The organism is Neoluteolibacter marinus, from assembly GCF_014904755.1.
GTDB lineage: Bacteria > Verrucomicrobiota > Verrucomicrobiia > Verrucomicrobiales > Akkermansiaceae > Haloferula > Haloferula marina.
In genome coordinates, this window is the sequence record NZ_JACZFQ010000104.1 from 1 (window position 1) to 56,235 (window position 56,235).

Here is a 56,235-nt window from a genome sequence, read left to right on the forward strand (position 1 = left end):
AGCCGGCTTGGATGGATCGGGGCGAAAGGCGTGCGGAGCCCTTCCCGCCTACAGACGACGGAGTCTTCCAAGCCGGCTGAAGCCGGCGCTCCCATGATCAGGTTCTCCAACTCCGCGTCCTCCTCTGCGGCCTCTGCGCCTCCGCGGTTCGTGCCACCGGGAGCATTTTGCTGGCCTCCCCAGCCCCGCAGCGGGACTCTCCGGTCGTGAAGAAGGAACGCGTCGATGCCCTGCTGGTCGCCCGGGGACTCTGCGATTCGCGCGAGCAGGCGAAGCGGCTGGTGCTGGCGGGGGAGGTCCGCAGCGGCGACCGGGTGGTCGACAAGCCCAGCGCCAAGATCGCCGAGGACGCGCCGCTGGAAGTGAAGGAGAAGCCGAAATACGTCGGTCGCGGCGGTCTTAAAATGGAGGGGGCCCTGGCCCATTTCGGGGTCTCCCCGGAGGGCTGGACCTGCCTCGACATCGGTGCCTCGACCGGTGGCTTCACCGATTGCCTGCTGCAGCACGGCGCGGCCAAGGTCCACGCGATAGACGTCGGCACCAACCAGCTGGTCTGGAAGCTTCGCAATGACCCGCGGGTGATCTCGAAGGAGAAATTCAACGCCCGCGGCCTGACGGTCGAAACCCTGGGCGAGCAGGTCCACCTGATCGTCATGGACCTGTCCTTCATCTCCCTGACCAAGGTCCTGCCCGCCGCCTTCAGCGTGCTTGATGTAGGCGGCGCCATCGTTTGCCTGATCAAGCCGCAGTTCGAACTCGAGCGGGAGGACATCGGCAAGGGCGGCATCGTCCGCGACCCCGAACTCCACGAGCGCGCGGTGCAGAAGATCCGCACTTTCGTGACCGAGGAACTCGGCCGCGAATGGAAGGGCGTGATGGACTCGCCGATCACCGGCACCGACGGCAACAAGGAGTTCCTGGCGTGGCTCGGCTAACTCTGCCGGTCCCGCCAAGTTGACTTGGGAGGTTTCAGACACTAGGGTACCTTCATGTCTGCCAAGGAGCTTGTCGCCGAAGCCATGGCGCTCCCTTTGTCCGAGCGGGTGAGAATCGCCCAGGATCTTTGGGAGAGTATCGACGAAGGACTGACGGTTGGGAACGGCGAAGAGTCCGTTCGCGAGGCGATCCGTAGGGATCAAGAGCTGTCGTCCGGCGTTGTTGCTGGCCGCAGCCATGAGGAGGTCATGCAAGCCGCCCGCCGCGCCATCGAATGCGCCTGATTTATCATCCAGGAGCGGAAGTTGAACTCGTAGAAGCGGCGAAATACTACGAATTTCGTGTTCCATCATTGGGACACGAGTTCCTCGATGCGGTAGATCAGGCAATTTGCGGGATTCAGAATGATCCAGAGCGCTTTCGTGTGGTCGAAGCGGACATCCGTCGCCAGGTGCTAGGGCGCTTTCCCTACAGCATTTTCTATCGGGTCTTGCCTGGCGAGATCCGTATCCTCGCCTTCAAGCACGACGCCAGGCACCCGGATTACTGGCGCGACCGGCTCGGCGACTAGAACCCGCGGTCAGTCGCCCATCCAAAGCCTCAGTGCGGCCTTCATCCACTCCGGCTGGGCGTGGCTCGCGGCCATGTGGGTGCCGAAGTAGTAGCCGGTGATGTGGAAGAAGAGCGGGCCGGCGAAGAGCAGGGAGTCGAGCCGGTCGAGCACGCCGCCATGGCCCGGGATGCCGCGGCCCCAGTCCTTGGCGCCGAGCGAGCGCTTCACCGCCGACATGACCAGGCCGCCGAAGAAGCCGGCCATCACGAGCAGCGCCGACATCAGTGCCGCGACCGGCGGGGAAAAGGGCGTGGCCCACCATAGGCCGGTGCCGATCAGGGTCGCCGCCGCGCCGCCGAAAAGCAGGCCCTCGCGGGTCTTCGACGGGCTGACCTTGGGGGCGACCGGGTGCTTGCCGAACATCTTGCCGAAGACGTACTGCATGACGTCGCTGATCTGGGTGACCAGCACGACGAAGAACAGCAGCTTGGCATTCTGCCCCTCGTAGCCGCGGATCGGCAGGTAGAGCAGCATCGGCAGGTGGCTGAGGAAGTAGACGCAGGTGAGGACGCCCCACTGGATGCGCGAGGTGCGCTCGAGGAAGCGGTCGGTATCGCCGGCCAGCGCGCTGCGGATCGGGATGAAGACGAAGGCGTAGACCGGGATCCAGATCAGGAACATCCCGTACCAGGGAGCCCAGGCAAAGAGGTAGTGGACGGGCAGGATGAGGAAGAAGACCCAGGTCAGGGTGCGGTGGTCGCCGCGCGGGGTGGGAGCGAGGGTGATGAACTCGCGCAGGGCGAGGAAGGAGAGGATGGCGTAGAAGCCGAAGACCCCGCCGCGGCCGAGGGCGAGCGAGAGGGAGAAGACCAGCATCATCCACCACCAGGCGTTGACCCGCTGGCGCAGGTTCACCAGCACCGGGGTCTCGCCGCCTTTGTGGATCAGCAGGCGGGTGATGAGGGTGGCCAACAGCAACACGGCGACGACGCCGCCGACCAGATAGAGCAATTCAGGATCCTTCATGGAGTGCGGACGGGAGGTGGCCGTGGGAAAGCGTGATCAATTGCTCGCGGGCACGGGTGAGGAAATCGCTCCTGGATTCGTCCCCGGCCGGGCCGGGCAAGGGATCGCCGAAGACCGCCTGGCCCATCAGCGGCAGCGGCAGCAGCTCGCCCTTCGGCAGGATGCGGCTGAGGTTCTCGAGGAAGACCGGAACCAGCTCGGCGTCCGGCCGCTTGGTGGCGAGGTGGTGGAGGCCCGGCTTGAAGGCGGCGAGTTCACCGCTCTCGCTGCGGGTGCCTTCCGGGAAGACGATCAGGTCCGCGCCCTCGTCGAGGGCGGCGAGCATCTTGCCAAGCGGATCCTCGGCCCGCATCCGCGCCAGCTCGCGGGGAATCAGCACGGCGCGGAAAACCCGTCCTGCCAGCCAGCGGCGCAGCGGACCTTTCTCCCAATACTCCGCGGCTGCCACCGGCCGGGTCCGGGTCCGCCTTCGCGCCGGCAGGGCCGCCCAGATGACCATGAAGTCGAGGTGCGAGGAATGGTTGGCGTAGTAGACGCGGCGCTTGCCGTCCTCGGGCACCTCGGGAAGCAGCCGCACCCCGGTGGCCAGCCGGACCAGGAAGGCGAGCGCGGTGCCGGTCATGGCGCGGCCTCCTTCAGCTTGGCGGCCAGGCGCAGGATGCGGCGGACGATGGTGACAAGGGTGCCTGCGGCGATGAGGAGGATGGCGAATCGCATCACCTCGCCGTGGCCGTTCCAGAGCGGCTCGGCCGCGCTGAGCAAGGCGGCGACGGTGAGCGCGGCCATCCGTTGCTGCTTGGCGAAGGGGCCACAGAAATCGTGCTCTCCGGTTAGCGCCGCGCCGGACACCCGCAGGTAGGCGGTCATCACCGCGGCCCAGCCGGCGATCGCGCCGACCCAGGGCAAGCCGACCGCCCAGCCGGCACAGAACAACAGGACGGTGTCGGCGAGCCGGTCGGGGATCTCGTTCCACAGGTCGCCGGTGGCGCTCTTCCTGCCGCCTTCGATCGCGACCATGCCGTCCATCAGGTTGCAGATCAGGCGAAGTTGGATGCAGCCGGCGGCGGCGAGCCAGCCACCTTCCCCTGGGATCGCTCCGCTTCCGGCAGCGACGAAGCCCAGTCCTCCGAGCCCGGCGGCGACCACGCTGAAGGCCGAGATCGTGTTCGGGGTGACGCCCGCGGTGGTCAGGACCTTGGCCAGGGTGACCGCCCATTCGGCCGATCGGGTCTTCAGCGGACGACGGGAGGGGTTTTCCACGTCCGCCATCCTGACAAGCCCGGGGACTCCGGGCAAGTTAAGGAATTGCTCGGATCCCTTGCCGTGGGCCGCTCCAACCGTTAGAAGCGGGGGACATGAAAGTCGGCATCATCGCCAACAGCCAGAAGTCCGGAGCCAGGAGCGCGCTCGACCGCTTGACCGGAGTCCTGAAGGTTCGCGGGATCTCGACGGCGCTGGAAACCGAGGCGGCCGGGCTCTGCGGCCTCCCGGGGGGCATGGATGGTCCGTCCCTGGCGGCGACCTGCGACGTGATCGCGGTGCTTGGTGGCGACGGCACGATGCTCAACGCGGTGGCGAAGATCGGGCCGACGGACAAACCGGTGGCCGGGATCAACATCGGCAACCTCGGCTTCCTGACCAGTTGCACCGACGGCGAGGTGGAGCAATTCGGCGACGCCCTGCTGTCCGGAGAGTACTCCACCAGCCGCCGCACCCTGCTGTGCGCGACGGTCCGGGGTGCCGACAATTCGGAGAGGAAGTTTCTCGCCCTCAACGAGGTGGTGCTGGCCCGCGGCCAGACCGGGCGCCTGGTCTCGCTCTCCGCCTCGGTCGATGGCGACCTGCTCAACCACTACCGGGCGGACGGGCTGATCGTCGCCACCCCGACCGGGTCGACCGCCTACTCCCTGTCAGCCGGAGGTCCGCTGATCAGCCCCACCGCCGAGGTTTTCGTCATCACGCCGATCTGCCCGCACACCCTCAGCCAGCGCTCGCTGATGATCGACGACGAGGTGCAGGTGGAATTGTCGCCCGAAAATGCCGACGAGGCGCCGATGTTGTTCACGGTCGATGGCCGCGATTGCGTGACCATCCACGCCGGGGACCGGATCGAGGTGCGCAAGGCCGGTCACGCGCTGAACCTGCTGCGCCTGCCGGGGCACTCGTTCTACGAGGCCTTGCGCCAGAAGCTGAACTGGCGCGGGGGCTGAGGCCGCCGGCGGACCTTGCAGAATCCCGGCCGCGAGAAATTCCCCTTTCCCCGGGAGAAAGTGCGTCCTAGCGTGCGCGCGAAATGAGCGGCTGCCACGGACCCAAAATGAACATGGATCCCGGTCTCCACCAGGATAAGAAACCTTCCTGGATCAAGGTCCGGCTCCCCAACAATCCCGTTTTCTGGTCCACCAAGTCCCTGATCACGGACCTCAAGCTGGTCACGGTGTGCGAGGAAGCCCAGTGCCCGAACCGCTGGGAATGCTGGGGCCAGGGCACCGCGACCTTCATGATCGCCGGCGAGAAGTGCACCCGCGCCTGTGGCTTCTGCGCGGTGAAAACCGCCAAGCCCGACGCCCTGGAGGCCGACGAACCGGTGCGGGTGGCCGAGGCGACCCGGCGCATGAAACTCCGCCATGTGGTCATCACCGCGGTCGCCCGCGACGACCTTCGCGACGGCGGGGCGAAGCATTTCCAGGAGACCATCGAGGCGGTCCGGGCGGTCAACCCGGGGATCGTGATCGAGGTACTGGTGCCCGATTTCAACGACCGCGACTGGGCTCTTGAAATGGTGATGCAGGCGCGTCCCCACATCTTCAACCACAACCTCGAGACCGTCGAGCGGCTGACCCCGCTGGTGCGTTCGCGCGCCAAGTATGCGCGCAGCCTGGCGGTGCTCAAGAAGGCCAAGGCGATGGTCGCCGGCAAGGTCGCGACCAAGAGCGGCATCATGCTCGGCCTGGGCGAGCAGCGAGATGAGATCCTGCGCGCGATGGACGACCTGCTCGCGGCCGACGTCACGGTGCTGACCATGGGCCAGTACCTGCGGCCGACCCCGCGGCACCTGCCGGTGGTCGAGTACATCGAGCCTGCGGTCTTCGACGAGCTCAAGCAGATCGCCCTCGACAAGGGCTTCCGTCACGTCGCCAGCGGCCCGCTGGTGCGCAGCTCCTACCACGCCGCGGACTTCCGCCCCGAGCTCGACATCATGGACGAGATCGAGAAGAACGCGCCGCGGGCCGGGCTCGACCTGCAGCCGGAGGACCTGCCGATTCCGGCCGCCTCTCCGGCCCTGGTGCGGGCTTCGGTGGCTTGATGTGGCCGGGTAGATCGTCAAGAGGACCAAAAGGTCCCGGGAATCCATGTGTTGACCTGCCCGGATTTTTCGGGTAGCGGAGGGACCGTTCTCCCTTCCATCCCCCCGACCATGAGAATCTCCCCCCTTCTCGCGGTGTTGTTCACTTTCTGCGGCGATGCCCTTCAGGCCCAGATGATCAACATCGACTTCAGCGCCCCGGACGATCCGTATGTTTTCACCGGGCTCGCCGCGGTGCCCGACCCTGCGGGGGAAGCGGCGCTCTGGAACCAGCTGCCGGCTTCGACGGGTGGACTGGTGTCGTTTTTCGGGCTGGTCGATTCGTATGGCAACCCGACCCCGGTGAGCATCCAGCTGGCGATCAACGGTTACTACTCGGATCCCGCCGGGCAGCAGGAAATGGGCGGGCCGGGGGCTCCCCTGGAGGGAATGATGGCGGACTACGTCTACCTCTCGGCACCGACCAACACGCAGGTGGTTTCCAAAACGGGAACGATCGGCGGACTGGTCTCCGGGAATGCCTATGACATCTACTTCTACAGTCAGGGCAATACCTTCAGCGGTCCGTACTCCGCGGGGCAGAACGGCCTGTTCAACGTGGGGGGCGAGATCAAGCAGAGTTCCTGGGACGGGACGGCGGGCGGTGACGGCCTGTTGGTCGACGGCGTCGAATACGTGAAGTTTTCCGCGGTGGCGGATGACCGCGGCGCGGTGGAGTTTTCGTGGGCCAATGTCGTGGCCGGCCCCGATGGCAACGTGGCGGTGGACCTCGACGGCCAGAGCTCGCGCTTCGCCGTGATCAACGGGATCCAGATTGTCGATGCGACCGCCGCGGTGCCGGAATTGTCCGCCGGCTTGTTGGGGCTGTTGGGTGGCATGATGCTTTTTTCGCGGCGTCGGTCCGCCGGGAAGACCCGGGATGCCGGTCCTGGCGCATGACGCTCACCCCGTCGCGGTCCCCGGCGCTGCGAGCGAATCTCCTTCTTCGAAGTCGGCCGAGGTCGGCCGCGGAGAGCTGGGCGGGGACTTGCCGTCGATCCAGCGCAGGATCTGGTTGGCGAGCGACTGAACGGGGAAGCGGAAACAGGCGAGCTTTGGGAAAAACCAATCGGCCTCCATCTGTTCGTTGAGGAGGACGATGGAAATGTCGTCCGGAATCCTGAGCCCGCGCTGGTGCAGCAGGCAGGCGATCGTGACCAGCTCTTTCCAGTCGAGCACGAGGATGGCGGTGGGAGGGGTGCGGGCGATGGCCGCATCCACCATTCTCCAGATCACATCCGGCCGCTGGTAGTCGCTCTGCGGGGTGTGATAGGTCGAGACGTAAGGCACTCCGACACGTTCCAAGCCCAGTTTCACTGACTCCATCAGGCTGGCTGCAAAACTCGGCGGCCGGTCGCAGAGCGGCAACACGATCTGGCGGTGCCCGAGGTCGGTCAGGCGGCGCATCGCCTCATCGACGAGCAGGGAGGACTTCACCCCGACCACCGGGATCGGCAGCTCGCCGGTGATGCCGCCGAGGAACAGCATCCGGAGCTTGTGGCGCACCGCCCACTCGCCGATCGACGGCCGGCCGAAGACCGCGATCATGGGCACGGCGGGATCGAGCGGCAGCAGATGATCCCACGACTGGTGCGCCCGTTTGGCGTGGAGGAAGTCGAAGGTGACGATTTCGACCGACCAATTCCGGCGGAGCAGCTGGGACCGGACCACTTCGATCACCCGCCGCGTGGAATGCGGAAGGTCCCCGATGTCGGCATGGGTGACGAAGATCACCCGGCGATTCTTTACCTCCACCACGGCAGGACCGGCATCGCCGCGGCGGACGACCCGAAAGGCCTTGCGGTTGCCGCCACCCTCCAGCCAGCCCTCTTGCTCCAGCAGGCGCAGCGCCGCGAGCATCACCGGCGGGCTGACACCGGTTTCGAGGGCCAGGACGCGGGTTCCGGGCAGCTTTTCCTGCCAGCGGCCCTTGCGCAATTCGTCTTTCAGGGCTGCGGCCGCAAGTTCCGAGGCGGTGTTCCGGTTGATCCTGCTCACGCCGCAGTATGGGTCGATCTGCGAAAACTTGTAGTACAGATTTTAGGCGGTTGGAATGCTTTCGTGGCACTTAAGTGGCAATAAAGTGCTCGGAGGTGTCAGAAAAACCACTCAGATGAAATACCCAATCACAATCCCCGCGAATGTCCGATGGATGGTTCATGGTACCGTCGCCTGCATGGCGGTGTCACTTGCCCACGCCGAAGAAGAGCCCGTCACCTGGACCGGTGGTGGCGCCAACCTGATCTGGTCCACCGCCGAAAACTGGAGTGACAGTTCCACGCCGGGGACGGGTTTCGACTACCTCGTGGACGCTGCGACCGTGAGGTCGCCCGACGTCACCAGCACGACCTTTGGCGGCAACAGCCTGACCGTGCAGAATGGGTCGGTGCTTCATTTGATGCGCACCAATGGCGGGGGATACTATGTGGTCAACCATGCCATCCCGGCGCTGACGCTTTCCTCGTCGGAGATCCGGACGCAGTCGTCGCTCGGGTCCTTGGGGAATGCGATCAACGGTCCGGTGCAATTCCTTGGCGACTCCACGGTCAACATGAAGGAAAAGAGCGACTACACCATGCGGTTGTTCTTCAACGGCACGATCTCCGGATCGGGGTCGTTGACCCTGAGCCGGGACGACACGGGATCGACCCGCAGCGTTGAGTTCGCCGGCGATGCAACGGGCTACGCGGGGGATGTCCTCCTTTCAGGCTACGCCTCCAACAAGACGATGGAGTTCGACGTCAACAACGCCGGCGGCTGGGGTTCCGGGTCGGTCACCGTGGGGGCTTTCGGGAAGGTTACTTTCAAACAGGCCGTGACCACGGGTGCCGGCCAATTGGTCCTCGACGGCGCCACGGCCTCGGTCGTGCTTCCGGCCACCCCGGTGTCGCTCGGATCGATCGTCCAGAACGACGGCACCATCAATCTCGACATCACACGGCCGGACCCGCTGCTGGATCCCGTCGCCGATCGCGTCGACCTCAGCGGCGACTTCACGGCCAACGGCGGCGCCCTGTCGGTCGACCTGAAGGTGGCGCCGCTCACCGATGTCCCCTACACCCTGGTCAGCTACGCGGGGACGCTGGTGAACCAGCCGGTTGTCAATGTCATCGACACCGCGAACACCGCCTACCAGGTGGCCGTCGACTACGGGACAGGTAGTAATTCAGCGATCACGGTCACCTTCAGCGAATTCGCCGGCGAACCCGCCAACCTGGTCTGGAGCGGGTCGGTCGACGAGAGCTGGGACATCGGCGTGACGGCGAACTGGTTGTCGGGCGGCTTGCCGGCGACCTACACGGAGTTCGACCACGTGCTCTTCGACGACTCGGCCCCGGGGACGGAGCCACAGGTCTATCTCGACACCGACGCGACCCCGACCTCGGTGACGTTCAATCACGACACCGACACCTACTATTTCGGTGGTAGCGGGGGGATCGCAGGACCCGCCTTGCTGACCAAGTACGGCGCCGGCACGCTGGTCATCGGCAACAACAACAGCCACATCGGCGGAACCGACATCCTGGAAGGGACCCTCCAGGTCGGCGACGGCTTCACCACCGGCAGCATCGGCTCCGGGACGGTGGTCAACGAAGCGGAACTGGTCTTCAACCGCACGGACACCTTCGTGTTCGCGCCGGCGGTGTCGGGAACGGGCAACCTCGAGCAGGTTGGAGGGGGCAAGCTGGTGCTGGCCGCCAGCCACAACTACACGGGAACGACCACGGTCACCAACGGCACGCTCCAGGTCGGCGACGGCTCGACCAACACCCCGGACCAGATCTCCTACAGTTCTGAAGTCCTGGTGGGAGGTTCCGGCGTCCTCGAGTTGCCGCGGTTCCACACCGGTGGCAACCAGAACGTGGCGTGGACCTTGCCGCCGGTGTCGCTGGCCGACGGGGCGACCTTGCGCTTCACCGCCCAGGCCGGATCCAACACCCACACGCTGTCCTCGGACCTCGCGGTCGATGGCTACGTGTATCTCGAGAACCTGCTCGGAAGCTACAGCCAGAACATCAACCTCACCGGGGAATTGAGCGGTAGCGGCGAGATCAGCTACATCTCGACGGCCGGGACCTCGAACCGGCAGCTCGCGTTGACCTTGGCCGACTCCCCCTACAGCGGGGACTGGTTCGTGCGGCACGATTCCCAGCAGCACGGCGTGCTGCGCTCGAGCGCCGCGGGTTCACTCGGGACCGGTGCGGTGTGGCTTAGCCGCCGGGCAATCCTTGCCACCGGCGTGAGCGGCGGGTTGGACTCGCTGAGCGAAGTGATCCTCGACGATCCCGATGCCAGCCTGGTCACGACCGCCGACACGACCGTCGCCGGCATCGATGGTTCCGCCGGGAAGATCGAGGTTCAGGGCGGCATCCTCACGCTGGCCGGTTCCGGAATCCCCGACGCGGCGGATGTCGAAATCTCGTCCTCCGTGGGGGCGGTGCTGAACCTCGACTTCACCGGCACCGACGAGGTCCGCGATCTCAAACTGGACGGGGTGGTGCAGGCAACCGGCACCTGGGGCTCGCTCAGCTCCGCCGCCGAGAACAAGACCGCCGCGATCACCGGCACCGGCGTGCTGGTGGTCCTCGGGTCCGACCCGTTCCCGGCCTGGGTTGATGCCTACTTCCCGGGCGAATCCGATCCCGCGGTCGTCGGCAAGGACGCCGATCCGGACCAGGACGGCTGGAGCAACGAACTGGAGTTCGCGCTCAACAGCGATCCCTCTTCGGGACGGGCTTCCGACAAGGTGGCCGGCGTCGTCGCCGATGTCGGCGGGCACCAGGTCCTGACCTACACGATCCCGGTTCGCGACGGCGCGGTGTTCGCCGGTGCAACCGAGAAAACGGCGGAAGTCGACGGCCTGCTCTACCGCATCCAGGGCAGCAGCGATCTCTCCGACTGGACGTCTTCGGTTATCACCGAGATCACACCGTCGCTGTCGGCGGGGCTGCCGGTGCCGGACGAAGGATGGAGCTACCGGACCTTCCGCATGGCGGGCGACACCTCGACGGGTGTCCCGGCATTCATCCGTGCCACGGTCGAAGGTCTCTGATCCCCAAGTTCCCGTGAAGTTCCTGAAATCCCTCGGCCCGGTCGCCGGAAGCATGATCCGTGGATTGCTTCCGTCCATGCTCGTCACGGCGGCCGCGGCCGGGGATTTTACCCCGGCCCTGCGCGAAGCATGGCTCGCCGAGGCCGGGGAGTCGCTGGCCGGCGTTGCTTCGCCGGGCCTGGTGACGTGGCTCGACCGGCACCCGGCGGTGCGGACGGGCCTGCTCACCGGCAGTGATCCGGTCGATCCGGAGCAAGTCGTCCGGCTCGACCGGCTGCGGCAGGCGATGGGACCGGAACGGGCGGATCGCTACGCGTCGCTGCTCCTGGCGGTCTCCTCGGGGCCGGATCCGCTGCCGACGGTTGCGGCCCCGCCCGATTCCCGGGTGGCGGCGGTGGCTGACCACTTGAAGCGCAGCGGGATGTCGCTTCTGGAAGCCCGTCAAGCCGGCGATCGCCTGTTCGACCAAGCCAAGGTCGCGGCCCCGGGCAAGAAGGAAGCCGCGGCGTTCTGGGAGCAACTCGCCCACGCGACCGGCACTTATCCGCGCCGGGAAAGCATGACCTTGGAGGAGTCGCTGGCGCTCCTGATCGGTCGCTACGAGACCGCGCTCGGTCCGTTTGAGAAGGGGCCGTCGTGGCCGCTGTATCCGCTCGATGCCGCGCCGTGGCCCTTGCTCGCCCCGCTGCGGCAGACGCTTCCGCGCAGTGAATCCGACTTCCTCTGGGACCGCTTCCGCGGCCAGCCGGCCTATCCCGACGGCACTCGCTGGAAAACCTATGCCCGCTATTCCTGGGACTACGACCGGGATCCGGCGGTGAGGTGGAAGACCAGTCCCTTTCATCCGTCGTCGATACCGCGGATCGCCGAGGACGGTGGCGTTTGCGGCCGGCTTTCGACGCTGGGCCAGTTCTCCTGCGTCTCCCTCGGCAAGCCGGCGGTCGGGATGTATCAGCCCGGTCACCGGGCGATGCTTTCATACAACGGCGGCAAAGACGGCTGGTTCGCCAAGCTTGAGCAGAGCATCACCGGACCGGAGCGCTCGACCGCCCAGTGGTTCCTGCCGGCACCTGCGGGATTGCGCGTCAGTGGCAACGCGGCGCAGGGCATCAAGACCGGCGTTGAATGGCATGTCGCGCTCAACCTGGCCATGAACGTGGGCCTGGATGCCTGGACCGACGCCCGGATCGCCATGTTCTCGGCGCGGCGCTTGCATGCCCGCGACCCCCGTGCCGCGATCCGGCTGGCGACGGAAGCCACCGCCATCAACCCCTACCTGCTCGACGCCTGGTATCAGCTCGCGGAGTGGTCGCGCGGCGACTTGCGGGCGACCAACGCCTTGCTCGCCCGGCTGGACCGGCTGATGATCGATCCCTCTGCGGGCGAGGTCGGCGCCGACGCGGAACTGTCGGCCAGCACCGATTTCAATCAGCTCAAACCGGCGAAGAAAGGCAGCCCGATGGCGCAGGGCTGGACCCTGGTGGCCCGGGTGGTCGCGCCGGTGATCGCCACCGCGGCCTACCAGCCGGCTTTGGCTGACAAGGCACGCCACCGCGAAGCCCATCAACTGCTGGTCGAAGAACTGGATCGGCGCGAGAAGCTCAAGATGCCCTACGGCGCGGGATTGAACGAGCTGGCCTTGCGCTTCGAGGTGGCGCTGGAAGGTCCGCGTCCGGCCCAGCAGCGGATGGAAGCCGAACTCAAGAAGCTGCTGGCGATGAGCCCCAAGGTCCGGGGCAAGGCGGCACCGGCCTGGTTGGGTCAAGTCGATGCGGTGGGCTCCGGCTTGCCGGGGCCGACCGAGCGCAGCTCGTGGTTTGCCCGGTTGCAGCGCGAGCTTCCCGGGGAGCTTGCGGTGAGCAAGGCGAAGGACGGCAAGGTGGCGGTCGACCCCCTTTACAAGGGCCTCCATGAGCTGCAGCGCCGGGAGCTCCGCGCGAAAGGGAAGACGGGAAAGAAGGAACTCCAAAAGCTGGAGCGGGACTGGCAGCGGGCGACCGCGGGCTGACAGCGGGACACGAAAAAGGCCCGTGGAGGATGCCACGGGCCTTGGACGGTTCGAGAACGATGCAAATGGCTCAGTTGGCCTTGGCGTAGATCAGGTTCACGAGTTCCTCGCAGGTCTTGCGTGCATCGGGATAGCCGTGGAGGGCGCTGTTGCGATACATCGCGCTGGCCACTTCCTTGCCGCTGCGGTTGTCGACGACCGAGACATCCAGGGTCCGGAGATACATCGCCATGTCCCAGTGCCAGCGGTCGACGAAGGTGACATAGAGATCGGCCGAAGCCGGCTTGGCGGAGAGGCTGCCGGTGCTGGCCTTCACGCCTTTGCTGGCGATGGAGTCGCGGAGGAAGACCTCGACGTCACGGCTGGAGTCGCCGGGTTTCACGACATAAGCCGAGCGGGCGGAACGGATCGCATCGGGCTGTTGGACGGTGGCATTGCGGGTCTCGGCGCAAGAAGCGGCAAGCAGGGCGGCACCGGCGCAAGCGAAGGCGCGGGTGAGGAGTTTCATGGTTTTCATCGGTGTGGATCAGTGGAGTTTCTGTTGGGCGACGATGCCCTCGGCGGAGTCCGGATAGCGCTTCGCGAGGACCTTGTAGTGGGCACGGGCCATGTCCTTGTCGCCCTTGGCCTCATAGGTTCTCGCCTTGAGGAGCATGGCTTCGGTGTTGTCCTCGTCGGCGATGGCAAGCTGTCTCAGGGCCTTGTCGTACTGGCCCTTGTCGTAGAACTTCTGGGCGCTGATGACGGCACCCTTGTTCATCATGCCCCCGCAGGAGAAAAGGCAGGGGATCAGGCAAAGCAAGGGGACGCGCCGAAGATAAGGAAATCTCATGTCCCCACCGGCTACCGGGCCGGAGTGCGGCATGCAATACTTAAACTTCGCTGACTATTCCCGCACCCGCTCGACGTTGGCCCCGAGGGACAGCAGCTTTTCGTCGATGTGTTCGTAGCCGCGGTCGATGTGGTAGAGGCGCAGGATTTCCGTGGTGCCTTTCGCGGTCAGGGCGGCCAGCACCAGGGCGGCCGAGGCACGGAGGTCGCTGGCCATGACGGGGGCCGCGCTGAGTTGCTTGACGCCGGTGATCACGGCCTTGCCGTCGCTGACCTGGATGTCGGCGCCCATGCGCTTGAGTTCGGCGCAGTGCATGAAGCGCTGCGGGAAGATGGTGTCGACGACGACGCTGGTGCCCGGCGTGGTGGCGAACAGCGCGGTCATCTGGGCCTGCATGTCGGTCGGGTAGCCGGGGTAGGGCTCGGTGACGATTTCCGCGGGCATCGGCGTGTCGCCGCGGAGGACGGTGCAGGCATCTCCGCTGTCGTTGAAGTGGACCTGATGGCCGGCCTTGCGCAGCACGGCGGTGATGGCCGCGAGGTGGCCCTCATGGACCCGGCGCAGGGTGACGCCCTCGCCGGCCAGGGCGGCGGCGGCCATGAAGGTGCCGGCTTCGATGCGGTCGGGGATGACGTTGTGGACGCAGCCCTTGAGCTTCGATACGCCCTCGATGGTGATCACCGGGGTGCCGGCTCCGGTGATCTTGGCGCCCATCGCATTCAGGAAGTCGGCCAGGTCGACGACCTCCGGTTCGCAGGCGGCGGAGGTGATGGTGGTGATGCCTTCGGCGAGGGTCGCGGCCATCATCACGTTGTCGGTGCCGAGCACGGTGGGGCCGTTGGTGCCGCAGAGGTCGATGGTCGCGCCGCGGAGGCCGTCGGGTGCTTCGAGGACGACATTGCCGCCGTCGATGGTGGCGGTGGCACCGAGTGCCTCGAGGCCGCGGATATGGAGGTCGACCGGGCGGTCGCCGATGACGCAGCCGCCGGGCAGGGCGACGACACAGCGGCGCTTGCGGGCGAGCAAAGGCCCCATCATGCAGACGGAGGCCCGCATGCGGCGGACGATGTCATACGGGGCGGTGTCGGAAATGTCGGCCGCAGTGACGCGGACGGTCCCGGAGAAGCGTTCCACGTCGGCGCCGAGGCCGGTGAGGATTTGCACCATGTAGTTGGTGTCGGAGACGTCTGGCACCCGGCGGATCACGCAGTCCTCATCGGTCAACAAGGTGGCGGCGAGGATCGGCAGCGAGGCATTCTTCGATCCGGAAATGGTGATGGCGCCGTGGATCGGGGTGCCGCCGTGAACGATGAGCTTGTCCATGAGGAATTGAGGATGGGAGATTGGAAATTGATTAATGGGCCAGGCCCGCCGGAGGGCTCTTCAATCCTCGATAATCAAGATGCAATCATCATTTGCGAGCGATCGGGAAGCGGGGGATGCCGGAAAGGTCCTTGAGAGTCAAGACGCCGGTCAGGGATGCCGCAACGAGCCGCTGCTCGACTTCCGCCGATTGGTCGATGCCGATTTCCAGGGCGAGCCAAGCCCCGGGGTTCAAATGGCTGGCGGCGGCTGGGACGAAGCGGCGGATGACATCGAGCCCGTCGGCGCCACCGAACAGGGCGAGGTCGGGGTCGTGGGTGACCTCCCGGGCCAGCGAGGGCCGGTCGCTTTCGGGGACGTAGGGGAGGTTGGCGACGATGAGGTCATACGACCCGCCGCCGAGAGCGGAAAAGAGATCGCTTTCAACGAAGTGGACGTTGGCAAGCTCCAGCGCCGCGGCGTTCTCGCGGGCGAGATCGAGGGCCGCGGGCGAGACGTCGGCGAGGGTGACCTGGGAGCCGGGAATTTCCGCGGCGAGGGTGAGGCCGAGCACACCGCTGCCGCAGCCCATGTCGAGGATGGCAGGATTGTCCGGCAGGCCGGCGTTTTTCAGCAACCACTCGGCGAGTTCCTCGGTCTCGGGGCGCGGGATGAGGGCGCGGCCGTCGGTCTTGAATTCGCGGCGGTGGAATTCGACGGTGCCGAGCAGATGTTGGAGCGGGATGCCTTCGCCGCGCTTCTTGAGCTGTTCGCGGAGCGGGGCGAGGTCGGACTCATCCAGCGGCTGGTCGAAGCGCAGGTAGAGATCCATCCGGGTGCATTGCAGCTGGTGGGCGACCAGCAGTTGCATGTTGCGGCGGGCGTCCTCGATGCCCTTTTTCGTGAGGTAAGCGGTGCCCTTGTCGAGGGTCTCGAGAACGGTGGTCATCCAGTGTGCGGAATTCGGGGATCTGACGGTGAGTTCAGATGAGGGAGGCGATGAAGTCGGTGAAGAAAGCGGCACCTTCTTCCAGGGCAGCGATCTCGATGAACTCGTCGCAGGTGTGGGCCTGTTCGATCGAGCCCGGACCGAGGCAAACGGAGGGCAGCCCGGCGGCGGAGAGATGGGCGGCGTCGGAAAACCACGGCGCGCCGACCGGCCGGGACGCAGGCCGGGCTTCCTGGATGCGGTGGATCCAGGGGTGGCTCGCGGGAATCTCCATCGGCGGGTTCTCATGGGGCTCGACGATTTCCACCGGCAGTCCGAGCCGTGCGATGGTGCTTTCGAGCAAGGCCAGCGCGCCGCCGGCATCGTGCAGGGCGGGGGTGAGGCGGATGTCGATCTCGGCGTCGGCCAGGTCGGGCACGATGTTGGGCCGCGAGCCGCTGCGGAAAACGCCGACGTTGATCGTCGAGCGGCCGAGCACGGGGTGGGTGAAGGTGGCGAGCTGGGCCGCCATTTCCCGCTCGAGGACATCGAGCGCGCGGGCGAGCTTCATCGCGGCGTTGTCGCCTTTTTCCGGCATCGAGGAATGGGCGGCCTTGCCGGTGGCACGCAGGGTGGCCCACAGCGAACCCTTGGTGGTGTGGACGATGTCGAGCGAGGTCGGCTCGCCGACGATGGCGAAGGCATAGTCGTGGGCGTGGTGCCGGGCGAAGTCCTTGGAGCCCCACTGGCAGGACTCCTCGCCCATGAAGGCGACGAAATCGACGGCCACGTCGAGCTTGGCGAGCATGGCGGCATTTTCCTTCAGCCCCCAGAGCATCGCGGCCATCGGGCCCTTGGTGTCGGAAGCGCCGCGGCCCCACAGCCGGCCGTCGCCGAGGATTGCGCCAAAGGGATCGATGGTCATGCTGCCGACGCCAACGGTGTCGAGGTGCGGGCCCAACAGGATCCGCGGGCGGCCGTCGCGCGGGGCGAAGCGGGCGATCAGGTTCGGCCGGCCGGGCTTGATCTCCTCGAGGGTGACATCGCCGTCGATGGCCTCGATCCAGCCCTGCAGGAAGGTCGCGATGGCGGCCTCGCCGGTGCGGTCGGTGCCCGGGGAGTTGTCCGGATTGACCGAAGGAATGCGGACGAGTTGTTGGAGAAGTTCGACGGGGCCGGTCACGGGGGGATTGGAGATCATCGGGACCCCGAGGTCCAACCCCGAACTCGGGAAGACGTCATTCCGCGACCCGCGGCACCTCGACCAGCAAGGGCGATGCGGCCAAATCCCCGGGCGCGACGACCGGCTCGTCGCGGGGCAGTTTGTCGACGGAGCCGTAGCGGCGCTTGATGACTTCCCGGACCTTCGGCGAGTCGAGTTGGTAGTCCTGGAAGTGGCGGGTCGGGCAGAGCTGGATGCCGGCCCGGTCGTAAACCTTCCAGACGAGTTCCGAGCAGTAGAGGGCGCCGTCCGCCCATTGGAACAGGTAGTCGTAATTGCGCCCGGACTGCTTGGCGGCCCAAGCCTTGGCCTCCGCGATGGCCTCCGGGCGCGGCGGATTCTTCAGCCGCCGGGCGTGGAAGGTCCCGGGCTGGCTGCGAGCGATGAAGGCTTCGACGGGGACGGCACGGACCGGTTGGACGGCCTCGAACACCATCAGCCGGCCGTCTTTCCGGAACACCACGCCGCAGTGGGTGTAGGGCGAGCCGGTGGCCTCGCGGATCGCATCGCTTTGACCGCCGGCATTGCCGTGGAAAACAATGTCGCCCTCCTGCAGGGCGTAAATGGCCTCGGGTTCGGGGTTTTCCCGGCCGGTCACGCTGGCGATGAAGATGCCGGCGGCAATGAGCGAAAGAAGCGCGGCCAAGGATTTCATGGTGCCACGCTAGAGAGGGTTCCGCGAATTGCCAATTCTTGTCTGCGCGGCATCGGACTTGGCGAAAAGGTAAAGCGGGTTTAATCATTGGCCGTGGCTGCCTCCAAACTCGACGAATATGGCCCCGGGGTCGCGCTGGTGCTGCGTTTGCAGCTCGGTGGATACTTCGTTTGGAGCGGCTGGATGAAGGTCTTCCACACCGGCCTCGACGAATTCACCCGGGCCGTCGGCAACTACAAACTGGTCGGCGAACCTTGGGATGCCGCGGTCGCCTACACGGTGCCCTGGGTGGAAATGGTGGTGGGGCTTTGCCTGGTGGCCGGCTTGTTCCGCCGTGGCGCGCTGCTGATCCTGGCGGGGCTGGTCGGGGTCTTCGCGGTCGCCGTGGGCCACGCGTGGAGGCAAAACCTGAACATCGCCTGCGGTTGCACCGGCAATCCCGACGGCACGCCGATGGACTACACGCTCAAGTTCGTCGAGTTCGGGGTCTATTGGCTGGTGATTGCCCTGATCTGGTTTCTCGGTCCGAAGGGCGACGGCCATGTCTTCGGCGGGACCCGCTTGAAACTGCCGGGCCGCTGAGACGGGTTGCAACGAAGGGGGGGCGCTGAGCGGCGGCTCCACTACAAAGGCATCGACCGCAGGCTCCCCGCCTGCCAAGCAAACGGATCGTGATTCACTCAAAACAATGTTTGACTGAATCATTCATTCAGTGGTGATTGGCGACATGCCGATTCTCAAAGCGGATTTGTCTGCCAAGCGTCTGAGGGAGCTCGCCGAGGCGGGGTTGGAGGTGTTTTGTCGCCAGGGCTTCCAACGGACCCAGGTGGCCGACGTGGCCAAGGCGATGGGGGTGGCGGTGGGGACCGTGTATCTCTATGTCGCCGGCAAGGAGGCGCTCTTCGATCTGGTCGTGCGCCATGCGTCGGCGGAGGACCCGGCGTGGCTCGAAGAACTGGAGATCCCGGTGGCGACGCCGCTGCCCGGTTCGACGGTGGACTTCCTGCGGGAGGTTTTCGACCGGACCGAGTGGCCGAAACTGGAGGCGGCGCTGGCCGCGGACCGCGCCGATGATCCCGCGGCGGAGCTTGGCGGGGTGCTCCGCGAGCAGTACGGGCTGATGCGCCGGCACCGCCGCGGGCTGCTGTTGTTGATGCGCTCCGCGCTGGAGTTTCCCGGATTGGCGGAGGTGTTCGTGATGGGGCTGCGGGCGAAGTTGCTCGATCATCTCTCCCGCTACGTCGCGTCGCGGGTGAAGGCCGGCCAGTTCCGCGAGCCGGAGGATCTTTTCGCCACCGTCGCCGTGGTCGCACAGACCATCGCCTGGGCCAACCTGCAACGTCCCCTTGACCCCGGACTCGCCACTATCAGCGAGGAAGCCGCCGAGACGGCGACGGTCGATGTCCTGGTCCGCGGACTTCTCGCCTGAAAACCGTCCGGTCATGAAAAGGCGTCTCCTTTTTCTCGCCCTGATCGCCACCGCCCGCGCGGATTTCGCGCTCCAGGACGGCGATACCGTGGCTTTCCTCGGCGACAGCATCACCGCGGCCCGCGGCTACACCAAGGTCGTCGAGCACTACACGCTGATGCGGTTTCCCGACCGCAAGGTCCGCTTCGTCAACGCCGGCGAAGGCGGGGACACGGCGTCGAAGTGCCTCGATCGCCTGCAGCGCGACGTCTTCGACCAAGGCGCGACCGTCGTGACCGTGGCCTTCGGTATCAATGACATCGGCTGGGGAACCAAGGCGGACGACGAGCACAAGCAGGCCTACCTCGATGGCATCCGCACGATCATCGGGCGCTGCCGGGAGAAGAAAGTGCGCCCTTTCATCTGCTCGCCGGCGGTCACGGAGGGCAATCCGGACAAAGCGGAGAAGGAATACCTGCAAACCATGGCCGACGAGGGCATGGCGCTGGCGAAGTCGCTGGGGGTGGAAACCATCGACCTCCAGCGCGGCATGCGGGAGATCCAGAGGAAGGTGATCGAGTCGAACAAGACCACCAAAGAGGAAGACCGGACTTACCTCCATGTGAAGGACGGCATCCACCTGACCGATTTCGGCCAGCTGGCGATGGGCTACGCGATGCTGAAGGGGCTCGGCGCACCGGAAAACGTCTCGGCGGTGACCCTTTCCGCCGGCGGGGTCGAGACGGACGGCTGCACCGTCAACGAGGTGGAGTGGTCGGCCGATGGCGTTGCTTTCACCCGTCTCGACGAGGGCCTGCCGCTGAACTTCGGGCCCTTCACGGCGCTGCAATACCGCTGGATCCCGGTGCCTGACGGGATCAATCGCTACCTGCTCACGGTGAGGGATTTGCCGGAGGGAGAATACGAGATCGTGGCCGGCGGCCGCTCGCTGGGGAAGGCTTCTGCCAGCGAACTCGCCCGCGGGATGAACATTTCCTCGCGCACCGGCAACGCCTGGTTTCCCGGCGGGCCATGGGACCTGCAGTCATGCGTGGTCAAGGAGCTGGTCGATGCCCGCGACAAGCTGTGGATGGGCGGCCAGCTGGCGAAGGACGACCCGGAGGTCGTCGCAGGCGTGAAGGAGCTCGACGACGAGATGGTCGATCTCCAGCGGCTCGCGGCGAAACCGCGGCCCTATCGTTTTGAAATCACCCGCGTGCCATGATCCGAGAAGCACCCTTGGTTACCGAGCCCTATCATTGGCTGATGGGCGGCGCAGCGTATTACGCCCAGCGCGCACCCTTGAAATGGATCCCCCGCTGGGCGGAAGACTACGGCGACGTCTACACCATCGGCTCGCGGCTCGGCAGCGCGACGGTGGTGGCGGATCCCGAACTCGCCCGCCAGGTGCTGGTGGAGAAATACAAACGCTATCTTGAGAAGGGCCGCTCGTATGCGGTGCTGAGGATCCTGATGGGCAACGGCCTGGTGACCAGTGCCGGCGAATTCTGGCGCGGCCAGCGCAAGCTGACCCAGCCGGCCTTCCACCGCCGCCGGCTCGACGCGATCTTCGCGATGATGGTCGAGCGCTCGCGGGCCTACGCCGCGCGCTTCGGCGGGGACGGGGCGGTCGACGTCGCGCCGATGTTTTCCCAGCTGACCTTGGAAATCATCTCGCGGGCGATGTTCAGCACCGACGTCGAGAGCGAGGCCGCGGAGGTCAGCCGTCACATCACGACCCTGAACGAGACGGCGCTGCGGATGCTGCGCCAGCCGTGGCGCTTCCTGCTGCCGCGGAAGTTCCCGACGCCGCTCACCGCCCGCGAGTTCCATGCCCGCCAGGACATGGACCGGATCGTCCACGGCATCATCGCCCGCCGCCGCAAGGGCGACGACAGCCATGACGACCTGCTGGGGATGTTCCTATCCGCCTGCGACGAGGAAACCGGCCGCGGCATGAGCGACGAGCAGTTGCGCGACGAGGTCATGACGATCTTCGTCGCCGGCCACGAGACCACCGCCAACGCGATGTGCTGGGTGCTGCACCTGGTGTCGACCCACCCGGAGGTGGCGGAAAAGCTTCACGCCGAGATCGACGCCGCCGGCGATGCGCTCGACCGCGGCGATCTCGGCGCCTTCCCCTACACCCGGCAGGTGATCGAGGAATCCCTGCGGATGTTCCCGACGATCTGGTCGGTCGGCCGGCGCTGCGTGGAAGATGACGAACTGGGCGGATTCCGCATCAAGGCGGGCACGACGCTGCTGATCCCGATCTTCCATTTCCACTCGAGCCCGCGCTGGTGGGACCGGCCGGAGAAGTTTGACCCCGACCGCTTCCTCCCGGACCGGCGGCCGGGGCCGGAGATTTACTTTCCCTTCGGAGCGGGCCCGCGGACCTGCATCGGCAACCACTTCGCCCTCCAGGAGCTGATCATCATGACCACCGCCTTTCTCAAGCGCTTGCGCGTGCTGCCCGATCCCGGGTTCAAGGTCGAACCGGACGCGCTGATCACGCTGAGGCCGAAGGACGGCATGATGCTTCGATTCGAGCCGCGTTGAGGTTGCCCGCCGTGCCCGGGATGCTAAAACCGGCGCATGCGATACCGTGAACGACTGCAGGCGAGGATTGAGAAGACCGGCTCCCGGCTGTGCGTGGGGCTGGATCCCCGGCCGGGCGACGGGGGTATCGAAGCGGTGCCGGATTTCCTCAAGCGGGTGGTCGACGAAACCTGGGAACACGCGGCCGCGTTCAAGCCGAACATCGCCTACTTCGAGGCCATGGGCCTGCGCGGGCTCGAAATCATGGAAAAGCTGCTCGGCGAGATGCCGGACGAAGTGCCGGTGATCCTGGACGCCAAGCGCAGCGACATCGGCGAGACCCAGAAATACTACGCTCACAGTTACTTCGCCCACTGGAAGGTCGATGCCGTCACGCTCAATCCCTTCCTCGGCTACGACTCGATCGAGCCCTTCCTCGGCTGGGAAGGGAAGGGGATCTACCTTTTGGCAGTGACGTCAAATCCCGGCTCGGCCGATTTCCAACGCCAGTCCCTGGCCGACGGCCGCTCCGTTTTCGAGCTGGTCACCGCGCTCGGCGAACGGGCGGCGGGACTGCCGACCGACGTCGGCTACGTCGTCGGCCTGACCAATGCCTCCGGCGTCCTCGCCAAGATCCCCGACGCGCCGCTGCTGGTGCCGGGTCTCGGGGCCCAGGGGGGCGACCTGGCCTCGCTCGCGGCAGCCGCCCGGTCCGCGCCGGACGTGATCAACGTGTCCCGCGGCGTGCTCTATGCCGACGACGGCGCGTCCTTCGGCGACCGCGCGAAGTCCTGGGCGTCGAGAATTTCACAGGCCTACGAAGAAGCGGTCGCGTGACCGCGAAGCCGCGCTAGCATTCCGGACCGATGCCGAACCCCGACTACCCCGCAACCGGAAAGGTGAAGACCCGATACTCGGGTTTGATGCCGCAGAAGGGCTGGCCGGGGCGGAACTACAAGTTCTTCCGGCACCGCATCGTCCCCGGCATGTTTTCAAAGCGGGGCGGGCTCGAGCAGGCTCCCGTGCTCACCGTGCCCGACGACGGCAAGGTCCGCGTCACCTGGGTCGGCCACGCGTCGTTCCTGCTGCAGTTCGCCGATCACTCGGTGATGGTCGATCCCAACTGGGCGCGATGGCACGGCTTCGTGAAGCGGCTGCGCGAGCCCGGCTTGCCGCTGAAGGCGATTCCGGAGCTCGACCTGGTGCTGGTCAGCCACGCCCACTTCGATCACCTCCACAAGCCCAGCCTCAAGGTCCTGCAAGCCCGCGAAGGCATCGTGGTGCCGCGCGGCAGCGGCTCGCTGGTGCGAAAGCTCGGGTTCCCCGCGGTCCACGAGGTGAAGGTCTGGGACGCCTTGTGCTTCGGTGAGATGAACGTCGTCCACACCCCCAGCCATCACTGGGGAGCACGTTATTTGCACGATACCCACCGCGACTACGGCGGCTACCTGATCGAGTCCGGTGGCAAGAGCGTCTTCCACTGCGGCGACAGCGCCTGGTTCGACGGCTTCGCCGAGATCGGCCGCCGCCACGACAACATCGACGTCGCGCTGATGCCGATCGGCGCCTACGACGCGCCGAGCGGCCGCGACGTCCACCTCAACCCCGAGGAAGCGGTGCGGGCCTTCGCCGAACTCGGCGCCAAGGTGATGATCCCGATGCACTACGGCACCTTCCCGCTGGGCAACGAACCGATCGGAGAACCGGTCGAGCGGCTTCTGATGGAAGCCGACCGGCTGGGCATCAGCGAGCGCATCCTGATCCCCGAAGAGGGGGTGGGGATCGAATGGTGAGCGCGCGGGCCTCATCTTTGCAGTCTTACTTTCTGATTAAAGTGCCGCAAATGAAGATTCAGGGCTTGTCCGCAACCTGATTGGGAGATTGCTTGTCGCTATCCATGAGAGCTGGTCCGAAAGTTCTGCCATTCTATCTGACCCTATCCCTGACCATTTCGGGGCTGGATGGTGCGGTGACGGACCCTGTTGGTTATATCGACAACTGGCTGGTCGCGGGGAAAAAGGGCTCGCTGCCGCTTCCCTTGGCTCACGCATATACCAAGCTCGACGATGTTGTTGCATCGGGGGTGTCCGCGCCGGGAGAAAGCTTCGTTGAATACTCCACGGATCTCCCGGGTGATCTCCTTGGTCCCTCCGGAAGCGCCTGTCTCGATATCAGGTCGGGAGCGGGCTCAGGCCAGTCGTTGCGCGTGACCGGATTTAGTGGGCGACGGGTTATGTTCGAGGGTAGCCCGATGTTTGAGATCGAACCGGGCACGAAGGTGGGGGTCCGCCCAAACTGGAGTCTGGGAGCCCTGTTCGGTTCGCCACCGACCGCGGATATTCTCCAGGGGGACTCGGTCGAGGAAGCGGATGTAATCGGACTGCAGGACCCTGCCACCCAGACGACGCGCGAGTTTTTCTTCAAAAGTGGCGAGGGCTGGCGCGAGGTCGGCCATGAAGAAGAGGGCGACCGATCGGCAACGGCGGTTCCCTACCGTTCGGCGGTGCAGTTCTTCCGCAGGACCGCGCCTGATCTCTCCTTCGTGCAGGTCGGAACAGTGCCGATGTACGACTCGCCGCAACATTGGGTGAAGGTCTGGCCGGGGCGCAATCTCCTGACCACGCCGTTTAGTCCCGCGAAGAAGATCGGTGAGTTGCTGGTGCCTGCTTCACTGGTGTCTGGCGGGTCGGCTCCACATTCCGACTCATTCCGCGTCGTCTCCGAGGATGCCGAGCTGTCACCCATCATCTACCATCATCAGTCGCGCGGCTGGACCAGTGTCGGTGGTGGTGCCACTCCGGCGGCGGAAACTCCGTTCGATTTGTATACCGTGCTGGACTTCCAGCGGGTCGGGGAGGTGGGCTTCCTGCGCTTCAACACCGATTTCTTGTCGAATCAGTCGGTGTCCGGGAGGCTGTCGGTGGCAGAGCAGGTGGTCCCCATCGACCCCGAACTTTCCGATTTTACTTCGCAGAGACTCGGATGGCGCAGCGAACCGGGTGCGACCTATCAAGTTCAAGTCCGGCCATTGGAAAGCAGCCTCTGGAATGATCTGGGGGCGCCGGTGGTGGCAGATGGTGAAGTCACCCTCGCCCGATGCGCCCCGGAAGGGCGTGGAATCTTTCGCATTGTCGTCCGATGAATCGCAGTCACCTGTTTCGCCCGTTTGCAGGGCTGCTCCTGGCCGCCGCGCAGCCTTTGTCTGCATCCGTCGCGGTGGTGTCGAACCTCGAGCAGCCTGGGGACACCTCGACAGCGTTGCGGAGTTCCGACGGAGCATTGTTGCCCTCGGGCTGCCCGGCGCAGCTGGTGACATTTCCCGGCATGACCGGGCAGGAGGTGGGGGATTTGGCGGCCGGTGGTTGGTCTGCGTTGATGGAGATCGCCGACCCGTTTGGCACGATTGCAACGATCAGCGAAGGCAGCGGGGAGTCGGGAACGATCGAGTTCCAATCCGAATCCCCGCTTTCGGAGTCCTTGTCAGGGCTTTATTTGATGGTTTCGACCGGCGATGCTTCCGAGGTTTTGGTTCTCAGTCTTCCGATAACGATCCCGGCCGATGATCTGGCGGGGCCCGCCCCGGTGATTTCCATTCATCTCGATCAGGCCACGGTGGTGTTCGGTCAGACGAGCGACCAAGGATTTTTCACAGTGGTGGCACCGGCGGTCCAGGTGCCGGGATATGAGACATGGATCCTTGAGCAACTCGGCGAAGCGTCGCTTGAAGCCGATCGCGCCCCCGAAGCGGATGCGGACCGGGACGGAATTGCGAACCTGATGGAGTATGCGACCGGTTCCCTCCCCGGCGTCGGCGAGTCGCGGACCGATCTGCGTCTGCTGCCGTCAGGTTCTGGAACGTACGTCCTGCAGTACCTCCGTCGGACCGATGATCCTTCGTTGGTCTACTCGGCGGAAGAGGCCGAAACGGGCTCGGTATTCACGTGGGTCCCACTCGCGGGTTCGCCCGTCACGCTCGATTCCTTGCCGGCCCCGGAGTTTTACGAATGGGTCGAACAGCCGCTGTCGCCCGGTACGACCGGTTTCGCCCGCCTGAAGGTCGAGCAGTTGTTGGAGGTCGATTGATTACCGGCGGTTCGCTCCGAGTGCTTATCGAACGCTGCGCCCTGTCATGGGTTCGGATTTCGGCCCGCCAGCCACTCGACTGCATCGAGTTCACCTGACTTGCGTGATACGCGGAAATACTCCCTGCAGAGTTCCGGTGATGACCGGTCAAGTAGCTCATAGGCTTCGCTGCCGGATTTGTTCATTTCAGCCTCCCTCTGGCTGAGTTGTTCCAAAAGGCGGCGGCTGGAGGTTTGCCCGTCGATTTGAAAATCTGCCGGCAAGTTTTGCAACACCACGGACTCCAGGGAAATCAACGAGCGCTCAATATTGAGAGATCGGGAAGAGGAATGCTTCAGCATGTCGATCAAGTTCAGGGCAACCGACGCCTTCCGTGCCAGTTGCTCGGGATCCCCGCCTTCGACGGCCCGCAAGGCCAAGCCTCCGACAATCCCGTGTAGCTTTTTGGTCCACGCGTCGCCAGTTAGAATCAGGCCGCGTTCGATCTCATCGCTGCCTTCGGCTTTCCACGCCTGGTCTTGGGCCTCCAAGATTTGATCCCGAAATCCATCGAGTTGGTCGAGACCCGCAGTTTGGGAAAGCAAGAGCTCACCTGCCTCGGAATCACCGGCGCGGAAGTTGGATTCTGCCGCGATGATGTAGCCCAATGCATCATTCGGAGCGAGCTTGATCAGGCGCATCGCATAATCCCGCTGGATCTCGCTTTGGCCCGACATCAGTGCCAAGGACGCTGCGGCAATGGGACTCTCTTCCGACATCTCGTCCAATCTTCCGGCGATTCTTTCATCCGGGTTCAGCGAATAGACGGCAGCGAGGGTGGGGGCATCGTCCCAGTTGTCTTCCACAAAGCCCGCGATTTTCGCGAGATCGAGGTGTTTGCCTCCTGCGCTGCTGGCCCGGAATCCGAATCCAATGCCGGAACGGGCGCTTCGATCGCGAGACCCGGTGTCATGGAATTGTCCGGTACTCACCGGTGCTGTTGCCTCTTTGTCCCTGTCAGGAGTCCTCGGCCGGCCGGTTCGCAGGAATGTGACGGAAGGATCGATGAGCGCGAGGATGCCAAGAAATACAAGCAACGAACACACAATGGCGCCCCAGGCCATTGAACGAGCCTTTGATTCCTTCATGGCGTTTTGAACGGCTCGAGGACATCCTGGAGGTGCTTTGAAACCATCGCCGGCTCCAGTTCGTTCCACATTGGATTCATGCGTGGGTCAGGGGGATCCGTCCAGGCATCCAGCTTTGGCTTCAACTCGGCGATGAGCGCCGGATCATTCGACGTCCGCGAAGTTGAGGCCATGAGTCGGACGAGTGTCACTTGACTCGTGTATTCCTTCGCTTCCGGGGTAATGAATTGCGCGAACCCTCTGCCGTTGTCGATTTTTTCCAACATTGCTTGAAGCGCCTCAATCCGCTCGCGTGGATCTTGTTCGACTTCAGGAGCCTTCCTGAGCGCGGCAAGCTGCGATTCATAATAGAACTTGCTGTCCAGCGCTGAGGTTACCAATCCAAGCTTCTCACGCTCTCCCAGGCTCGCCTGATGGTTCGCAAGGCACTTTGCTGCTCCTTCCCCGTAGCCGTGAAATTCGGCGGATGTCAGGGCGGCCTTCTTCAATTCTGCGGCTTCTTGGAACCGCCCTTGCTTCTCGAGGGCGTTCGCCAGGACCAGCTTGGCGTAGCCGTTGTCCGGCTGAAGCGCCGCCAGCTTCTGTGCCCAGCTGAGGGCTTCAAATGGCGTGGAAACACCGAGGGAGAGGATGTAGCATGCGTCCGGGTTGTCAGGGAACTTCTTCAGTTCTGCGAGGATCGCTGGCTGGGACGTGGTTCCAAGGTAAGTGACAATCCAAGCTTCCGGACTATAGCCGGCGGCCTCGAGGAAGTCCTCGAAGTCCTCAGCTGTGGCCGGATGCTTCCCGTCATAGATCTCGTTGAGTCTCGGGTCGATCGCGCGCCGGCTTCTCGCGCTTGTCTCCCTTCCGCCGGACAACTTGAGACGTGCCGATTCCAATAAGCCAGCTGCTCCCCCGGCCGAGTGGCCGCCAAGCCAAAAGAAGATGAGGATCAGAAGAATGACGATGATTGAAGATGCAATAATTGCCGCCTTTTTCACTCTGCATCAATTGGTTGTGTTTCTCCGTGGATGGTTGGCTTTAAATTAAAGCCAACGGCGTTCTCCTTGCATTTAATGATTCGGAGATACTCGTTGCCATCCATCTTTTAGGCATCCTCATGCCATGCGTCGTGATGAGATCAGGTCATGACCGGGCCTCGACCGCCGGTGGAACCCGGGTCGCTGGCATTGCCTCCCGGGTGAAACTGGCGGATGCTTTCCCGGATGCTTGAAAGTCCCTACTTCCTGCCCGGCGCACTCGGCCTGCTGGCTGCGCTCCAGATCATCCTGCTGATCGCCCTGCTCCGATTGTCGGCGAAGGTGTCCCGCTTGTTCCGGCTGATCGCCTCGCCGGTGCCGCCGGCGAGCCAGGAACTGGCGGACCGCAAGGAAGCGGGCCAGGAACAGAGCCGGCGCTTCGAGGAATTCCTCGCCGAGGACCCGGGCCGGCGGGACTTGCCGAAGAAGGAGCAGTTCGCGGCCTTCCGGCGCTGGCGGGACGAAAGGGGCCTGAATTGGAAAAATCCGGGAGACTCCGCGTGATCCTTTAAAGCGCAAGGGGGCCGGCGGAATTTTTGGGTCTCTAGCGGTTTTTCCGGTTGCCAGCCGGGGGCCGGTTTGCAAACTCGGCCGCCGCGCCGGAACACCTACCTGAAGGCGCTTCGAAAGAGCTTGTGAAAAATTTCACAAGCGCCCTAAATCGCCCCGCCGAGCACTCCGACGCCTCTCCGTCATGGCTAATTTTTTCCCGCGCTGGACCAATTTTCTCCCTCTGAAGATCGCCGTTTGTGCGGGTGCCGTGGCCGGTGGCGCGGTGCTGGCTTTCACGTATTACGCGACTCCGAAGACCCTCGACGCCGGGTATCAGCCGTCGCAGCCGATCCCGTTTTCGCACAAGATTCACGTCGATCAGCTGGGGCTCGATTGCCGTTACTGCCACTCTTTCGTGGATGTTTCGGGCCATTCGAACGTTCCCGGCAACAACACCTGCTGGAACTGCCACCAGCACGTCGCCAAGGACAGCCCGAAGCTGCAGCCGCTGCGCAACCGGATGGACCCGACGCTCGAGCATCCGGATTTCGGCAAGCCGATCGAATGGGTGCGCATCCACAAGCTGGCCGACTACGTGTATTTCAACCACTCGGCCCACGTGAACCGGGGGATTTCCTGCCAGAGCTGCCACGGCCAGATCAACCACATGGAAGTGGTCTACCAGGAAAACAGCCTGTCGATGGGCTGGTGCCTTGAGTGCCACCGCGCTCCGGAGAAGCACCTCCGCCCGCTTGAGGAGGTTTTCAACTTGAATTACAGCGACGCGGATGTCGCCAAGTACAGCAAGGACGCCGGGGTGAAGACCACCGAGGACCTTGGCCTGAAGCTGAAGGAGCACTGGCAGATTTCGCCGAAGACCTCCTGCGCGACCTGCCACCACTGATTTCCACCGTTTTTCTGACTTCCTGCCTGCCTATCCGCCCATGAGCAAACGCATCTGGCAACACCCCGAGGCTTCCGCCGACGACAACACCGTCTCCTGGCGTGGCGTCGGTCAGCTTGAGGATACCCCCGCTTTCCGCACCTGGCTGGACCGCGAATTCCCCCAAGGGGTTGCGGAAATGTCCGGTGAGGACGACCTGGAAACCTCGCGCCGTTCGTTCCTCAAGCTGATGGGTGCATCGACTGCGCTCGCCGGCTTCGGTATGGCCGCCTGCCGCCGTCCGGAAAGCTACATCGTGCCCTACAACAAGGCGCCCGAATGGGTCATCCCGGGCAAGGCGACCTATTACGCCTCGAGCATGCCGCGCGCTGCCGGCGCCACCCCGCTGGTGGTGACCACGTTCGAAGGCCGCCCCACCAAGCTCGCCGCCAACACGCTCCACCCGGACGCCTCCGGGACCGATGCGTTTGCGCAGGCTTCGGTTCTCGATCTCTACTCGCCGTCGCGTTCGCGGACCCTGCTGAAGCAGGGCAAGCCGGGATCGCGCGACGAACTGGCCGTGGTCTTCGCCGAACTGGCCGCCGACGCTTCGGCCAAGGTCGGATTTGTCTTCGGCCGCGACGTCTCGCCGACCCGCAGCCGCCTGGTGAAGGAGCTTGCCGCCAAGTTCAGCGCGGCGAAGTTCTACGCCTACGAAGCCTTCGAAGGCAGCGCCGACAAGGTGCTCGGCAACGGTGTCCGCCAGGTCGCCGACTTCTCCAAGGCCGACCGCATCCTTTCCCTCGATTGCGATTTCGCGTCGCTCGATCCCCAGGGGCCCACCGTACCGTTCTTCGTCCGTCGCCGGCCTGAGGGCAAGGGCTACGACAAAAAGGCGGACGCCGCGTCGATGAACCGCCTCTATGCGGTCGAGAGCGCCTTCTCGATGACCGGCGGCATGGCCGATCACCGTCTGCGCGTGGCGCCCAGCCAGTTGCTCGGTGTCGCGGCCCAGGTCGCCCGCAAGCTCGGCCTGAACGGACTGGTTTCGAACGTCGCCCCGATCACCGACGCCAAGCAGTTGGAGTGGATCAATGCCATGGCGGATGACCTCCAGGCCTCCGGCGGCAAGTCGCTGGTTTTGGCCGGCTCCCGCCTCCCGGAAGCGGTCCAGGCGCTCGCGCTGGCGATCAACGACAAGCTCGGCAACATCGGCGACGACAAGCCGCTGCGACTGGTCCGCACCGAAGCGCAAGACCTCGGCGATCTCGCCCAACTCCAGGCCGACCTCGACGGCGACGTGGTGGAGACCCTTTTCCTGCTGACTCCCGCCAACCCGGTGTTCGACGCCCCGGCCGACGCGGAGTTCGCCGCTTCGCTGGCCAAGGCCAAGACGGTCATCCACCTCGGACCCCGCACCGATGCGACCGCGCTTGCATCGACCTGGCACGTCCCGGCGGCCCACTACCTCGAAAGCTGGTCCGACGCCCGCACTTCCAGCGGGGTTTACACGGTCGTCCAGCCGATGATCCTTCCGCTCTACGACGCCTGCGCCAGCGAGTTGGAGCTTCTTTCCGCCCTGTTGTCCGATGACGGCAAGCTGCTCACCGGCGAAGGCGAGGAAGGCAAGGCTTCGCCCGCCTACGACGCCGTGAAGAAGACCTTCGAGGCGATCGGCGGCAAGGGCAGCGAACCGTGGAAGAAGCTGCTCCGCGACGGATTCCACGCCAGCTCCACCTATGAGACGGTGGCTGCCAACGTTCCGTCCGCTCCGGTGGCCGCGGTCCCGGAGGCGAAAGGCTACGATGTGGTCTTCTCGACCGATGCATCGGTCTTTGATGGTCGCTGGATCGACAATGCCTGGCTCCAGGAAGCCCCGGATCCGATTTCCAAGATGACCTGGGACAATGCCGCGCTGATCGCGCCGCAGACCGCCAAGGACATGGGCATCTACGACGAGATCGTCGCCCTCGAAACCTGGAACAGCTCGACTGGCCCCGACGGGGAAGGGGAGCACCGGACCGGCCCGATGATCAAGGTCTCGGTCGGCGGCAAGGAGCTTGAGATCGCGGTGATGATTTCCTTCGGCCAAGCCGAGAACACCATCGTGATCCCGCTCGGCTACGGCCAGGGCTTTGACAAGGAGGACGAGTTCGACCGCGGTGCCAAGGACACGGGAACCGTGGGCCTGGTCGGGGTGAACACCGGCTTCAACGCCTACCCGCTGCGCACGGCCGCGACTTCCTACTTTGCCACCGGCGCCACCGTCGCGAAAACTGGCCGCCGCTACCCGATCGCCTGCGTCCAGGAGCATCACGCGATGTATGGCCGCGCGCTGGCCCGCGAGATCTCCACCATCGACTCCGGCGATCACAAGGGCGACTTCGAGGAGCAGCTTCACAACGTGAAGAAGCAGGGCATGGACGCCCACGCGCCGAAGAACATTTCGCTCTACAAGACCGAGGGTAAGGACGGCAAGCCGCACCTCAGCGACCCGCTCCACCAGTGGGGGATGACGATCGACCTGTCGTCGTGCATGGGCTGCAACGCCTGTCTCGTCGCCTGCCAGTCGGAGAACAACATCCCGGTGGTCGGCAAGAGCCAGGTCGCCCGCGGCCGCGAAATGCACTGGATCCGCATGGACCGCTACTATGCGCTGCCGGGCGGCAACCAGGGCGAGAAGGAGAACGACAAGATCTTCGACCCCGGCAACCCGGCGCTCGTGCCCCAGCCGGTGGCCTGCGTGCAGTGCGAAAGCGCTCCCTGCGAAACCGTTTGCCCGGTCAACGCCACGGTGCACACCGAGGACGGCCTGAACGCGATGGCCTACAACCGTTGCATCGGCACCCGCTACTGCGCGAACAACTGCCCTTACAAGGCGCGCCGCTTCAACTTCTTCGACTACAACAAGCGCAACCCGCTGGTCGCCCACAACCTCTACCGGGGTCCCTTCGGCGAGAAGCAGGTCGGCGAGGCACCGCACCTCCAGCGCAATCCGAACGTCTCGGTCCGCATGCGCGGTGTCATGGAGAAGTGCACCTACTGCGTGCAGCGCCTCAAGGACGCCAAGATCCGCCAGAAGCGCGGCCAGAAGCAGGAGGCGCTCGCCGCCGGCAAGCCGTCGACCGAGATGACGGTCAATACCCACACCCTCCGCATCCCTGCGGACTCGGTGAGGGTCGCCTGCCAGGAGGCTTGCCCGGCCGACGCCATCGTCTTCGGCAACCTTCTCGATTCGGACTCGACGCTTCGCAAGATCCGCAGTGAGGACAATCAGCCGGTGCTCGAGCGGAACTACGACCTGCTCCAGTACATCGGCACCAAGCCGCGCACCAGCTACCTCGCCCGGGTGAAGAACCCGAACGAAAAGATGCCCGACGCCGCCTTCATCGGCAAAGCCACCATCCACATGCACTGATCCCGGTCAGTCCATCCCGTCACCTGCCCATTTCCTGATCATGGCCACCGCCACCGAACACGCTCCGAGCCCGAGCCGCCAGGGACCGAAACTTCCGGTCCTCGAGCGCGAGAAGCTCATCCTGAACGGCCGCTCCTACCACTGGATCACCGAGCGCATCTGCGGAGTGCTTGAGAACCGCCAGCCATTCCTCTGGTGGTTGCTCTTCATCCCGAGCGCCCTGATCGCCATGATCGGCGTCGGTTTGGGCCTGACCTACCTGGTCTCGACGGGGGTCGGTGTCTGGGGCATGTCCAACCGCTCGTTCTGGGGCTGGGACATCACCAACTTCGTGTTCTGGATCGGTATCGGCCACGCCGGAACCCTGATTTCCGCGGTCTTGTTCCTGACCCGCCAGAACTGGCGGACGTCGATCAACCGCGCCGCCGAAGCGATGACCATCTTCGCGGTGATGTGCGCCGGCATCTTCCCGGCCTTCCACGTCGGCCGTGTCTGGATGGCCTGGTTCCTGGCCCCGATCCCCAACGCCAATGCGATCTGGCAGAACTTCAAGTCGCCGTTGCTGTGGGACGTGTTCGCGGTCTCGACCTACTTCACCATCTCGCTGATCTTCTGGTACCTCGGCATGGTGCCGGACCTCGCGACCATCCGCGACCGCTGCAAGCCGGGCCTGCGCAAGATGCTTTACGGGATCTTCGCGATGGGCTGGCGCGGCGGCAACCGCCAGTGGAGCCACTACGAAATGGCCTACCTGCTGCTGGCCGCCCTTTCGACCCCGCTGGTGCTTTCCGTGCACTCGGTCGTGTCCTTCGACTTCGCCACCTCGATCGTCCCCGGCTGGCACACCACCATCTTCCCGCCCTACTTCGTCGCCGGCGCCATCTTCGGTGGCTTCGCGATGGTGCTCACCATCATGGTTCCGGCCCGCACGCTCTACGGCCTGCAGGACCTGATCACCATGAAGCACATCGACAACATGGCGAAGATCATCCTGCTGACCGGCACCATCGTCGGCTACGCCTACCTGATGGAGCTCTTCGTGGCCTACTACTCGGGTGCGAAGTATGAAATGGACGCCTTCAAGTTCCGCATCACCGGTCCCTACTGGTGGGCCTACCTGGCGATGATGTCCTGCAACGTGCTGTCGCCGCAGTTCTTCTGGTTCAAGGCCTGCCGCGAGAACCTCTGGGTCGTCATGGCCGTCGCCATGTGCGTGAACGCCGGCATGTGGTTCGAGCGCTTCGTGATCATCGTCGGCACCCTCGGCCGCATGTTCCTGCCGGGCGACTGGAAGACCTACAGCCCGAGCTGGGTCGAGATCGCGCTCTTCGTCGGCACCATCGGCATGTTCCTGGCGCTGTTCCTCCTCTTCCTCCGCTTCCTGCCCTGCATCAACATTGCCGAGGTGAAGTGGACCCTGCGCGAATCCGACCCGCATTTCGACGACCATCACGATCATCCCGACCACGGCGCCGCCGTCGAGCCGGCCTACCAGCACGAGCTTCATTCCAAAGACGCCGCGGAAGCCAAGGCCTGACCGGGTATTTGGCACTTCGAACTTCAATCCTTGGAACTTTCCCAACAGTGAGCACCACCCGCAAACGCGTCTACGGCTACCTTGCCGAATTCCCCAGCGCCTCCGCCCTCTACAAGGCGGCTGAAAAAGTGCGCGATGCCGGCTTCCGCAAGTGGGACTGCCATACCCCCTATCCGGTCCACGGCCTCGACGGCGCGATGGGCATGAAGCGGTCGATCCTGCCGTGGTTCGTCTTCTTCGGCGGCATGCTCGGCACCTGCACCGGCTTCGGGCTGGCCTACATCACCCAGGTGGACATCTACCCGACGGTCGTCCAGGCCAAGCCGGCGAACATCTTCACCGTCCCCGCGTTTTTTCCGATCATGTTCGAGCTGACGATCCTGTTCTCGGGTTTCACGACCCTGTTCGGATTGCTCGCGCTGATGAAGCTGCCGCGGCTCAACCACCCCTTGTTCGCAAGCCGCCAGTTCCACCGGGCCACCGACGATGCCTTCTTCGTCGCGATCGAGGCCCGCGACCCGAAATTCAGCCCCGACGGCACCCGCCAGTTCCTCGAGGACATCGGCGGCAAGAGCATCGAACTCGTCGAAGAAGAGGACTGATCCTCGCGCACCCCTTTCCGATTTCCCGCAGTGAAATACTTCTTCCTCGCCTACGCGATCATCGCAGCACTCTTCATCGGCCTGATGCCGACGAGGGGAGCGAAGTCCCCGAACGCCCCCATCCGGTTGTTCCCGGACATGGATGAGCAGGACAAGCTCAATGCCCAGAAGCCGGACGAGTTCTTCGCCGACGGCCAGGGCTCCCGTCAGCCGGTCGCCAACACCCAGCCGCTGGGTTTCAACGCGGAAGGCCTCGCCGAGATCGGCGGCATCCCCGAGCCTGAATTCGGCGGTGGCACCGGCTACTACGCGACCGGCGGCATCGACGGTTACTTTGCCAACGGCATGCCCGGGGAAATCGGCCTTGATGACGAGAACGTCGCCGCATTCCTCCACCGCGGACAGGAAGCTTTCGACATCAACTGCGCGATTTGCCACGGCAAGTCCGGCGACGGCCTGGGGATCACCGGCCAGTTCGGGGTGCCCGGCATCGCCAATCTGACCCAGGACACCTACGGCCAGGCCGCCTATCCGGATGGCCGCCTCTTCGACGTGATTTCCAACGGCAAGGGCAACATGGGCGGCTACAAGCACAATGTCGCCCTGCGTGACCGGTGGGCGATCGTCGCCTACGTCCGCGCTCTGCAAACCGCCCGCAAGGCTCCCTACGACGCCGTCAAGGAAGCCTTCGACAAAGGAATCGCCGCCCAGGCCCAGTAATCTCCCGCTTTCCCCACCGAAATGGCACACCACTTCGTCACCTCAGCCGACATCCCGGTCGACGGCGAGCGTCTCGTCAACACCAAGGTCGAGTCCGCCAAGCGCGTCGCCGGCGGCGCCGCCGCCCTGCTTGGCCTCGTCAGCGCCTACCTGCTGTTCCTGGCCCCGGACGCGATCACCGCCCAGTTCGCCTACTCCTGGCTGTTCGCCTTCTTCCTGTTCTTCACCCTGGCCCTCGGCGGCTGCTTCTGGACACTGCTTCACAATGTCTCCAACTCGGGGTGGGGGACCTCGGTCCGCCGCGTGATGGAGAACCTCGGCTCGGTGTTCCCGTTCATGGCGATCTTCGCGATCCCGCTGGCCTGCCCGATGGTGCAGAAGTGGCTTTATGAGTGGATGAACATCCACGGTGCCGCGGCGAAGGCCCACGACGCGGGCTATTTCGATGGCTTCCTCGCGGGCTTCTACGGCAGTGACTCGATGAAAGCGGCGCTCGAGGCCGACCATCAGGCGCTGTTGGTCAACAAGCTCTGGTACATGAACAAGTTCGCCTGGTACGTGCGGTTCGTGTTCTACTTCGTCGGTCTCGGCCTGGTGATCCGCGCGCTGCGCAAGTTCTCCGTCGCCCAGGACACCGATCCGAACCCGACCACCAAGAACCTTTTCAAGGCCCGCTACCACTCGACCTACACGCTGATCATCTTCGCGATCACCATCACCTTCGCCGGCATCGACCTGCTGCAGGGGATGAAGTACGACTGGTTCTCCACCATGTGGGGCGTCTACCTCTTCGCTGGTGCCGCTCTCAACTCGATGGCGGTGATCATCATCACCTGCACCCTCCTGCAGAAGGGTGGTTACCTCAAGCGGGTCACCGGGCCGGAGCACTACCACATCATGGGCAAGCTGCTCCTCGCCTTCACCATCTTCTGGGCCTACATCGCCTTCTCCCAGTTCTTCCTGATCTGGTACGCGAACATCACCGAGGAAACCTCGTGGTACCTGATCCGCAACACCGAGGGCTGGAACACCGCCAGCATCGCCCTCGTGTTCGGTCACTTCGTCATTCCTTTCGTGATCCTCCTGCAGGCCTGGCTGAAGAAGAACCCGAAGCTCCTCAGCATCATGTGCGTCTACACCCTGGTGATGCACGTGCTCGACTACTACATCATCGTGATCCCCGAGCGTTCCGTTTCGCTCTGGGCGATGGCCAACCAGCACGTTCCCGGTGCCGAGAGCTTCGCCAACGTCACGACCTCCGTCCCGGGTGCCTTCTGGTATGACATCCTTGCCTTCCTCGCGGTTGGCTCCGGATTCGTCTTCTTCTACCTCCGCGCGCTGACCCAGACCGCCGTCTACCCGCACCGCGACCCCCGCATCCTCGAATCCGCCAACGTCTCGAACTGACCGGCACTTCGAACCCCGACCTTTTCTCCTGATGTCCTCTACCAGCGACAATCCCTTGGTCCGTTTCGCCGCCTTCTGGTGGGGTCTCGGCGTCTTCTCGCTCTTCGGCGTGATCCTGCTCGCGATCAAGCTCTTCACCGGCAACGACGACTCGGTCAATCCGCTCGAGGAAGCCGTGGCTGCCAAGCGCTATGACGCCCGCGCCGCGGTCGATGCCGCGCAGGCCGCCAACCTCGGCTACAAGGAAGTCGAGAAGGGCAAGGTCGTGCAGGTCCCGCCGACGGACGTTTTCGGGCTGCTCGGCAAGGAACTGGTCGCCGCGAAGCCGGCTGCGGTTGAAAAGCCGGAACAGATCGTCCCGGGCTCCGACCGCCAGTTGGCGGCTGCTGACGCCCCGCCGTCGGACTTCGGTGCCGTCGATGAAATGACTCCTGCCGCCGACGCGGAGATCGATCCCGCCGTGATCGAAGCCGGCAAGGCCCAGTACATGGCCGCCACCTGCTTCGTCTGCCACGGCATGAACGGGGAAGGGGGCCCGCTTGCCCCGCCCCTCGCCGCTTCCGATTGGGTGACCGGTCCGGTTTCCAACCTGATCCGCATCCAGTTCCGCGGCCTGATGGGTCCGATCACGGTCAGCGGCAAGGAATACAACCTGCCCGCCCCGATGGCTCCGCTCTCCCAGCAGACCGATGAGCAGGTCGCCTCCGTGCTGACCTACATCCGCAACAGCTTCGGCAACAAGGCTTCGGCCGTGCTGCCGGAACAGGTGAAGATGCTCCGCTCCGAGGTCGGCAAGCCGATGCTCACGGCGGACGACCTGATCAAGCCCTGATCTCCCATCTCCAAACGGCCCACGCTTTTCCCATGTCCCAAGCTTCATCCCAGTCCCCGGAAGCCGACGCCCTGCTCCGCTCGGAGATCGACCGTTCGCTGCGCCATCCGGTGATGTTCTTCTTCACCAGCGGCGCCGCCTGGCTGGCCGTGGCACTCCTGCTCGGCATCATCTCGTCGGCCAAGGTGCATGCCCCCGGTTTCCTCGATTCCTGCTCATGGCTGACCTACGGCCGCGTCCAGCCGGCCCATCTCAACGCCCTGATCTATGGCTGGGGCTGCCAGGCTGCCTTCGGGACCCTGGTGTGGTTGATGGCGCGGCTTTCCCGCCAGACCTGCCGCGCAGCGGGCCTGATCCTGACTGCCGGTCACGTCTGGAATTTCTCGGTGACCCTCGGGGTGATCGGTATCCTCGCCGGCGGTAGCACCGGCGTGCCATGGATGGAAATGCCCGTGTTCGCCTGGGTGCCGATGCTGCTCTCGTTCGTCGTCATCTCGATCTGGTCGATGGTGCAGTTCAAGGTCCGCCCGGCCGGCCATGTGTTCATTTCCCAGTGGTACGTGCTCGCCGCTTTGATCTGGTTCCCGTGGGTGTTCGCCTCGGCGCACTTGATGGTCCACGGCTTTTCCGGAAGCCCGCTGATGGCCGCCGCGATCAACGCCTGGTATCGCTCCGCGCTGGTCTTCCTGTTCTTCACCCCGACCGCGATTGCCGCCGCCTATTACCTGATCTCGAAGGTCACCGGCCGGCCGATCTACAGCTACTCGCTGTCGCTGCTCGGGTTCTGGTCGCTGGCGATCATCGCGCCATGGGCCGGGATGCAGAAGCTCGCCGGTGCCCCGATCCCGAACTTCCTGCCCTACCTCGGGGCCGCCGCCACCATCTTGATCGCCATTCCGGCCATCGCGGTCGGCGTCAACCTCCTGAAGACCGCTGCCGGGGCTCCGGAAACCGTGGTCAACAGTCCGACGCTCCGCTTCACCGTCGCCGGGGTCATCGGCTTGCTGGTCACGGGTGCGGCCTGCGTGTTCCTGAACGTGCCGCCAATCCTGCGGATGAGCCAGTTCACCCTGTCGGGCTACGGCTTCGATGTTCTCGCGATCTATGGCTTCTTCAGCTTTGTCGCCTTCGGCATGATCTACTTCGTGGTGCCGCGCATCACCCGCCGCGAGTGGCTCTCCAGCCGCCTGATCAAGGTTCACTTCTTCCTTTCGGTCTACGGGGTCGTGACGGTCGCGCTGGTCGCCATCTTCGGTGGCGTGATGCAAGGTCTGGGCCAGGAGGCGTTCGCCCAGCCTTGGGAAGACGCGGCGATGCGTGCCTATCCGTACGCGGTGGCCACCACGATCGCCTGGATCTTCCTGTTGTTCTCGAACGTCTTCTTCTTCCTTCACCTCGCGCTGATGTGGCTTCGCCTCGGCCGCCGGAGCTCGCATCCGACCCTGCTCGGACATGGCCATCACGCCAACCTGCACGACTCCATCCACGGCCCGGAAGGCGACATCGACAATGCCGGTCCCGGCTCCGCTCCCGCTCACTGAGGCATCCCAATTCTCCCGACCATGAGTTTCCGCCAATTCGCTTTCGGTCTCACCGCCACCTTCGGCTTCGCCTGGCTGGCCGTGGTGATCGTGCCCTTTTTCATGATGCGCTCGGTCGAGCCGGTGGCCTTCACCGAAGCCGCCGACGGCAAGGAAGGCATTTATCATCCCAAGACCACCGGCCGCGTCACCAACGGTGCGGAGGTTTACGCCTCGAACGGATGCTACAATTGCCACACCCAGCTGATCCGTCCGACCTACGCGGGCAATGAACTCGGCCGCCCGGACTGGGCCGGCCTCAAGATGGACGAGGAGCGCGGTGACACCCGCCGTGAGTCCAACGTCTTCGACTATCAGGGCGAGAAGTTCGCCCAGATCGGCTTGAACCGCCTGGGTCCCGACCTTTCCAACGTCGGTCGCCGCGTGGAAGCCGAGTACGCCAAGGGCGGCGACGCCAAACTGTGGCTGATGATGCACCTCTACGATCCGCGTGCCAACCCGCAGCGCCCGACCTCGACCTGCCCGTCCCACCGTTTCCTCTTCGAGGAGAAGGAGGTGCTGGGCCAGGTCCCGCAAGACGCGTTGCCGGTCGAGTCGCCCGAGGGAACCGTCGTGATCCCGTCGCCGGACGCCAACGAACTCGTCGATTACCTGCTCTCGCTCAAGCGCGACGACGCCGTGCCCGCTTCGATGAACTACGGCCCGGCGACCAAGCCGGCCGAAGCCAAGCCCGCCGCTCCCCAGGGTTGAACCGAATTTCCACTTTCCGATGATTGATCCATCCAAGCCCGACCTCGAGGAATCGGTGAATGTCACCGAGGCCCACGAGCGCGTCGTCCTCGGTGCCGCCGCCGCTTCTCGTGAGAAGAAACTCGCCGAAAACGGGTCCGAGTCGATCTCCCTGTGGGTGACGATCCTCTGTGCCGTGCCGCTGCTCGCTGCCGGCTGGACCTTGGGCAATGCCGGGACTTTGTTCTCGTACAAGGACACGGTGAAGGAAGGCTACGTGCGGGTGATCCCGTCGGCCGGTGAGGAATTCGCCTTGCCGCCGAAGGATGCGGTTGCCGCCTACAGCGCGAAGGGCGCGAAGATCTATGGCAAGTGCATCGGCTGCCACGGTGCCGATGGCAAGGGCGACGGTGCCAACTATCCCTCGCTCGCCGGTTCCGAGTGGGTGGAGGGCGAGACCGAGCGCTTTGCGATGGTGGTTCTCAACGGACTGACCGGGCCGACCTCCTCCGGGAAGACCTACGGTGTCATGCCCGCCCAGGGTGCCGGCATGAGCGGCGACGACCTGGCCGCGCTGATGACCTACGTCCGCAATTCCTTCGGCAACAGTGTCGGCGACGTCGTCACCCGTGAGATGGGAGCCGCGGCGCTCGATCTTTCCTCGAAGCGCGCCAATCCCGGATCCCCGGTCACCGCCGACGAACTCAATTCCGAGCACAAGAAGAACCTTCCGGGCGAGCCGCTGGATCCCGCGACGATGCTCGACCCGATTACCCTCGAACCGGCCGCCGCCGAGTAAGTTCAGACCCTACTTTTTCCAAGCATGAGCGCACACGCTGCCACGGCTGACCACCACGGTCACGACGATCATCATCACGACCCGGGCTTCCTGAAGAAGTACGTGTTCTCGACCGATCACAAGACGATCGGCATCCAGTACGGTCTCACCGCCATGGTCTTCCTGGCCTTCGGGTTCTACCTGATGATGGTGATGCGCTGGAGCATCGCCTATCCCCACCAGCCGCTTCCGGAGTGGATGAGCTGGTTGTTCACGGACAACTGGAAGGCACGCTGGCTTCAGGACGGGAAGGTCACGGGTGAGACCTACAACATGTTCGGTGCCATGCACGGCACCATCATGGTCTTCCTCGGCATCGTGCCGCTCGGCTTCGGGGCGTTCGGCAACTACGTGACCCCGCTGCAGATCGGCGCCGTCGACATGGCGTTCCCGAAGCTGAACATGGCGAGTTACTGGATGTACCTCGTGGGCGGTCTGGTGATGTGCGCCTCGTTCTTCATGGAATCCGGCGCCGCGAAGTCGGGTTGGACGAACTACTCGCCGCTCGCCGGTTTCGCCGATGCCCAGATCGTCAACCAGTGGTTGGCGGGTCAGACGCAGTGGCTGGTGGGTCTGGTGCTGTTGATCTCTTCCTCGCTGCTCGGATCGGTGAACTTCATCACCACGATCATCAACCTCCGTGCCCGCGGGATGACCTGGATGCGGATGCCCTTCTTCGTGTGGGCGATGCTGGTGACCGGCTTCCTGCTCCTGCTCGCCTTCCCGCCGCTTGAAGCCGCCGGCATCATGCAGCTGATGGACCGGGTCTCCCATTCGTCCTTCTTCATGCCGTCGGGTTTGTTCTCGAAGAGCGAGGGGCTCGCCGACCTGTCCGGCGGTGGTTCGCCGCTGCTGTTCCAGCACCTCTTCTGGTTCCTCGGTCACCCGGAGGTTTACGTCCTTCTCCTCCCGGCGATCGCCTGCGTCGCCGAAATCATCCCGGTCAACACCCGCCGCCCGCTGTGGGGCTACAAGGCGATGGTCTACGGGGTGCTCGTGCTCGGCTTCCTTTCGTTCATCGTGTGGGCGCACCACATGTATCTCACCGGCATGGGTCCGGTCGTCTCGACCTTCTTCCAGACCACCACCGTGCTGATCTCCATCCCGTCGGTGATCTTGTTGACGTCGATGATCATCTCGCTGTGGGGAGGATCGATCCGCTTCACCCCGGCGATGGTCTGGGCCTGCGCGTTCCTTCCGATGTTCGGGATCGGCGGTCTCACCGGTCTTCCGCTGGCCTTCAACCTGGTGGACCTCCACCTCCACGACACCTACTACGTGATCGGCCACTTCCACTACGTGGTGGCACCGGGCATTCTCTTCGGTCTCTTCGCCGGTGTGTATCACTGGTATCCAAAGATCACCGGGCGGCACATGAGCTCCTTCCTGTCGCACCTGCATTTCTGGCCCAGCCTGGTCTGCATGAACCTGATCTTCTTCCCGATGCTCACCCAGGGCATGGCCGGTTTCCACCGCCGCTGGTACAACGGCGGCGACGCCTACCTCTCCAAGGCGAAGGACAGTGCCAACGTCTTCGGTAACACGGTTGCCGAGCACATCGACCTGAACATCATCATTTCGATGGCCGCGTGGACGCTGGCGATCGCCCAGATCCCGTTCATCCTGAATCTCTTCGCCGCCTGGAAGTTCGGCAAGAAGGTCAAGAATGACAATCCCTACGACGCGACCACCCTCGAGTGGGCGACCCCGACGCCTCCCGGCCACGGCAATTTCGTCACCGATCCGGTGGTTTACCGCGGACCGTATGAATACAGCCGCCCGGACTGCGACGATGACTTCCTTCCGCAGTGGGACGAGCCGAAGCGGGATTCCGCCAAGCCGGCCGAAGAACCGTCCACCCCGTCCTCTCACTGACGATCCGGAAATCGGAAAATAGACCCTTTCGACATGGAAATTCCTTACATCGTCACCCCGCGCAAGGACACTGGTCTCTTCAACTCGAAGATCGCGATCTGGCTGTTCCTCGCCTCCGAAGTCATGCTCTTCGGCGGGTTCTTCTCGGCCTACATCTTCCTCCGCCTCGGTGCGGACTACCCGTGGCCCGAGCGCGCACTGCCGGTTCTTCCCGGCCTCATCAACACTTTCGTCCTCATCGGCTCATCGGTGACCGTGGTGTTCGCCTGGGCGGCACTGAAGATGCGCCAGTGGGGCAAGTTCCAGCTCTTCATGGGGATCACCATCATTTGTTCGGTGGTCTTCATGGTGCTCAAGGGCATCGAGTACAACGTCAAGCTTCATCACCAGGCGGTGCGTCTGAACGACTACTCGGTGGTGGAGGGGCACCTCGGCTACAAGCTCAAGGACGGGGTTCACGTCGAGCACGGCCAGAAGCCGAACGACGGGGATTTCGAACTCAACCACCACGGCAAGAAGATCGAGGAAAACCTGATCGAGTTCGAGGCCTCTGAAATCACCTTCAACACCGTCCGCTATCACAAGGACTGGGTGGAGGAAATGATGGCTCGTGCCGCGGAGAAGAACGCGACGATCACCTTGGCCTCGACGCTCGAACTGAGCGACGGCAAGTCGCCGGTGAAGTTCGAGGCCGGCACGGTGCTCGATGTCAGCTTGCTCGACTCGATCCGCAAGGCTCACCTCGCTGCCCGCGCCAACAACTCCGACCTTCGCACCGACAACTTGCGGGAGCAGTGGAAGAAGGCCAAGGCAGCCAACCCCGGCAAGCGCGACTGGGAGTTCGCGGAGAACGTGGTCATCGATCAGGCCGCCATCGCCGACAAGCTGCTCCCCGAGCAGGCGTCGATCCCGTTCAAGGTCGAGCCGCCGGTAGCCTTCCATTTCCGCCCCCGCGACATCCAGGAGGCGGCCGAAAGCGGTGCGCTCCGCGACGGCACCGCGCTCAAGGGCAAGATGCTCGAGAGCCCGATGGTCTTCCACTACGTCGATGCCATCGATTTCCGCCACCTCGCGATGAAGGCGGAGGAGAAGGGGATCGATCCCGAGGTCGCGATCGAGAACTCGATGCTCCTGAAGGAGAATCCCGTGCTCAAGGAAGCCTGGGACTGGCACAAGGGCGAGATCGCCAAGCTGGAAGAGAAGCTTCTCAAGGACTACGGCACCCACAAGGACGAGTCCGGCAACGAGGTTGCCGACCGTGTGCCGACCGACACCGAGCGCTACCGCATCGGTTGGCAGGATTTCGTCGCCAAGGCCGATGGCGTGGGCCGTGGTGAAGAGAAGATCGGCATCAAGGAGCAGTTCATGGGTCCGGACTACGAGGGTCGCGAGCATGAGCACACCTTCCCGTCCCACATCGTGATCCCGCGTGAGGAGATCCAGTTCGCGTCGAAGTTCGCCCCGGCTTGGAACACCTACTACGCCATCTACTTCACGATGACCGGCCTGCACGGGTTGCACGTGATCGGCGGCGCGCTGGTGCTTGCCTACTACCTGTTCTGCGGCAAGAAGATGTACCTCAGCAACCCCGAGTGGCTTGCCAACCGGGTGGAGATCGGCGGCCTGTTCTGGCACTTCGTCGACCTGGTCTGGATCTTCCTCTTCCCGATCCTCTACCTGATGTAATTCTCACCGTGGTTCCGTTTCCAAATATCAGAACTTCCCGTCATGGCCGATTCACCTGAAGCAATCCGCAAGTCACTCCGACTCTACAAACTGATCGGCGGGGTGCTGTTCGTCGGCACCATCATCACCGTCGCAGTTGCCAAAGTGCCGTGGCTGGATGTGGGGCATCACGGCTTTGACACGGCCGACATGATCCTCGGTCTGGCCATCGCCACCGTCAAAGCGTCGCTGGTTGCTGCCATTTTCATGCACCTCAATCATGAGAAGCGGCTGATCTACTGGCTGTTCGGATTCGGTATCGTCGCGGCCTTCTTCCTCGTCGCCTTGATCGGTCTCGCGAAGTCCGATCCCATCCACTATAACGGCTTCCAGGACGGCGTTCCGGGGAGCGAGACTGCCAAGTAACCCGCGCCGCCCCATCCCGTCCTTGCCCGCAGCCGGATCCCGGTTTTGTTGGCATCAGGAATCCAAACCAATCACCGCCATGTCCCTTCGCGCATTCCATATCGTCTTCGTGACCGTGAGCACCCTGCTCTTCGTGTTCCTCGCCGTGTGGGCTCTCGCCTTCGCGAAGGATCAATCGGCGATCATCACGGCCCTCGGTGCGGTCAGCGCCATCGCCGCGGTGGGCATGCCGGTCTACGGCGCTTTTTTCTACAAGAAGGTCCGCAACATCGTCCTGTGACGGCCATGATCAACACGCTTCTCGCCTGCGCCACCTGCGCCAAGAGCTTCGAGGATCACACCAACGCCATCGGCTGGTCGATCTTCCTCCTGCTCGGCGTGATTGTCGCTGTCATCACCGGGGTGGGTTTTTTCATGGCCCGCCTGATCCGCCGCGGCGAAGCGGATCTCGACCCCGAGCTGCGCGACGACCTTCCCACCGTATCCTCTTCCCGTTGATCTTTTTCCATTCTCCATGAGTCCTTCCAAACTGCTCAGCATCCCGGAAAACTTTTCCGCCCACGGTGGCCGGGTCGACCACCTCATCGACGTGGTCCACTGGTTCATGCTCGCGCTCGGCGCCGGCTGGTTCCTGTTCTTCGCTTTCTGCCTGATCCGCTTCCGCAGTTCGGTCAATCCGAAGGCCTCCTACCACGGGGTCCGCAACCATATTTCCAGCCACATGGAAATCGCGGTGGTCATCATCGAGGCCGTGCTGCTGCTTGGATTCGCCTTCCCGCTCTGGAAGGAGCGCACCGACAGCTGGGAGCAGGTCCAGAAGCTTGATCCCGTTCGCGTGCGGGTGATCGGCTGGCAGTTCGGCTGGACCTACCACTACCCCGGCAAAGACGGCAAGTTCGGTCGTATCGACCCGCTGATCCGCACCAGCAACAGTGATCCGGCGATCGATCTCAACGATCCCAATGCCCAGGACGACTTCACTTCGCCGATCCTCAAGATCGCGAACGGCCGGCCGGCGATCCTCAACATCACGTCCAACGACGTGATCCACAACTACGCCATTATTCCGATGCGCATCCAGCAGGATGCCATCCCGGGCAAGGAGTTCCCGATGTGGTTCACGCCGACCAAGACGCTCGAGACCTCCGTGGTCTGCGGCCAGCTCTGCGGCGAGGGCCATGGCAACATGGTCGGGCAGATGGAGGTCATCAAGGATGATGCCTTCCGCACCTGGGCGGAGACCGAGTCCGAGAACGCACTCAAGGCTCACGCCTCGAAGGTCACGACGGCCAGCCGTTGAGCTCCGGAGAGTTTTTTCGATCAAGCGGGATGCCCTGACGGGTTTCCCGCTTTTTCGTGCTCAAGCGGGCCGGGAATCAGAGTCCGGTCAGCCTCCGGCTGCAATGGTCACGATTTCGAGTTTTGCTCCGTCGGAGACTTCGGTGACCGGATAAGCCGCTGGCAGAACCGGTTCTAGGTCGAGTTCAACGACCACGGGCTTGCCGGCAAGTCCCAGGGTGTCGAGCAGCGAGGCGACGGTGAAGGCGTCACTGTCGAAGGTGCGCGGGTTACCGTTGATCTGAAGTGTCATGAGTTCGGGGAATTCGGGGAGGCCGCCGGTGCGCGGCTGGCGAGATCCGGGGCGACCTTGAAGAATCCGTAGGCGATGGACATGCCCAGAATCAACGGGTAGCCCCAGCCAATGTAGTTCCCGGAAAGCAGCGACCATGTCCAGTTCTGCCCGGTGTAGAGGAAGATCGAGATCGCGGTCATCAACAGCATCAGCCAGGAAAACGGCAACAGCCAGTGGCGCGTTCGCGGTGTCCGGGCAAGCCATGCCAGTCTGGCGGCGATCAGGAAGGCGACGACGTTGGTGCCGAAAAACAAGCGGATGTCAAATACGAGCGATCGGTAGCTGTTCTCCATGTGATCCTTGAGGCCGGCGACTCCCTTCGCGACGGCATCGACGGATTTTCTCGCGATGGCATTCCGGATTTCGGGGAACTCGAACGCTTTGGCTCGTTCAGCTCCCCCGTTGACAAGCGCGTCAAGCCAGCGGTCCGGTGATGCTTGATAGTCGGCGAGTTCTTTTTCAAGCCGCTCGCGGGTTTTACCGCGGATCACTTTTCCCAAGGTGGGGGAGTCGAGGGTTTCCTTGAGCCGGATGGCGAGAGGGTCCGACAAGCTTCGGGTTTTCTCTACGGCGGTCCGCTGGGCTGCCGATATGATGACGCCCTTTGCAAGGAAGGTGGAAACCAGCAGCGCGATCGAGATGACGGCACCCACCAGATGTAGGACGACCAAGGGTTTCCGGAAATGGCTCATGTCGCCAGGATGGCCTCGTCCCAATCCTTCCACACCGGGTCGAGCCGCTTCGACTGCAGCATCGCGGCGATTTCGGCGGGCGAACGGCTGTCGTCGATCTTGAATTGCTCGGTGGCCTTCTCGCAACCGGTGGTCTTCTCCAGTTCGACGCGGCGGCCGCGGACGGTGAGGTGGAGGTCGTCGCTGCCGGCACCGGTGTAGCCGCCCGGTTCCGTGCGGGCGCCGGCGGACATCGTGGTGACGCCCAGCGGGGCCATGGCATCGCGCAGCGGTGCGGGTTCGCGGGTCGAGAGGACGACGCCGACCTGCGGGAAGCAGGCGCGGAAGGCACACATGAGCTGGACCAAGGCCCGGTCGGAGAGGAACAGGTCGGGGTCCGGCTCATACTGGTAGTTCCCGGCGTAGGGGCGCATCCGCGGGAAGGCGACGGTGAATTGGGCTTTCCAGCAGTGCTTGTAGAGATACTCGAGGTGGGCGGCCAGCGACAGGGCTTCGTGACGCCAGTCGGCCAGGCCGAACAGGGCGCCGATCCCGATCCTGCGGAAGCCTCCGGCGTAGGCCCGCTCGGGGCAGTCCAGCCGCCAGTCGAACTTCTTCTTCGGGCCGGCGGTGTGGAGCTTTTCGTAGGTTTCGCGGAGGTAGGTTTCCTGGTAGACCACCAGTCCCTCCGCGCCGTGCTGGACGATCTCTGCGTACTGGTCGTCTTCCATCGGGCCGACCTCGATGCCCAGCGTCGGGACGAAGCTTTTCAGGGCGTCGAGGCACTTCTGGAGGTAGCCCTCGGAGACGAACTTCGGGTGCTCGCCGGCGACCAGCAGGATGTTCCGGAAACCGAGGCCGTGGAGATGCCTCGCCTCGCGAACGACCTGATCGACGGTCAGGGTCACGCGGAGAATGCCATTGTCGCGTGAAAAGCCGCAGTAGGAGCAGTTGTTGACGCACTCGTTGGAAAGATAAAGGGGCGCGAACAGCCGCATGGTCCGCCCGAAGTGGTGGCGGGTCAGGCGCTGGGACTCGCGGGCGAGCGCCTCGAGGTCGCGGTCGGCGGCGGGCGCGATGAGCCTCTCGAAGCGCTTGATCAGCGGCGACTTGCGGTCGAGGGCGGTGCGGAAATGTTCGGAGAAACTCACGGGCGCGGGGAGCATGCGGCGGGGAATCGTGGTCGTCAAAGCACGATCCGGGGAAGCTTGCCAACCGGCGCTGCGGCGTTTTACCTGCACGGGTTCCACGGAGCCATGACCGAACCCATCGTCTGCAAACCCACCCCCTGGTTTCTCCTCCGCGCCGTGGCAATGCTGCTGATGTTCGGCATTTTCGCGGTGATGTTCTTCGTCGACGGCAAGTGGGGCTATCGGGAAAAGAACCTTTCTTACTACCTTGCGGAGGCTTTCGAGAAGGCGACCAACGATTTCAAGCTCAAGCAGGACGAGATGTCGCCGGAGCGCTGGCGTTCCTACGCCGAACGGCAGCAGGTGCCATTTCCCGAAGACCCGGAGCTGCTGCCGGAAGGGACGCAGGTCCCGATGATCTGGCCGGTGGTGTTGCACGACTACGACACGATGAAGTCGTCGCTGGGCCAGCCGATGAACAAGCTTTTCGACGACTACCGGCTGGAGGCCGGGATCCGGAAGGATGTGCCGGAGCACGATTTCCCGAAGCACAAGATCACCGAGCAGTGGGTGGCCTTCGGGGTGTGCCTGGTGCTGACCGTCGGGGCCGCCGTGGTGCTGTTGCGGACGATCGGCCGCAGCATGTCGGTGGACGGCGAGGCGTTCCATCCGGCCGGTGGCGGGTCGATCCCGTTCGGAGATCTGGTCCGGCTCGACTTGCGGAAATGGGATACCAAGGGGCTGGCTTACGCCTGGGCGAAGACGGCGGCGGGAGCGGAGCGCAAGGTCAAGATCGACGGCCTGACCTACGGTGGCTTCAAGAAGGAGCAGGATGAGCCCGCGGAGCGGCTGATGCAGCGGCTGCGCGGGAATTTTTCCGGCGAAATCATCGAATACGTGACCGAGGCCGAGAGTGCCGGAGGGAACGATTCACCCGCGGCTTGAAAGGCTGCCACATCCACGTGTTTTTCGGGGTTGCCAAGGTCCGGTGAGGGCGGTAATCCCTCGGCAGCTTCAACCACCAAGAATACAAATGTCTGACAAGAGCATCGAAGACCGCGTTAAGGACATCATCGTCGACCAGCTCGGCGTCAATGCCGACCAGGTGACCCTGGAGGCCAAGTTCATCGAAGACCTCGGTGCCGACTCCCTTGATACGGTCGAGCTCGTCATGGCCTTTGAGGAAGAGTTCGAAATCGAAGTGCCGGACGAGGAAGCCGAAAAGCTCCAGTCCGTGGGTGACGTGGTCACCTTCATCAAGAGCCAGAGCTGAATCTCCGCTCGCTCTCACGAGCCAATCAATGAAGGGCGGACTCCGGGCGAGTCTGCCTTTTTTTTGCACTCCGGCCTGAATGGGGGAGACTGGGCCCGCATCATGCATTCACCCGACAACATCCAATACGCGCTGGAAACCACCAGGGTCCTGCTGGAGCCTGACCGCCGGATCGACACCTTCGGCGACACCCGCTTCGAGTTCCAGCTGCTCAGCGAGCTGATGGACAGCACCGGCCAGATCCGCGTCCGGACCGGCGAGGTGGAGGCGATGCGCCCGCGGATCCTGCGGCCGGACTCGATGCAGGAAATCGAGATCGAAGGCTTCGGCGACAAGGCGCGCGAACGGATGGACGCGATGATCGCGAAGTTGCGGGCAGAGGGGCGGGATCTCGCGTTCCTGCGCTACGGATTCCAGTTCCGCAGCGGCCAGATCCGCGAGGAAATCATCCACGACTCGATGGAGTCGGTGCGCGAGCGGGTCCTCGACGAGGCCCGGCGGGTCGGCAATCCGGCCAACGCGGTGATCGAGGGAGTTGACGACGCGTGGGAGGTCTCGATCTTCAAGTTCGCCTTCGAAATGATCCAGCATTCCTGGCCGATCAATCGTTTCGATCTCCACAGGAAGGGTCTGCTTTGATAGGAGGAATCCGGGGATGCGACTGTGGACACTGATCAAGTTGGTGGCAGGGGCCGTCGTCCTGGGGATCACGGTTTTCACCGGATTGTTGGTCTGGCACGTTCGCGGCGAACCGCTTGGCGGTATCTTTTCCCAGCTGGTGCCGGTGAAGTTCGACCCGGAACCGATTGATACCCTGCCGCAGGCGGACTCGACGCTTCCCGAGATCGACCCAGGAGCAAAGGTGTTCGAGCGGGCGCGAGAGCTGATTGCCATCGGCGACCTCGCCGGTGCCCGTGATCGCCTGAGGACGGTGGTGAGCATTTATCCCCGCTCGAAGGCCGCACCCGAAGCCCGGCGCATCGTCGGCGAAATGAACCTCGACGATCTCCTGTCGGCATCCCACATGGAGGGCAAAGAGATTCACATCGTGCGACCCGGCGAGTCCTACCTGGGCATCGCTGCGAAATACGACACCACGCTCGACTGCATCATGCACCTGAACGGGCTGCTGGACCTCAAGGGCCTGCATCCCGGCGACGAGCTGATCGTCATGCCGCTGCGGCTGCGGGTCATGATCGAGCCGGGCCGCAAGGTGCTGTCGTTGTGGGACGGCGGCCGCTTCGTGAAGGAATATCCCATGCTCGCGGTCGATCTCGCCGGGTTGCGGGGCGGCTTACAGACGAAGATTTCCTCGAAGTCCGGAATCTCCGGCAATCGCCGGGTCACCCCGGGCATGAAGGAATACCGGAATTCCGAGAAGACCTTCTCGCTGGAGAAGTCGTCATTGCAGATCCGCCCGCTCGACCCGACGGCGCCGCGCGACGACGAGGAAGACCTGTCACCTGGATCCGGATTCCATCTCGCGGTCGAGGACGTCGAGGAACTCGCCTTGCTCCTCCGGCCGGGGAATGAGGTGGAAATCCGTCCGGCCGCCCCTTAGACTTTCGCCCGCCCATCTTTCAATCCATCCATCCCGCCACGCATGCAACTGCTGGAATTCGAAAAGCCGATCGCCGAGCTGGAACGAGAGCTCGACAAGCTCCGCGCCAAATCAACGTCACAGGATATCGACATGTCCGGCGATATCGCCAGCATGGAGGCCAAGCTGGAGGAGACCCGCCAGCGCATCTATAAAAACCTAACCCCTTGGCAGCGAGTGCAGATCGCCCGTCATACCCAGCGGCCATTCACGCTCGACTACATTTCCCGGGCCTTCACCGATTTCTGCGAGCTGCACGGTGACCGGCGGATCGGCGACGATCACTCGATGCCCGGCGGCTTCGCCCGGATCGGCGGGCGACGGGTGGTGGTGATCGGTCACCAGAAGGGCCGCGACACCAAGGAGAACCTCAAACGCAATTTCGGCAGCGCCCATCCGGAGGGCTATCGGAAGGCGATGCGCCTGATGAAGCTGGCGGAGAAGTTCGGACTGCCGGTCATCACGATGATCGACACCCCCGGCGCCTATCCGGGGATCGGTGCGGAGGAGCGCAACATCGCCGAAGCGATCGGCTACAACCTGCGCGAAATGATGATGCTCAAGGTGCCCGTCATCGCGATCGTGCTGGGCGAAGGCGGCTCCGGCGGGGCGCTCGGGATCGGCGTCGCCGACAAGGTGCTGATGCTTGAAAACGCCTACTACTCGGTGATCAGCCCGGAAGGCTGCGCGGCGATCCTTTGGAAGCACCGCAAGCACGCCCCCGAGGCGGCCGAGGCGATGAAGCTCGCCGCTCCCGACCTGTTGAAGCTCGGCCTGGTGGACGGGGTGATTCCCGAGGCGGCCGGCGGTGCGCATCACGACCATGCCGGCACGGCCGTGGCGCTGCGCGACGCGATCCTCTCGAACCTCGACGAGCTGGACCGGCTTTCCACCGGGGAATTGCTGGATGCCCGCTACGCGAAGTTCCGCGCCTTCGGCGAGTGGGAGGGCAAGTGATCCCTCCCCGCGGCGGGGACCAGCCGGTCCGCCTTCAGCAGATTCCCGCCGCCCACAGGCAGGCGTGGATCTTGTAGTCGATGAGGTAGCCTTCGGCTTCGCGGTCGCGGAGCCACCGGCGGATCTCCCGGCACGGCACCAGGTGGACCCGGATGTCCTCGTGTTCGGTGCCGCCACCGGCCCCCTCCTTGACCAGTCCGGTGGCGTGGAAAAGATGGCTCATTTCCGGGGTCATGCCCGCCGACGTCGGGGAGGCGAGCAGGGGCACGATCGTTTCCGCCCGGTAGCCGGTCTCCTCCAACAGCTCGCGGGCGGCGGTCGCTTCCAGCGCCTCACCGCGGAATTCGTCCTCGTCGCCAACCAAGCCCGCGGGGATCTCGATGACCTTCCGCTGCACCGGAATCCGGAACTGCTCGATCAAAACCACCTCGTCATAGGGGGTCACGGCGAGGATCCCCACCGCGGCGTCGGCATTCGGGCGTCTAACGAAATCCCAGTGGCCGATCCGGTAGAGGCCCAGCCAACGGGTTTCAAACAGGGTTTCGGGTTCGCTCATTGCGGTGAAGAATAGTTGGCGAAGCGACGTATCAAGGGCACTTTTCACCCGTCACGATGCCGCGCCACAATTTCCAGATTCCCGTCACATTCAAGCATCGCATTTGTTTCACCCGCGATGCCTTCGCCCCCGGCAATTCCCTGCTGGGGGAAATCCTCACCGAGGGCCAGGGGCGGCGGGTGCTGGTGGTGATCGAGGAAAACGTGTCGGCGGCCTGGCCGGGGCTCGCCCGCCAGGTGGAGACCTATTTCGCGGATCTCGGATTCGACTGGCGGGGATTGCGCGTCCTGCCCGGGGGCGAGGCGGTGAAGAACGACGATGCACTGGTGCGCCGCGTCTGGGAAATGCTCGACCGCGAGCACATCGACCGGCACTCGTACCTGTTGGTGATCGGGGGCGGTGCCTTCCTCGACGCGGTCGGCTACGCGGCGGCCACGGCGCACCGCGGGGTGCGGCTGGTGCGATTTCCCACCACCACGCTCGCCCAAGACGACAGCGGGGTCGGGGTGAAATGTGCGATCAACGGTTTCGGGAAGAAGAACTGGATCGGCGCCTTTGCCGTACCGTTCGCGGTGATCAATGACTTCAGGTTCCTCGAGAGCCAGGACGACGAGACCTGCCGGGCCGGCTTGATCGAGTCGGTGAAAGTGTCGCTGGTGAAGGACGGGGAACTGTTCGAGTGGATCGAGGATCAGGTGGAAGCTCTCGCGTCGCTGGTCCCGGCGGCGCTGGAGGAGTGCATCGAACGCTCGGCCTTGTTGCACGCCCGCCACATCGCCCAAGGGGGCGACCCGTTCGAGACGGGCAGCAGCCGCCCCCTGGATTTCGGCCACTGGTCGGCCCACAAGCTTGAACAGCTTACCGGGTTCTCCCTCAGCCATGCCCACGCCGTGGCGATCGGTGTGGCGCTGGACACCCTCTATTCGGCCCGTTGCGGCCTGCTGCGGGACTGCATGGCGGAGCGGGTGCTGTCGGTGATCTCCGGCTTGCAGCTGGCGATCTGGCATCCGGCACTCGATATGCGCGACCCTTCGGGGCGACGCCTGGTCCACGAGGGTCTCGAGGAATTCCGCGAACACCTCGGTGGCGAACTGACGGTGCTGTTGCTGCGCGATTGCGGGACCGGACAGGACGTCCACGCGCTGGACGAAGGGCTGGTGGACGCCTGCCTTGATTCCTTGCGTGAGCGGCAGGCGGTGCTCGATGCCGCCCGGCCGATGCCGCGCGTCCCGTGACCCCCGTCAGTTTCCGTCGGGCTTGGTGAGGTCGGTCACCGGGCTCGCGGGCATTTGGAAATCTTCAGGTCGATCCGGCGCCGCCGGATCGAATTTCCCCACACCCGGCCGGAACGACCCCGAGAGTCCAGGTGCCGCGGTTCGCAGGCCCTCGACCACGCAGCGGGCCAGCTCATAGCTGCCGAAGTTGTTATGGTGGGAGCCGTCCTGGAAGGCGGCGTCGAGGTCTTTGCCCAGCGCTTGATAGAGCTCGCGGCTCATCGCGTGGAGATCGATCACGGGAACTTTCTTGGCCCCGGCGACCGTTCGGACGGCATCGGGGTAGCCGCCGAGGGTATCTTTGTTCACCCCGGCCTTGCGCTCCATCGAAGTGATCAGGATGGGCCGGGCGCCGTGTTTCCTGACATCATCCACCAGGGCAGCCAGATCGCTCTGGTACCGCTTCAAGGCATCGGGCGACTTGCTCTTCATGTCGTTGTGGCCGAACTGCACCAGCACGTAGTCGCCGCTCTTCAGCGAGCGATAGACCTTCTGGACCCGTCGCGCGGACAAGGAGCTGCGCAGCGTTTCGCCCGACTCCGCATGGTTGGCGACGGCCACCCCGGGGCCGAAGAAACAGGGCAGCATCTGGCCCCACGAATTCCAGGGTTCGTAGGGCTGGTCGGTGACGGTGGAATCACCTAACAGATAGAGCGTGGTCGCCGCGGGGGCGGGACGGATTTGCAAGCGGTCGACGCAGGGGCGGGAGCCGTTGAACTCGAGGGTGAGTTTCGAATCCCAATGGAGGTAGGGCTTTTCGCGATCCTTCAGGCGGACCGCAGCGCTGCCTTCGATCTCGGGACGCCGGATGTTGACGGTGAACTTCTCGGTCACGATCTGGCCGCGGCGCGTGCGGATTGAATCCAACATCAAGCGCCGGGACTCCGCCTTGACGGTGGTGTCGGAGGGACCGGATTCATCGCCGAGCATGAGGGTGACCTCGTAGTTGCCCTCGGGAAGATCGACGGAGAAGTAGAAGCCGCCGTTGCCGGTGACATGTCCCGGCCGGTCGACGGGGTGGCCGGAGAGGTCGAACCCGTAACCTTTGGCGTCGCTGAACCGGTCACCAGCGCGGACCGCGGTGTATGAGGATGTTGCCTGGCCCTGCCCGAAGTCGAACTCGAGCGACGGCGAAGTGGCGAACGCGGGAACTATCATCAGTCCGTGGGCCAGCGACAGGAGAAGGGGCTGCTTCATCGGGGGGGGAATCCTGCAGCACCGGGACGGGCTTGTCAGCGGTGGCGAGATCACCCGATCGGGGCAATGGGTTGATCCGTCCGGGAAGCTAGCCTACCGGCATGAAGATGGGCGCGATATTCCGGCTTTTGGCGGCATGTCTCCTGGCGGGCCAATTGTTCGCCGGGGATGAACGCCCGGTCGTCGACGATTCGATGGAGGCGAAGGAGCAGCCGTCGGCTCTTCCCAGCGTGTGGATCGCGGGGGATTCAACGGTGAAGAACCGGGGCGAGATGCGCGGTTGGGGCCAGGACCTCGGCGACTACCTCGACCCGCGCAAGGTTCAGGTGGTGAACCGGGCGATCGGAGGCCGCTCGTCGCGGACTTTCCTAACCGACGGACGCTGGGACGAGATTCTCGGCGACATCAAGCGCGGTGACCTCGTGTTGATCCAGTTCGGCCACAACGATGTCGGTCCGCTCGATGAGCGCGGGAAGTTCCGCGGTTCCGTGAAGGGCATCGGGGATGAGATCGAATCGGTGGCGAAGCCCGATGGCAGTGTGGAAACCGTGCACAGCTACGGCTGGTACTTGAAGCACTTCGCGCGCACGGCGAAGTCGAAAGGAGCGGTCGTGGTCCTGTGTTCTCCGGTGCCGCACAAGAAGTTCGATCGCCAGGGCCGGCCGCTCCGCGACTGGGACACCTGGCGCGGGTGGGTGGAGGCTTGTGCCCGGGCCGAGGGGGTGTCCTTCATCGATCTCGCGGAGATCATCGGCAGGAAGTACGATGACATGGAAACGGCCGAGATCGAGGCGCTGTTCGCGGACAAGGGAACCCATACCAATGCCGCGGGTGCCCGGCTCAACGCCTGTGCCGTCATCGCCGGGCTGAAAGGGCTCCCCGGTGCGCCGGTTGACGGCTGGTTGAGTGCCGCGGGCCGGGAGATCGAAACGTCCCGTCC

57 protein-coding genes (1 of these 57 only partly in view) are annotated in these 56,235 nt (G+C 64.3%); 40 read left to right on the forward strand and 17 right to left on the reverse strand.

Annotation, left to right across the window (positions count from 1 at the left end; genetic code table 11):
* Positions 1-206: 206 nt before the first annotated feature.
* From IG178_RS20270 to IG178_RS20280, 3 genes are read left to right on the forward strand one after another with little or no spacing between them, the layout of a single operon-like run.
* The gene (locus tag IG178_RS20270) at positions 207-935 is read left to right on the forward strand and encodes a TlyA family rRNA (cytidine-2'-O)-methyltransferase (RefSeq protein WP_193214411.1); all 729 of its coding nucleotides are present in this window, start codon (positions 207-209) and stop codon (positions 933-935) included.
* Between the two features lie 54 nt (positions 936-989).
* Positions 990-1,220, forward strand: coding sequence for an addiction module protein (locus IG178_RS20275; RefSeq protein ID WP_193214412.1), 231 nt, complete (start codon positions 990-992; stop codon positions 1,218-1,220).
* Positions 1,211-1,507 carry a type II toxin-antitoxin system RelE/ParE family toxin gene (locus tag IG178_RS20280; RefSeq protein WP_193214413.1) on the forward strand — a complete coding sequence of 99 codons (297 nt, stop codon included), beginning with the start codon at positions 1,211-1,213 and terminating at the stop codon, positions 1,505-1,507. Before IG178_RS20275 ends, IG178_RS20280 begins: the two co-directional genes overlap by 10 nt.
* A 9-nt stretch (positions 1,508-1,516) precedes the next feature.
* Here the strand turns inward: IG178_RS20280 and IG178_RS20285 are convergent, their stop codons facing one another.
* Genes IG178_RS20285 through IG178_RS20295 form a run of 3 tightly spaced genes read right to left on the reverse strand, consistent with a single transcriptional unit; the run spans position 1,517 to position 3,784 of the window.
* Positions 1,517-2,515, reverse strand: a complete 999-nt coding sequence (locus tag IG178_RS20285; RefSeq protein WP_193214414.1) for a phosphatidate cytidylyltransferase — start codon at positions 2,513-2,515, stop codon at positions 1,517-1,519.
* Positions 2,502-3,137: a lysophospholipid acyltransferase family protein gene (locus IG178_RS20290; protein WP_193214415.1), complete on the reverse strand. Its 636-nt coding sequence runs from the start codon at positions 3,135-3,137 to the stop codon at positions 2,502-2,504. The genes IG178_RS20285 and IG178_RS20290 overlap by 14 nt, the downstream gene beginning before the upstream one ends.
* Positions 3,134-3,784, reverse strand: coding sequence for a CDP-alcohol phosphatidyltransferase family protein (locus IG178_RS20295; RefSeq protein ID WP_193214416.1), 651 nt, complete (start codon positions 3,782-3,784; stop codon positions 3,134-3,136). Before IG178_RS20295 ends, IG178_RS20290 begins: the two co-directional genes overlap by 4 nt.
* A gap of 86 nt (positions 3,785-3,870) precedes the next feature.
* Here IG178_RS20295 and IG178_RS20300 point away from each other — a divergent pair, with 86 nt between their 5' ends.
* The 3 genes from IG178_RS20300 to IG178_RS20310 all read left to right on the forward strand — a co-directional run bounded on the left by IG178_RS20300 (position 3,871) and on the right by IG178_RS20310 (position 6,761).
* A complete protein-coding gene (locus tag IG178_RS20300) occupies positions 3,871-4,725 on the forward strand; it encodes an NAD(+)/NADH kinase (protein ID WP_193214417.1) in 855 nt (284 codons plus the stop codon).
* Between the two features lie 113 nt (positions 4,726-4,838).
* A complete protein-coding gene (lipA, locus tag IG178_RS20305) occupies positions 4,839-5,822 on the forward strand; it encodes a lipoyl synthase (RefSeq protein WP_226895633.1) in 984 nt (327 codons plus the stop codon).
* 111 nt (positions 5,823-5,933) lie between these two features.
* Positions 5,934-6,761: a hypothetical protein gene (locus IG178_RS20310; RefSeq protein WP_193214419.1), complete on the forward strand. Its 828-nt coding sequence runs from the start codon at positions 5,934-5,936 to the stop codon at positions 6,759-6,761.
* Between the two features lie 3 nt (positions 6,762-6,764).
* Here IG178_RS20310 and IG178_RS20315 read toward each other — a convergent pair whose 3' ends face one another.
* Positions 6,765-7,859 carry a substrate-binding domain-containing protein gene (locus IG178_RS20315; RefSeq protein ID WP_193214420.1) on the reverse strand — a complete coding sequence of 365 codons (1,095 nt, stop codon included), beginning with the start codon at positions 7,857-7,859 and terminating at the stop codon, positions 6,765-6,767.
* 115 nt (positions 7,860-7,974) lie between these two features.
* On the opposite strand from IG178_RS20315, the gene IG178_RS20320 reads away from it, so the two are divergent.
* Together IG178_RS20320 and IG178_RS20325 are read left to right on the forward strand one after the other, a co-directional pair.
* Positions 7,975-10,914: an autotransporter-associated beta strand repeat-containing protein gene (locus tag IG178_RS20320; protein WP_193214421.1), complete on the forward strand. Its 2,940-nt coding sequence runs from the start codon at positions 7,975-7,977 to the stop codon at positions 10,912-10,914.
* Positions 10,915-10,927: 13 nt separating this feature from the next.
* Positions 10,928-12,922 (forward strand): hypothetical protein, encoded by a 1,995-nt coding sequence (locus IG178_RS20325; protein WP_193214422.1) that lies wholly within the window; start codon positions 10,928-10,930, stop codon positions 12,920-12,922.
* A 70-nt stretch (positions 12,923-12,992) separates the two neighbouring features.
* Here the strand turns inward: IG178_RS20325 and IG178_RS20330 are convergent, their stop codons facing one another.
* The 6 genes from IG178_RS20330 to IG178_RS20355 all read right to left on the reverse strand — a co-directional run bounded on the left by IG178_RS20330 (position 12,993) and on the right by IG178_RS20355 (position 17,861).
* The gene (locus IG178_RS20330) at positions 12,993-13,439 is read right to left on the reverse strand and encodes a hypothetical protein (RefSeq protein ID WP_193214423.1); all 447 of its coding nucleotides are present in this window, start codon (positions 13,437-13,439) and stop codon (positions 12,993-12,995) included.
* Positions 13,440-13,448: 9 nt separating this feature from the next.
* Positions 13,449-13,754, reverse strand: a complete 306-nt coding sequence (locus IG178_RS20335) for a tetratricopeptide repeat protein (RefSeq protein WP_193214424.1) — start codon at positions 13,752-13,754, stop codon at positions 13,449-13,451.
* A gap of 54 nt (positions 13,755-13,808) precedes the next feature.
* A complete protein-coding gene (murA, locus tag IG178_RS20340; RefSeq protein WP_193214425.1) occupies positions 13,809-15,077 on the reverse strand; it encodes a UDP-N-acetylglucosamine 1-carboxyvinyltransferase in 1,269 nt (422 codons plus the stop codon).
* 88 nt (positions 15,078-15,165) lie between these two features.
* Positions 15,166-16,005, reverse strand: a complete 840-nt coding sequence (prmC, locus tag IG178_RS20345) for a peptide chain release factor N(5)-glutamine methyltransferase (RefSeq protein WP_193214426.1) — start codon at positions 16,003-16,005, stop codon at positions 15,166-15,168.
* A 34-nt stretch (positions 16,006-16,039) separates the two neighbouring features.
* Entirely contained in the window at positions 16,040-17,167 is a 1,128-nt protein-coding gene (locus IG178_RS20350) for a M20 family metallopeptidase (RefSeq protein WP_343226024.1), read from the reverse strand.
* A 55-nt stretch (positions 17,168-17,222) separates the two neighbouring features.
* Positions 17,223-17,861, reverse strand: coding sequence for a YiiX/YebB-like N1pC/P60 family cysteine hydrolase (locus IG178_RS20355; protein ID WP_193214428.1), 639 nt, complete (start codon positions 17,859-17,861; stop codon positions 17,223-17,225).
* A 93-nt stretch (positions 17,862-17,954) separates the two neighbouring features.
* Here IG178_RS20355 and IG178_RS20360 point away from each other — a divergent pair, with 93 nt between their 5' ends.
* The 8 genes from IG178_RS20360 to IG178_RS20395 all read left to right on the forward strand — a co-directional run bounded on the left by IG178_RS20360 (position 17,955) and on the right by IG178_RS20395 (position 25,890).
* A complete protein-coding gene (locus IG178_RS20360; RefSeq protein WP_193214429.1) occupies positions 17,955-18,443 on the forward strand; it encodes a MauE/DoxX family redox-associated membrane protein in 489 nt (162 codons plus the stop codon).
* A 145-nt stretch (positions 18,444-18,588) separates the two neighbouring features.
* Entirely contained in the window at positions 18,589-19,290 is a 702-nt protein-coding gene (locus IG178_RS20365) for a TetR/AcrR family transcriptional regulator (RefSeq protein WP_193214430.1), read from the forward strand.
* Between the two features lie 13 nt (positions 19,291-19,303).
* Positions 19,304-20,494: an SGNH/GDSL hydrolase family protein gene (locus IG178_RS20370; RefSeq protein ID WP_193214431.1), complete on the forward strand. Its 1,191-nt coding sequence runs from the start codon at positions 19,304-19,306 to the stop codon at positions 20,492-20,494.
* Positions 20,491-21,828: a cytochrome P450 gene (locus IG178_RS20375; RefSeq protein ID WP_193214432.1), complete on the forward strand. Its 1,338-nt coding sequence runs from the start codon at positions 20,491-20,493 to the stop codon at positions 21,826-21,828. The genes IG178_RS20370 and IG178_RS20375 overlap by 4 nt, the downstream gene beginning before the upstream one ends.
* Before the next feature lie 36 nt (positions 21,829-21,864).
* A complete protein-coding gene (pyrF, locus tag IG178_RS20380; protein WP_193214433.1) occupies positions 21,865-22,644 on the forward strand; it encodes an orotidine-5'-phosphate decarboxylase in 780 nt (259 codons plus the stop codon).
* 29 nt (positions 22,645-22,673) lie between these two features.
* Positions 22,674-23,600: an MBL fold metallo-hydrolase gene (locus IG178_RS20385; protein WP_193214434.1), complete on the forward strand. Its 927-nt coding sequence runs from the start codon at positions 22,674-22,676 to the stop codon at positions 23,598-23,600.
* A gap of 104 nt (positions 23,601-23,704) precedes the next feature.
* Positions 23,705-24,949, forward strand: coding sequence for a hypothetical protein (locus IG178_RS20390; RefSeq protein ID WP_193214435.1), 1,245 nt, complete (start codon positions 23,705-23,707; stop codon positions 24,947-24,949).
* Entirely contained in the window at positions 24,946-25,890 is a 945-nt protein-coding gene (locus IG178_RS20395; protein WP_193214436.1) for a hypothetical protein, read from the forward strand. Before IG178_RS20390 ends, IG178_RS20395 begins: the two co-directional genes overlap by 4 nt.
* Positions 25,891-25,934: 44 nt before the next feature.
* Here IG178_RS20395 and IG178_RS20400 read toward each other — a convergent pair whose 3' ends face one another.
* Both IG178_RS20400 and IG178_RS20405 read right to left on the reverse strand, forming a co-directional pair.
* Positions 25,935-27,017 (reverse strand): hypothetical protein, encoded by a 1,083-nt coding sequence (locus IG178_RS20400; RefSeq protein ID WP_193214437.1) that lies wholly within the window; start codon positions 27,015-27,017, stop codon positions 25,935-25,937.
* On the reverse strand, positions 27,014-28,000 hold the full coding sequence (locus IG178_RS20405; protein ID WP_193214438.1) for a tetratricopeptide repeat protein: 987 nt from the start codon (positions 27,998-28,000) through the stop codon (positions 27,014-27,016). The genes IG178_RS20400 and IG178_RS20405 overlap by 4 nt, the downstream gene beginning before the upstream one ends.
* Positions 28,001-28,225: 225 nt before the next feature.
* Here IG178_RS20405 and IG178_RS20410 point away from each other — a divergent pair, with 225 nt between their 5' ends.
* From IG178_RS20410 to IG178_RS20495, 17 genes are all read left to right on the forward strand, one after another.
* Entirely contained in the window at positions 28,226-28,543 is a 318-nt protein-coding gene (locus IG178_RS20410; RefSeq protein WP_193214439.1) for a hypothetical protein, read from the forward strand.
* 190 nt (positions 28,544-28,733) lie between these two features.
* Positions 28,734-29,435, forward strand: a complete 702-nt coding sequence (locus IG178_RS20415) for a cytochrome c3 family protein (RefSeq protein WP_193214440.1) — start codon at positions 28,734-28,736, stop codon at positions 29,433-29,435.
* Positions 29,436-29,475: 40 nt separating this feature from the next.
* Complete coding sequence (locus tag IG178_RS20420; protein ID WP_193214441.1) at positions 29,476-32,832, forward strand: TAT-variant-translocated molybdopterin oxidoreductase; 3,357 nt, start codon at positions 29,476-29,478, stop codon at positions 32,830-32,832.
* Positions 32,833-32,872: 40 nt separating this feature from the next.
* Complete coding sequence (nrfD, locus tag IG178_RS20425) at positions 32,873-34,369, forward strand: NrfD/PsrC family molybdoenzyme membrane anchor subunit (protein WP_193214442.1); 1,497 nt, start codon at positions 32,873-32,875, stop codon at positions 34,367-34,369.
* Positions 34,370-34,416: 47 nt separating this feature from the next.
* Entirely contained in the window at positions 34,417-34,971 is a 555-nt protein-coding gene (locus tag IG178_RS20430; RefSeq protein ID WP_193214443.1) for a quinol:electron acceptor oxidoreductase subunit ActD, read from the forward strand.
* 30 nt (positions 34,972-35,001) lie between these two features.
* Positions 35,002-35,691, forward strand: coding sequence for a c-type cytochrome (locus IG178_RS26250; RefSeq protein WP_193214444.1), 690 nt, complete (start codon positions 35,002-35,004; stop codon positions 35,689-35,691).
* 21 nt (positions 35,692-35,712) lie between these two features.
* Complete coding sequence (locus IG178_RS20440) at positions 35,713-37,098, forward strand: hypothetical protein (protein ID WP_193214445.1); 1,386 nt, start codon at positions 35,713-35,715, stop codon at positions 37,096-37,098.
* A gap of 31 nt (positions 37,099-37,129) precedes the next feature.
* On the forward strand, positions 37,130-37,930 hold the full coding sequence (locus IG178_RS20445; protein ID WP_193214446.1) for a c-type cytochrome: 801 nt from the start codon (positions 37,130-37,132) through the stop codon (positions 37,928-37,930).
* A gap of 32 nt (positions 37,931-37,962) precedes the next feature.
* Positions 37,963-39,471, forward strand: coding sequence for a cbb3-type cytochrome c oxidase subunit I (locus IG178_RS20450; RefSeq protein ID WP_193214447.1), 1,509 nt, complete (start codon positions 37,963-37,965; stop codon positions 39,469-39,471).
* A gap of 21 nt (positions 39,472-39,492) precedes the next feature.
* Entirely contained in the window at positions 39,493-40,221 is a 729-nt protein-coding gene (locus IG178_RS20455; RefSeq protein ID WP_193214448.1) for a cbb3-type cytochrome c oxidase subunit II, read from the forward strand.
* 19 nt (positions 40,222-40,240) lie between these two features.
* Positions 40,241-40,999, forward strand: a complete 759-nt coding sequence (locus tag IG178_RS20460) for a c-type cytochrome (RefSeq protein WP_193214449.1) — start codon at positions 40,241-40,243, stop codon at positions 40,997-40,999.
* 24 nt (positions 41,000-41,023) lie between these two features.
* Complete coding sequence (locus tag IG178_RS20465) at positions 41,024-42,913, forward strand: cytochrome c oxidase subunit I (RefSeq protein WP_193214450.1); 1,890 nt, start codon at positions 41,024-41,026, stop codon at positions 42,911-42,913.
* Between the two features lie 33 nt (positions 42,914-42,946).
* Positions 42,947-44,599 carry a cytochrome c oxidase subunit 3 gene (locus IG178_RS25660; RefSeq protein WP_226895636.1) on the forward strand — a complete coding sequence of 551 codons (1,653 nt, stop codon included), beginning with the start codon at positions 42,947-42,949 and terminating at the stop codon, positions 44,597-44,599.
* 42 nt (positions 44,600-44,641) lie between these two features.
* Positions 44,642-45,004 carry a cytochrome C oxidase subunit IV family protein gene (locus tag IG178_RS20480; protein WP_193214451.1) on the forward strand — a complete coding sequence of 121 codons (363 nt, stop codon included), beginning with the start codon at positions 44,642-44,644 and terminating at the stop codon, positions 45,002-45,004.
* 79 nt (positions 45,005-45,083) lie between these two features.
* Entirely contained in the window at positions 45,084-45,284 is a 201-nt protein-coding gene (locus IG178_RS20485; RefSeq protein ID WP_193214452.1) for a hypothetical protein, read from the forward strand.
* Positions 45,285-45,289: 5 nt separating this feature from the next.
* Complete coding sequence (locus IG178_RS20490; protein WP_193214453.1) at positions 45,290-45,502, forward strand: hypothetical protein; 213 nt, start codon at positions 45,290-45,292, stop codon at positions 45,500-45,502.
* Positions 45,503-45,518: 16 nt separating this feature from the next.
* The gene (locus IG178_RS20495) at positions 45,519-46,304 is read left to right on the forward strand and encodes a cytochrome c oxidase subunit II (RefSeq protein WP_193214454.1); all 786 of its coding nucleotides are present in this window, start codon (positions 45,519-45,521) and stop codon (positions 46,302-46,304) included.
* 87 nt (positions 46,305-46,391) lie between these two features.
* On the opposite strand, the gene thiS is transcribed toward IG178_RS20495, so the two are convergent.
* Genes thiS through thiH form a run of 3 tightly spaced genes read right to left on the reverse strand, consistent with a single transcriptional unit; the run spans position 46,392 to position 48,474 of the window.
* Positions 46,392-46,595 carry a sulfur carrier protein ThiS gene (gene thiS / locus IG178_RS20500; protein WP_193214455.1) on the reverse strand — a complete coding sequence of 68 codons (204 nt, stop codon included), beginning with the start codon at positions 46,593-46,595 and terminating at the stop codon, positions 46,392-46,394.
* The gene (locus tag IG178_RS20505) at positions 46,592-47,329 is read right to left on the reverse strand and encodes a hypothetical protein (RefSeq protein ID WP_193214456.1); all 738 of its coding nucleotides are present in this window, start codon (positions 47,327-47,329) and stop codon (positions 46,592-46,594) included. Before IG178_RS20505 ends, thiS begins: the two co-directional genes overlap by 4 nt.
* Positions 47,326-48,474 (reverse strand): 2-iminoacetate synthase ThiH, encoded by a 1,149-nt coding sequence (gene thiH / locus IG178_RS20510; protein ID WP_193214457.1) that lies wholly within the window; start codon positions 48,472-48,474, stop codon positions 47,326-47,328. The genes IG178_RS20505 and thiH overlap by 4 nt, the downstream gene beginning before the upstream one ends.
* 90 nt (positions 48,475-48,564) lie before the next feature.
* On the opposite strand from thiH, the gene IG178_RS20515 reads away from it, so the two are divergent.
* From IG178_RS20515 to IG178_RS20535, 5 genes are all read left to right on the forward strand, one after another.
* Positions 48,565-49,383, forward strand: coding sequence for a hypothetical protein (locus IG178_RS20515; RefSeq protein ID WP_193214458.1), 819 nt, complete (start codon positions 48,565-48,567; stop codon positions 49,381-49,383).
* Between the two features lie 88 nt (positions 49,384-49,471).
* Entirely contained in the window at positions 49,472-49,711 is a 240-nt protein-coding gene (locus IG178_RS20520; RefSeq protein WP_193214459.1) for an acyl carrier protein, read from the forward strand.
* Between the two features lie 102 nt (positions 49,712-49,813).
* Entirely contained in the window at positions 49,814-50,350 is a 537-nt protein-coding gene (locus IG178_RS20525; protein ID WP_193214460.1) for a hypothetical protein, read from the forward strand.
* Positions 50,351-50,366: 16 nt separating this feature from the next.
* A complete protein-coding gene (locus IG178_RS20530; RefSeq protein ID WP_193214461.1) occupies positions 50,367-51,272 on the forward strand; it encodes a LysM peptidoglycan-binding domain-containing protein in 906 nt (301 codons plus the stop codon).
* Between the two features lie 42 nt (positions 51,273-51,314).
* Positions 51,315-52,268, forward strand: a complete 954-nt coding sequence (locus IG178_RS20535) for an acetyl-CoA carboxylase carboxyltransferase subunit alpha (RefSeq protein ID WP_193214462.1) — start codon at positions 51,315-51,317, stop codon at positions 52,266-52,268.
* A gap of 34 nt (positions 52,269-52,302) precedes the next feature.
* Here IG178_RS20535 and IG178_RS20540 read toward each other — a convergent pair whose 3' ends face one another.
* On the reverse strand, positions 52,303-52,824 hold the full coding sequence (locus tag IG178_RS20540; protein ID WP_193214463.1) for an NUDIX hydrolase: 522 nt from the start codon (positions 52,822-52,824) through the stop codon (positions 52,303-52,305).
* Positions 52,825-52,880: 56 nt separating this feature from the next.
* On the opposite strand from IG178_RS20540, the gene IG178_RS20545 reads away from it, so the two are divergent.
* The gene (locus IG178_RS20545; protein WP_193214464.1) at positions 52,881-54,059 is read left to right on the forward strand and encodes a 3-dehydroquinate synthase; all 1,179 of its coding nucleotides are present in this window, start codon (positions 52,881-52,883) and stop codon (positions 54,057-54,059) included.
* Between the two features lie 6 nt (positions 54,060-54,065).
* On the opposite strand, the gene IG178_RS20550 is transcribed toward IG178_RS20545, so the two are convergent.
* Positions 54,066-55,295, reverse strand: coding sequence for a rhamnogalacturonan acetylesterase (locus tag IG178_RS20550; RefSeq protein ID WP_193214465.1), 1,230 nt, complete (start codon positions 55,293-55,295; stop codon positions 54,066-54,068).
* Between the two features lie 107 nt (positions 55,296-55,402).
* Between IG178_RS20550 and IG178_RS20555 the strand changes: the two genes are divergently transcribed.
* Positions 55,403-56,235 carry the 5' portion of a rhamnogalacturonan acetylesterase gene (locus IG178_RS20555; protein ID WP_226895637.1) on the forward strand. 4 nt of this gene lie beyond the right edge of the window, so the window shows 833 of its 837 coding nt (coding positions 1-833); its start codon is at positions 55,403-55,405; its stop codon lies off the right edge, out of view.

Bases quoted from the DNA above. Each gene is read 5' to 3' on its own strand.
- IG178_RS20440 (WP_193214445.1), top strand. From the start codon at position 35,713: ATGGCACACCACTTCGTCACCTCAGCCGACATCCCGGTCGACGGCGAG.
- IG178_RS20520 (WP_193214459.1), top strand. From the start codon at position 49,472: ATGTCTGACAAGAGCATCGAAGACCGCGTTAAGGACATCATCGTCGAC.
- IG178_RS20295 (WP_193214416.1), bottom strand. From the start codon at position 3,784: ATGGCGGACGTGGAAAACCCCTCCCGTCGTCCGCTGAAGACCCGATCG.
- IG178_RS20375 (WP_193214432.1), top strand. From the start codon at position 20,491: ATGATCCGAGAAGCACCCTTGGTTACCGAGCCCTATCATTGGCTGATG.
- IG178_RS20460 (WP_193214449.1), top strand. From the start codon at position 40,241: ATGATTGATCCATCCAAGCCCGACCTCGAGGAATCGGTGAATGTCACC.
- IG178_RS20540 (WP_193214463.1), bottom strand. From the start codon at position 52,824: ATGAGCGAACCCGAAACCCTGTTTGAAACCCGTTGGCTGGGCCTCTAC.
- IG178_RS20300 (WP_193214417.1), top strand. From the start codon at position 3,871: ATGAAAGTCGGCATCATCGCCAACAGCCAGAAGTCCGGAGCCAGGAGC.
- IG178_RS20385 (WP_193214434.1), top strand. From the start codon at position 22,674: ATGCCGAACCCCGACTACCCCGCAACCGGAAAGGTGAAGACCCGATAC.
- IG178_RS20290 (WP_193214415.1), bottom strand. From the start codon at position 3,137: ATGACCGGCACCGCGCTCGCCTTCCTGGTCCGGCTGGCCACCGGGGTG.
- IG178_RS20310 (WP_193214419.1), top strand. From the start codon at position 5,934: ATGAGAATCTCCCCCCTTCTCGCGGTGTTGTTCACTTTCTGCGGCGAT.
- IG178_RS20420 (WP_193214441.1), top strand. From the start codon at position 29,476: ATGAGCAAACGCATCTGGCAACACCCCGAGGCTTCCGCCGACGACAAC.
- IG178_RS20505 (WP_193214456.1), bottom strand. From the start codon at position 47,329: ATGAGCCATTTCCGGAAACCCTTGGTCGTCCTACATCTGGTGGGTGCC.
- IG178_RS20490 (WP_193214453.1), top strand. From the start codon at position 45,290: ATGATCAACACGCTTCTCGCCTGCGCCACCTGCGCCAAGAGCTTCGAG.
- IG178_RS20515 (WP_193214458.1), top strand. From the start codon at position 48,565: ATGACCGAACCCATCGTCTGCAAACCCACCCCCTGGTTTCTCCTCCGC.
- IG178_RS20485 (WP_193214452.1), top strand. From the start codon at position 45,084: ATGTCCCTTCGCGCATTCCATATCGTCTTCGTGACCGTGAGCACCCTG.
- IG178_RS20410 (WP_193214439.1), top strand. From the start codon at position 28,226: ATGCTTGAAAGTCCCTACTTCCTGCCCGGCGCACTCGGCCTGCTGGCT.
- nrfD (WP_193214442.1), top strand. From the start codon at position 32,873: ATGGCCACCGCCACCGAACACGCTCCGAGCCCGAGCCGCCAGGGACCG.
- prmC (WP_193214426.1), bottom strand. From the start codon at position 16,005: ATGACCACCGTTCTCGAGACCCTCGACAAGGGCACCGCTTACCTCACG.
- IG178_RS20400 (WP_193214437.1), bottom strand. From the start codon at position 27,017: ATGAAGGAATCAAAGGCTCGTTCAATGGCCTGGGGCGCCATTGTGTGT.
- IG178_RS20545 (WP_193214464.1), top strand. From the start codon at position 52,881: ATGCCGCGCCACAATTTCCAGATTCCCGTCACATTCAAGCATCGCATT.
- IG178_RS20550 (WP_193214465.1), bottom strand. From the start codon at position 55,295: ATGAAGCAGCCCCTTCTCCTGTCGCTGGCCCACGGACTGATGATAGTT.
- IG178_RS20480 (WP_193214451.1), top strand. From the start codon at position 44,642: ATGGCCGATTCACCTGAAGCAATCCGCAAGTCACTCCGACTCTACAAA.
- IG178_RS20390 (WP_193214435.1), top strand. From the start codon at position 23,705: ATGAGAGCTGGTCCGAAAGTTCTGCCATTCTATCTGACCCTATCCCTG.
- IG178_RS20330 (WP_193214423.1), bottom strand. From the start codon at position 13,439: ATGAAAACCATGAAACTCCTCACCCGCGCCTTCGCTTGCGCCGGTGCC.
- IG178_RS20275 (WP_193214412.1), top strand. From the start codon at position 990: ATGTCTGCCAAGGAGCTTGTCGCCGAAGCCATGGCGCTCCCTTTGTCC.
- IG178_RS20415 (WP_193214440.1), top strand. From the start codon at position 28,734: ATGGCTAATTTTTTCCCGCGCTGGACCAATTTTCTCCCTCTGAAGATC.
- IG178_RS20535 (WP_193214462.1), top strand. From the start codon at position 51,315: ATGCAACTGCTGGAATTCGAAAAGCCGATCGCCGAGCTGGAACGAGAG.
- IG178_RS20395 (WP_193214436.1), top strand. From the start codon at position 24,946: ATGAATCGCAGTCACCTGTTTCGCCCGTTTGCAGGGCTGCTCCTGGCC.
- IG178_RS20530 (WP_193214461.1), top strand. From the start codon at position 50,367: ATGCGACTGTGGACACTGATCAAGTTGGTGGCAGGGGCCGTCGTCCTG.
- murA (WP_193214425.1), bottom strand. From the start codon at position 15,077: ATGGACAAGCTCATCGTTCACGGCGGCACCCCGATCCACGGCGCCATC.
- IG178_RS20450 (WP_193214447.1), top strand. From the start codon at position 37,963: ATGTCCCAAGCTTCATCCCAGTCCCCGGAAGCCGACGCCCTGCTCCGC.
- IG178_RS20365 (WP_193214430.1), top strand. From the start codon at position 18,589: ATGCCGATTCTCAAAGCGGATTTGTCTGCCAAGCGTCTGAGGGAGCTC.
- thiS (WP_193214455.1), bottom strand. From the start codon at position 46,595: ATGACACTTCAGATCAACGGTAACCCGCGCACCTTCGACAGTGACGCC.
- thiH (WP_193214457.1), bottom strand. From the start codon at position 48,474: ATGCTCCCCGCGCCCGTGAGTTTCTCCGAACATTTCCGCACCGCCCTC.
- IG178_RS20285 (WP_193214414.1), bottom strand. From the start codon at position 2,515: ATGAAGGATCCTGAATTGCTCTATCTGGTCGGCGGCGTCGTCGCCGTG.
- IG178_RS20495 (WP_193214454.1), top strand. From the start codon at position 45,519: ATGAGTCCTTCCAAACTGCTCAGCATCCCGGAAAACTTTTCCGCCCAC.
- IG178_RS20280 (WP_193214413.1), top strand. From the start codon at position 1,211: ATGCGCCTGATTTATCATCCAGGAGCGGAAGTTGAACTCGTAGAAGCG.
- IG178_RS20465 (WP_193214450.1), top strand. From the start codon at position 41,024: ATGAGCGCACACGCTGCCACGGCTGACCACCACGGTCACGACGATCAT.
- pyrF (WP_193214433.1), top strand. From the start codon at position 21,865: ATGCGATACCGTGAACGACTGCAGGCGAGGATTGAGAAGACCGGCTCC.
- lipA (WP_226895633.1), top strand. From the start codon at position 4,839: ATGGATCCCGGTCTCCACCAGGATAAGAAACCTTCCTGGATCAAGGTC.
- IG178_RS20370 (WP_193214431.1), top strand. From the start codon at position 19,304: ATGAAAAGGCGTCTCCTTTTTCTCGCCCTGATCGCCACCGCCCGCGCG.
- IG178_RS20320 (WP_193214421.1), top strand. From the start codon at position 7,975: ATGAAATACCCAATCACAATCCCCGCGAATGTCCGATGGATGGTTCAT.
- IG178_RS20355 (WP_193214428.1), bottom strand. From the start codon at position 17,861: ATGAAATCCTTGGCCGCGCTTCTTTCGCTCATTGCCGCCGGCATCTTC.
- IG178_RS20445 (WP_193214446.1), top strand. From the start codon at position 37,130: ATGTCCTCTACCAGCGACAATCCCTTGGTCCGTTTCGCCGCCTTCTGG.
- IG178_RS20525 (WP_193214460.1), top strand. From the start codon at position 49,814: ATGCATTCACCCGACAACATCCAATACGCGCTGGAAACCACCAGGGTC.
- IG178_RS25660 (WP_226895636.1), top strand. From the start codon at position 42,947: ATGGAAATTCCTTACATCGTCACCCCGCGCAAGGACACTGGTCTCTTC.
- IG178_RS20455 (WP_193214448.1), top strand. From the start codon at position 39,493: ATGAGTTTCCGCCAATTCGCTTTCGGTCTCACCGCCACCTTCGGCTTC.
- IG178_RS20335 (WP_193214424.1), bottom strand. From the start codon at position 13,754: ATGAGATTTCCTTATCTTCGGCGCGTCCCCTTGCTTTGCCTGATCCCC.